The sequence below is a fragment of the Wolbachia endosymbiont (group B) of Camptogramma bilineatum genome, from assembly GCF_947251825.1.
In the GTDB taxonomy this organism is placed as follows: Bacteria; Pseudomonadota; Alphaproteobacteria; order Rickettsiales; family Anaplasmataceae; genus Wolbachia.
Map to the genome: position 1 here is coordinate 57,672 of NZ_OX366391.1, position 57,009 is coordinate 114,680.

Consider the following 57,009-nt stretch of genomic DNA (forward strand, 5'->3'; position numbering starts at 1 on the left):
ATCGCCATCCTTTTCCATCAACCACTTGCTCATTTGCAAGCACTGTTTGGTCCACTGGATCCCAATTAACCCACGACTCTTTTCGATAGGCAAGACCATGCTTTAAAAAATCCAGAAAAAATTTCTGTTCGTGTTTGTAATAATCAGGCTCACATGTGGAAAGCTCGTGATTCCAATTGTAGGAAAGACCTATAGATTTTAGCTGTGCACGCATATTGTCTATATTCTCTTTTGTCCACGCCGCAGGGTTAATATTATTGTCCCTTGCTGCATTTTCAGCTGGTAATCCAAACGCATCCCAGCCAATTGGGTGCAAAACCTCAAATCCATGAGCTCTCTTGTAACGTGCTATAACATCTCCTATTGCATAGTTACGCAGGTGCCCCATATGAATCTTACCAGATGGATATGGAAACATTTCCAACACGTAACATTTCTTCTTTTTACTATCTTTGCTTACAGAAAAATCCCACTTATTTTGGTAGAATTTTTCAACGTTTTTAAAATCATATTTCATAAATTCAATCACAGTTTATATGTACTAAAGGATCGACTGCTTGACCATTATGCCTTATTGTGAAACACATCTGCGGATCTTTATCTTGTGTGCTTGATTTACCTGCAGATCCAATTACTTGACCTTGTTTTACTTTATCACCAATTTCAACTTGTATGTTTTTTAAATAGGAGTACATAGTCATGTAATTATCTTTATGTTCCACTATAATTAAATTTCCGTACCACCTCAGGCCTTTGCCTACGTATATTACTTTGCCAGGTGCAGAAGCAATAACCTTTGTTCCACTTTGAGCAGTAATTTTTATGCCATCTTGACATATTTTATCAGAAGAGGTAACTGCACCTTTAACCGGTATTACAAATTTACACATGCTTTGTGCATTATTGTTATATACCTTATCTACAAAGGCTTTTCTACTTTCTTTTCGCAGCGAAGAATCAACATTTTCTTTAATCAAATGATACTCCCTTGTGTACTCTAGGTCTCTTTTCCCATAAAATTCTTCGCCTTTAAGTAGTACAGGTGCAGGTTTTTGCAGGCCACAGCTTATCAGTATTGCTGATAATATAAAGAACAAGGCTATACGACACATACACTTATCTCTAGATATATCAACTTTCACAAAACTTTATAGTGTTTTTCGTCTATTTATTACTTTCTTCATTTATTTTATCAGTCAAATAGTCTCTTAAATCGGTAAGTTCTTGCAACAAATTTCTTGAATAATGATCAATTCTTACATCGTTACCAAATTCCTTTTGTACTCCTTTTATTGTATATCCTTTGTCATATAGCATATATTTTATTTTCTTTATTGCCTCTATACACTTATGATCATATAGTCTTCTTCCCTTCCGTTTTATGGGTTTAATTTGATGGAATTGACTTTCCCAGAATCTTAAAACATGCTGCTCCAAATGTAGTTCTTCAGCTACTTCTCCAATTGTGTAAAATAATTTTTTCTTATTCATCGGTTGTTTATTAATTTTTTCATCATTTTTGAAGGTCTAAAAGAAATTGATTTTCTCGCTTTAATTACTACCCTTTCCGATGTCTTTGGTATATTTCCTGGTCTTTCTTTCTTGTTTTTAACCAAAAATGTTCCAAATGAAGATATTTTTACTATTCCATCCTTTGCTAAGCTCGTTTTTATCTCATCCAATATATCATCTATTATTGCAATAGAGTCTTCTTTCGATAATCCAATTTCCTGGTTTATACATTCAGCTATTGTTGCCTTAGTTACTGTTGTATCTTTTGTTGTCATAATTTATTACAGTATGTTAATATAATATAACAATCGACTCAAGATTCAGCTACTATATTTTTATAGTATGTTTCTTTTGTAGCATAATTAAAAATACTAGCAAATGTTAACATTGCAAATATTGTGAAAAGCGCCATTTGATGATCTGAAAAAAGTGCTAAAATTGACACTAAAATTCCACTCATAACAAACATAAATCCATTGATAATGGATGATGATGTGCTAATATACTTCTGCTCAACAATCTCACTACCAACAGTAAAATTAAGCATATGTCCTCCTGCAAAAAAACCAAACATTAACATACAAAAGTATATAATATGAACTGTTAAATTACCGCATAGTAAAATAATAGCTGAAATACTTTGCAATGTGGCAAAAGCAGAGATTACGTGCCTTCTATTTTTAAATAGATTTGAGATTAGATCTGCAATTGGAGCACCAACTGCAAGACCAAGCCACAATATTGCAGTTGCCACACCTAACTCCATTGTATTGAGTTCTAAGTTGCTTAGTAACCTTGGTGCCCACAGCATATTAAGCGCTAAAAATGTTCCAAAAGTAATAGCACCCACTATTGAGGTTATCCAGATATCTCTTAATTTTAGAACTGTTAGTACAGAACATATTACTGTTTTTATAGAGCTCTTTATTGTGTATTCCCCCAAATTTTTTTTTGAAAGTCCTTTCGGATAAAAAAACATAAGTACAAATATCGATACGCCAAATAATATTACGCATACAATAAGATTTTTCCAATCTGCACCTTCGGCAAGCAAGCTAGAGAAGCACATTTGAATCATCAAAGCAGAAAGACTTGAAATTGTCTGCACTAGTGAGAACATCAGTCCAAATTGAGTAAGGGGAAAATATGTGCTACTTACATGAGCAGCGCCAATAAAACCAAACGACGCTCCAATTGCGATCAAAAATTGAGATAAAATTAAACGGGCAAAATTGTCACTCTTGATAAGGACAAAAAAACCAAAGAGCATGATTGACAATGAGAAAAAATAAATTTTTTTGCTGGAAAAAACATTAAACATTGCCCCACTAAAAAATTGTGAGATAGCAAAAGTCCAAGTATATGCTGAATTAGCCAGTGCAACTTGCGCAATCGTGATCCCAAGTTCTTTTTCAAGATCCACACTTATAAAGGTGTAGATTATTTGCATATTGCTGAATATAACAATTAAGTTGCTAATCAGCCAAATGAACCAAGCTCTACTTTCCATAAGATTTTATAAGTAATCCATTAATAACAAGCCTCTTTTAGGTTCTGATTAATGTTAAAACAGTTGCAATTATAGATTATATAAAAGCTATGAAACAACAAATTTGTTGTGAGATTTTAATTGTTAGAATCTGTATATGATCTCAAAAAAAGAATAGATTTTTGCTTTTTATCCCCTGTTATAAAGGAGTATACAGCGTACGGTGAAAGGCCTGGGTAAAGATGATATAATTCCAACAAGAGAGATACCCTTCAGATCATCTTCCATTGAATGTAATGGTTGATGTCACAGTTGAACAGCACAAGCAAAGACAATTAGAGTTATAAAATCTTGTTTAATACACATTAAAGTGGACCTATGTTTTGCCACTCAGAACCTGTCTTGAAAGGGAAAAAAAGAATAAAGCAAGAAATAGGAGGGTAACAAGTGATATAAGTGACAAGGCCAAATGTTGCACAAGGAGCAATAGAATAGGGAGAGATGGTATGAATAAGTATTGCTTGGTTGGAAGCAAGAGAAGATAATGACTTCTCAGAGTGGATAGGTGGCAGGTTGGATGTTTTTCTGAAGCACTTTCTGCCCAGGGAGTAGAAAGAGAAGACTTCGTGGGGGAGATTAACTGCCCCTGCCACCGAAAATCATCGTGAGGCTCACAAAATGTGATGACCTCGTATAGGAGTTTGGAACAACCGGCAATATTCTACTCTGATATATTGAAATATGCAATTGGAGGAAAAAATATGCGTCACATTGGAGTCGATTTACATACCAATAGTTTTACTGTTTGTTACTTACAAGAAGGGAAACCTGAGCATATTCAAACGTTTCGCTTAAAAGACTTGGATAATTTCACCAAAGATCTTCAAGAAACAGATGAAGTAGCCATAGAGGCAACAGGTAACAGCTGTTTCTTTTATGATGCAGTTTCACCTTACGTTAAACGCATAGTAATAATTGCTCCTGGGCAGTTTGAAGTTGTTCGTCGCTCTGTGAACAAAACAGATAAGCATGATGCACGAGCTATTGCTTTCTTTCTCAGCAAAGATATGTTGCCTGAGGCAAGGTGCAAAAACAAACAATGCCAGCAGTTAGCTTCTCTTCTTCAAATGAGAGATCAGTTAGTAAAGTCACGGGTATCTTTAATCAATAAAGTTCATGGTCTTTTTAATTACCATGGAATAAAAATTAAAAAAGAAGTACTTACAACTAAAGTAGGATTTGAACGTGCTACTCAAAAGCATAATTGGGATCCTTTAGAAAAAGTTGAAATTGAAGTGATTAGCTATCATTTAGAAGCTATCCGAGAAAGCCTTAAAAAGCTTGAAAAGGAAATTATAGCTTTCGCTAAACAACTTCCTGGGTTCAGCAATCTTATCAGCATAAAGGGAATAGGTCCAATTTCTGCAGCTGTTTTTATTGTAACAATCGGAGACATTAATGATTTCCGTAGACCTGAGAAACTTACTGCATATTTTGGAGTTGTACCAAGAGTTTCTCAATCTAATCAGCAATGTACAATTGGAAGAATTACCAAACGAGGGTCAAAAATAGCGCGTACTTCTTTAGTTCAATGTACTTGGATTGCTGTACGTTACAGTCCTTACTTGAAAAGCTTTTATGAACATATAAAAAAGAAGCGTGGTTCTGCTAAGGCTATAACTGCTACTGCTAGAAAATTTCTTATAACTATTTTCTACACTCTTAAAAATAACTGGGTTTTTAAAGATTTTACAAAATTTGAAATTTCTACTGGACAATAATCATAGGAGCAAAAACATAACAATTATTAATGCGATAAAATATGTAATGAGGAGTAGTTGCTGGTGCTAACCTTTAATATAGTTATGCAAGAGGCCTAATTTAAAATATTAAATAGCTAACGTAAAAAATTGCTTCCATATATTTTAAATCTGATTATAATCACAGTTAGAGATATTTTAAGAGCTCAAAATCTATCTTTGTCTGCAGAATGTTCAGTCAAATTTTTAATCAAAAAGCGTAGCGTATCTTCTTTAGTGCGTATCTGTTGTATGTGCGCTGCACTTTTTTCTAATCTTTTTTACATAGGGGGATTTTATGTCCAGAATTCCAGATACTTGATCTTTACTTTAGCTAAAAAACAATAGGCGCCTATGGCTAATTAAAATAAAAATTTTTCTAATATATAGAAGAATTACAAAATCACTGTTTACTGAAAACGGGCCAAGAAAGCTGCTAATGTCACAGAATTTTAGGTAAACGTTGTTTGCTTGACGTATGAGTGTGCTCTCCTTACTTCAAGAACTCTTTAATATTTAACCACTTAAGTCCTTTCAAGATATGTTCTTAGATAATAGTTTTTCAAATCTTTGGTAAATCAAAGTCAGCTTAACTATTAATTATTTATCTTTTTTCTAGTTATGTAACGGGTCTGTTATTAAATTTTTCAATAATACCTTTTATTTTTGCCGCCTCTTCAAACTCTAAATTTTCAGCATGCTTCAACATTTGCTTTTTCAAACTATTTAGATCATTCTTACTAAAATTCTCAACTACCACTTTTTCCTGTAAAGTATTTGATATAGGCTTTATTATAGTTTTTGGTACAATATTATTCAGTGTATTATGCTCTGTCTGTTTCTTTCTTCTCCTTTCAGTTTCTTTCAGTGCACGATCCATAGAATTAGTAATTTTGTCTGCATATAAAATTACTCTGCCTTCAACATTGCGTGCAGCACGACCTATCGTTTGAATGAGCGAAGTCTCTGATCGTAAAAACCCTTCTTTGTCAGCATCTAAAATTGCAACCAGCCCACACTCGGGAATATCAAGACCTTCCCGCAACAAGTTAACGCCAACAAGAACATCTATTTCTTTAGATCTTAATTTGCATATAATTTCAATTCTTTCCAGTGCACCAATATCTGAATGTAGGTAAGTTACTTTCATACTGAGCTCACTCATATGCTCAGCTAGCTTTTCAGCCATTTTTTTTGTCAATGTGGTAATTAGAATACAAAATCCTTTTTTTATTGTTACTTGCGCCTCGTGAATCACATCATCAACCTGACTCTCTGTTGGTTTTATGGTGCAGATGGGATCTGTCAGTCCTGTTGGGCGGATAACTTGCTCTATGAATGCGTGGTTAGTCTTTTCTAACTCATATTTTCCTGGAGTAGCCGAAACGTAAATAGTCTGGGGCCGTATTGCCTCCCACTCTTCCAATTTTAATGGACGGTTATCAAAAGCAGAAGGTAGCCTAAAACCATAATCTATCAATTTCTTTTTACGTGCTTCATTACCGCTATACATTGCACCTATCTGGGGAACGGTTACATGGCTTTCATCAACAAATAAAATTACATCTTTAGGTAAATACTCAAACAATGTAGGCGGTGGATCTCCGGCTTTCATTCCATAAAGATAACGCGAATAATTTTCAATACCTTTACACACTCCCGTTGCCATCATCATTTCAATATCAAAATTAGTACGCTGCTCAAGGCGTTTTGCTTCAACAATTTTGTTCTGTGAATAGTAATAATCCAGGCGTTCATGTAGTTCTTTTTTAATCAGTTGAACTGCTTGCAAAAGAGTCTCACGTGATGTAGTGTAATAGCTATTTGGAAAAATGGTGACTGTATCTATGCGTCTGATAATATTGCCGTTCATGGCATCAATCTCAGAAATTTCCTCTATTTCATCACCAAACAATGATAAACGCCAAGCTTTATTTTCATAATAGGCAGGAAATATATCAATAATATCGCCGCGCACTCTGAAATATCCTCGCTCAAATCTGACATCAGAACGTTTATATTGGAGATTAACTAAATTATTCAGAAAGTCATTAACATGAATCTTATCTCCAGCACTTAAAGTCAAGGTCATGCTGAGATAGCTCTCAGGCGAACCAAGACCATATATACAAGAAACACTCGCAACTACAATCGTGTCCCTACGCTCCAAAAGAGAGCATATAGCAGAATAGCGTAGCATATCAATTCTTTCATTTATTAAAGAGTCTTTTTCAATATAAGTGTCTGTTTGTGGCGAATAAGCCTCAGGCTGATAATAATCATAATAAGAAATGAAGTATCCAACAGCATTGTGAGGGAAAAATCCTCTCATCTCCTCGTAAAGCTGCGCCGCTAAAGTTTTATTATGTGCCATAATTAATGCAGGCCTGTTTGTTCTTGCAATAACATTTGCCATAGTGAAGGTTTTTCCAGAGCCAGTAACTCCAAGCAAAACCTGATCTCTTTTATTACTATTTAACCCTGCAACTAAGTTGTCTATTGCCTGTGGTTGATCTCCAGCTGGCTGAAAATGTGTAATTATTTGAAATTCCATACCTTTATATTTTCATAATGTATTTATTACTATACAATACATTTGCTAGTGTAAATAAGGTATGAAAGAATGAACATAAAAAACTCTATTTTTTCTTTTTATAGAGCCTGCTCCAAATCCTGTTGTTGGTTAATACAAAAAACACCGTCAAAATTATAAAGTATGTCACTATTTTTAACCCAAGTTTATGTCGGCGTTCCATTTCTGGCTCTGCTGCCCATTGTAAGAAATTTACCACATCATATGACATACTTTCAACTGTAGCTTGCCTTGCACCATCATATTCTACCATTCCTTCAGATAATGGTGGTGCCATAGCTAACCTGCCTGTTGAAAAATATGGATTAAAATATAAACCGTTCTCATCATGTTCACCGTTTTGATAACCAATTAGTAGTGAATAGACATAATTTGCACCATCATGTCTTGCTTTGACAATTAATGATAAGTCCGGTGGAATTGCTCCATTGTTGCTTGCTGCAGCTGCTTCTTTTGTATCAAAAGGTGCAATAAAATAATCCGAAGACACTCCCGGCCTATCAAACATTTCACCCAAATCATTCGGACCATCTTTAACTTGGTAAGAGGCTGCAATTTGTTTTACATCCTCTTCAGAAAAACCAACATCTTGCAAATTACGAAACGCTATTCTATTCATTGAATGGCAAGCAGCACAGACTTCCTTGTATACTTTATAGCCACGCTGAATTGACTCTCTATCGAAAGATCCAGTAATTCCATCAAAACTCCAGTCGATTTTCTTATTTGGTAAAGGTTTAAACTCCTCTGCAGATAGAGAATTAGCGAAAAATAATACACAAAACACAGCAACTTTAACCAATAGCATCACTTCATCTCCGGCACGGAATCGCTTATTGTTTTTGGTAATTTTTTTGGTTTCTCATACTTACTAAGTAAAGGTAAAATTATCACAAAATATGAAAAATAATAAAGAGTTGAAAGCCTACTTAAAGTAATGTAAGGCTCCTTAACTTCTTGTCCCCCAAGCCAGGCAAGAAATGCAAAATTTATTGCAAAAACCCAAAAAAATTTCTTAAATAATGGACGGTAGGAACCACTTTTAACCTTTGATTTATCGAGCCAAGGCAAAAGAAACCACACTAAAATAGATCCAAACATGGTAAGTACACCAATAAGTTTATTTGGAATTGAACGCAGCATCGCATAAAAAGGTAAGAAATACCACTCTGGCACTATATGTACTGGAGTTACCATAGGATCAGCCTCTATATAATTATCAGGATGCCCAAGATAATTAGGGGCATAAAAAACAAATGCAAATAAAATTATAAAAAATAAACCAAAAGTTATGGAGTCCTTTGCTATATAGTAAGGATAAAAAGGAATGGTATCCTTATCTGACCTGACTTCTATTCCACTTGGATTATTAGAGCCAAACCTATGCAGAGCAACAACATGCAACATAGCTAAAGCGATAATAATGAAAGGCATAAGATAATGCAGCGCAAAAAAACGATTGAGCGTTGGATTATCAACAGAGAAACTTCCCCATAGCCATATAACTATTTTATCACCAATTAAAGGTATAGCCGAGAATAAATTAGTTATAACTGTTGCACCCCAAAAACTCATTTGTCCCCATGGAAGAACATATCCCATAAAGGCAGTTGCCATCATTGCAAAAAATATAAATATGCCAATAAACCATACCATTTCTCGCGGTCTCTTATAAGATCCGTAATATAATCCACGCATGATATGAACATAGACCACCATAAAGAAGAGCGACGCCCCAACAGCATGAGTATAACGTATCAGCCATCCATAACTTACGTCACGCATTATACGCTCCACACTATTAAATGCATGATCAACATGCGGAGTGTAGTGCATGGCAAGAAATATACCTGTTATTATTTGTAAAATCAGCGCCATACCAGCTAAAGAACCAAAATTCCAAGCATAATTTAAATTTTTTGGTACTTGATAAGAAGCAGTATGTTTTAGAAAAGAAAATATAGGCAGTCTATACTCTATCCAACCTAATATACCTTTTTCTTCTATTATTTCTTTTTTGCTATCATCTTCCATAACTTAAAGCTTTATCATCTTAACTCATTGTATTGTAACAATTTAACGCTAATAAACAATAAAAAGTTTAACTTTAAAGAGTAGATTTCACAAAAACAAGCACTCAAATTTGAGTGCTTGTTTTAAAGGCACTTTTGATGACATACACCTTTAGATATTGTTGAATTGCTTAATGAACTCCGAGGACATTGATAAAGTTTTTCACAATTACTAAGTGCCGTCTCGAATTTTTTTTCTATAATGTCAAGTTCTCTTTCCTTATTTTTTTTCTGCTGTCAAAGGTGAATCGTCTAGTGGCCTAAAATGTTGTTTTCTTGTGAACTTACTTATTGCTAAAGAAGTTAGCAGAACTGTTCCATTACAATCAATTTGTGAAGAACCAATAGGACTTCCAGTTAAATGTGCAACAGATTGCTGTACAGTAGGTAAAGCAGGAGCGCTGCTGAATAAGCCACTGATGGTGGTAGTTATCCAACTAAATATACTATTAGAAGAAGGTTTTACTGCATTGCTTGCAGTGCTGCTAACTTCTTCAAAATTTTCTCTGATAAGAGTGAAGGAAGAATTCACTGTTCTACTTGCCAAGTCTGTGGTATTAATAACTTCCAATTCTATCTTGATTGCTTTGGTAGGGAATAATGAAAGATTCGCTGCACTACTTACAGAATCTGTGGCGTCATTAGCGTCTAACCCTACCTTAACACCTGCTTTTATAGAAGTTAATTTTGCTTCACAATCATCTTCAGTAGCACTGCTCAATACAGATTCTATCTCTTGAATTTTACTATTGCTATTACATCTATCTTTTCTATAACCTCCAACAACATCTAATGCTGTTTTGCCGTACTGACTTTGAATACTAGCATCAGCACCTCTACAGAGTAGGAGTTTTACCATATCTAAATGACAATGGTTAAATGCTAAGTACAAAGGTGTAAAGCCTTTATAATTTGTAGCATTGATGTTAGCATCACGATCAAGTAAAAACTGTGCTATTTCTAGTTTGCCATTAATAGCAGCAATGTGTAAGGGAGTACTCAAATATCGACTGCTAATAGTAGTATTAACATCAGCACCACTGTCACACAAAAACTGCAATACCTTTAAGTTACCTATGTAAGTAGCAGAATGCATAGGCTTCATACTATATTTTTCATTATTCAAAATCTCATTTTTTATGTGTCTATGTTCTGCCTCTTCAATATATTCTTTAACTTTCTCAAAATCATCTCTGTTTATAGCAGAAAATAATTTTTTCTCAGGCTCTCAATTATTTCTTGTCTTTCCATCAAATACCTCCTAAAAGACAACATTCCCGGCTTTATATCACACAATTTAGTATGTGCAAGTGAAATTTACAGAGAAAAAATTTCAATAGTTAAAAATTAGGTCTTCAGCAATCTATCACTTTAACTTTCGTACAAGACATGCTGAGCTTCCTTATTCAAATTTTTTTGCTCTTAATAAGAAGCAATATGCTTTAGAAAAGGAAATAAGGGATAAGTTTTGTAAATAAGCACTCGAATTCGAGTGCTTATTTTAACTGATTTAGAGGGACTTTTGATGCATACCTTTAGGTATCGTTAAATTGCTTAATGAACTTTCAGGATGTTGATAAAGTTTTTCACACTTACTAAGTGCTGTCTCGAAGTTTTTTTCTATAGTGTTAAGCCTTCTTTCTCTAATTTCTTGTATTGTGAGAAGTGAATCTTCTAGTGGCCTTGAGTATTTTTTCTCTGTGAACTTTCTGATCATTACATCAGTTAGTAGAGCTGTTGAATTAAAATCAACTTGTGAAGAACCAATTGGGCTACCAGCGAAGTGATCAACAGATTGCTGTGCAGAAGGTAAAGCATGAGCACTGCTGAATAAGCTGCTGAGTGTGGCAGTGGTTACCCAACTAAATATACTATTAATAAAAGAAAAAGGTTTTACTGCACTACTTGGTTCAGGATCTGGAGTATCACCAGCTTCTAATTCTAACTTAGTATTTATTCTAGCAGAAAGTAATAGTTCTGTACAATTATTTTTATGAAATCTTAACACAGCTAAGAATATTTTTTTTATGTCACAGCCATCACTGCAAAGACTTTCATAACCTGGAATAACCTCAAATGCTATTTTGCCATTTGTACTTCTAATATTAATATCAATATTATTATCAAGCAGAACTTTTGCTATATCTAATCGACACTGATAAAGTGCTAAGTGTAAAGCTGTAAAATTTTGCATTCCTTGAAAGCTAGTGTTGCCGTGAATACAATCAAATACAACTTTCTCCATATCATATGTTACAACAATGGATACGGAAGGAACAATGCACGCATCACTCACAGCATTAACACGAGCACCATTGTTAATCAAAAACTGCAATATCTTTGAGTTAGCTCTGTAAGTAGCAAAATGTATAGGTGCCATGCCATATTGCTTACCATTAATAATATCGTTTTGTACACCTTTAATCTTTGCCTTTCTAACACATCTTTTAACTTTCTCAAAATCAAGTTTGTTTATAGCAATAAACAATTTATTCCTTAACTCTTCTATTCTGTATTTTCGCATCAAATACCTCCTATAAGACAACGCCCTTGGCTTTGTATCACATGATTTAGTATTTACAAGTAAAATTTACAGAGAAAACAATAGTTAAAAATTAGGTCTTTAGCAATCTATCACGTGCTGCGTTTAACTTTTGTGCAAAATATTCCGAGCCTCCCTTGTCTGGATGGACCAGTTTCATTAAATTTTGGTATGCCTTATTGATTTCATTTTGGCTTGCCTCGGAATTCAGCCCCAGTATTTTTAATGCTTCATCTTTGGACATATTATCACCAGTGTAATTTTTGGTGTAACTTTTACTGCTGTTAAATTCGTTCAAAAACTTACTTAATATAGAGTTCATCATAAAACTTATGTTATTTCTCTTTGCCAAAAAGAGAAAAAATACAACAACGCTAGGTAAAACAAACGTGATTATTGTGAATATCAAAAAAAGGAAGAAGATGAATGACATGTATATTTTTTTATCATTTTATGATTAAATAGTAACAATTATAATTGTCATGGTAAATAACATGTTTATCCAGATTGAAGAAACACCAAACCCAAACACGCTGAAATTTCTTCCTGGTTTTGAAATTCTGAGCGAAGGAGAAACAGCTGATTTTTCAAATGCAGATGAAATAAAGAACTCCAAACTAGCAGTAAATCTTTTTCAAATAGAACATGTTGTAAGAGTATTTTTTGGTCATGATTTTATTTCGGTAACAAAATCAGATAGAATGAATTGGGATATAGTAAAGGTGGAAATTTTAACTACAATTATGGATCACTTTACTTCTGGTGGAAAAGCATTTGATAAAGAAGGAGTAAGTGATAATAAAATGCTAGAGGAAGAATTCTTTAATGAAAATGATATAGAAATTGTAAATAGAATAAAAGAATTGATGGAAAGTTATATTAAACCTGCAGTTGCTCAAGATGGTGGTGATATCAAATTTCGTGGCTATAAAGACGGGATAGTTTATGTTGAGTTACAAGGAGCTTGCTCCGGATGCCCAAGTGCTGCAATTACTTTAAAGCAAGGAGTGCAGAATATGCTAAGCTATCACATACCAGAAGTTTCAGGTATAGAGACTATGCTATGACTAATCAAACAGTTAGAGGAACGAAAGATCTCCTGTTTGATGAATGGTATAAATCTAAATACATAGAGCAAACAGCAAATAGAATCTCAAGTTTATACGGCTTTTTGCCTGCTCAAACTCCGATATTTGAATATACGGAAGTTTTCACAAAGACTTTAGGTGATAGCTCAGACATCATCACTAAAGAGATGTACACCTTTAATGATAAAGGGGGAAAGAGCATAACTCTGCGTCCTGAGTTCACTGCAGCTATTGTTAGGTTACTCATTGAAAAAAAACTGCAAACGCCGATAAAATTATTTTCAATAGGGCCTGCATTTCGCTATGAAAGACCGCAAAAGGGAAGACAAAGGCAATTTCATCAGATAAATTTTGAGGTTTTTGGCATAGAAGATCCAAAAGCTGATATTGAATTGATATCACTCGCTCAGCACTTACTAACTGAATTTGGCATCAATAAAAATGTAAAGCTGGAAATCAACTCTCTGGGTGATAGTGAAACAACAAGTAAGTATAGAGAAGCTTTGATATCGTATTTAAAAAAGTTTCAAAATGACCTATCAGAAGATAGTCAAAATAGATTGATTAAAAACCCACTCAGAATATTAGACTCTAAGGATAAGACAGATAAAGAAATAATCTCTGACGCACCAAAAATCAGTGATTATTATACAAAAGAATCTTCATATTTCTTTGACCAGGTGTTAAATGGACTCCAAGCTCTTGGCATACCTTGCACTGTAAATAGCAAATTAGTTCGAGGTCTAGACTATTATTGTCACACAGTATTTGAATTTGTCACAGAAGATTTAGGTGCACAAGGAGCAGTTTTTGCCGGTGGAAGATACGATAATCTAGTATCTTCAGTAGGTGGAAAACACACTCCAGCAATAGGATTTGCAGGGGGGATTGAGCGTATAATGGAATTAATCAACTATGCTGAAAAAAAAGAGAGGCCTATTTATATAATTCCAATCGGTGGAGAAGCTGAAGAACATGCTATAACACTTGCAAGTGAATTACGCAGAAATGGTTTATATGTGATTTACGAATATAGTGGAACTCTAAAAACCCGAATGAAAAAAGCAAATCAAGCAAATGCAAAAGTTGTATTAATCTTTGGTGATGAAGAGCTAAGCAGTAAAACTTTAAAAATTAAAAATATGGACACGGGTGAAGAAAAAATGATTGCTCGCGATAAAACCGTAGAAAATATCTAATCAGAAGCAATAGGAGTGTTAGCTATAGAAGAAAATTCCTCTGCACAAGAATTTTTCATAGCATTTAATATATCATAATCTGTAAAATCTAATTTTATCGGTGTAATAGTAATAAAACCTCCTTTTATTTTATCTACACTACCACTGCCTGAGTGTTCCCGAGACCAATTTAAGCTCAAAGAACCATTTAAGTTTTCAGTAAAAGTTAAATCACCATCAATGTTATATTTACCTTGTTCAGCAAATTCGACCCCTTTCACTTTTTCTGTAGCAGGAAAATTTATACTCATCACTATATCTTTAGGCCAACCAACTTTCATTAGCTTGCTGATAACCTTTGGTGCAAAAACTTTTGTATTGTTCCAGTCTATTTTATCATGATAAACTTGGCTCAGCGCAATAGAAGGTATAGATCTTGCAGCACCTTCCATTGCAGCACCGATTGTGCCTGAATAACAAATATCATCTCCGACATTTGATCCAATATTTACTCCAGATAATATTAAGTCTGGTTTCTTATTCATAATTTTATTTAACGCGATAATAACACAATCTGCGGGAGTACCAGACACACTAAACTCCCTTTCACTATGTTGGTTTATTCTAATAGATTGTTTCACTGGGTAATCAAGAGATCTTGCAGATCCACTCCTATCAGCATCTGGCGCCACTATCCATACTTCCGATGCAAAATTGTGTGCAATTTCTTTAAGTAGTCTTATTCCTTCACTTTCAAAACCATCATCATTTGTTATCAATATTATCATATGTAATACTCACCTATCAAAGTATACTAATGAGGTTTCTTTTCATAACCATAGCAAAGAACCTGCTACGAATCAATAAGGAAAAATTAGAGGGTGACCAGGTTGCCATCGTTTAGTTTGCTGTGAGTTAACTGTAAATATCAATTTTAGCTTCACGCCTAACTCACAATCAAAGCTTAGGCAAGTCTCAGAGCTCTAAGCAGCAGAGAATCTTGTATGCCCTGCAAAAAATGCTTTCATCTTTTCAAGATAAGTAGATGGTTCTGCAGGAACTTCTATCTCGTCTATCTTATAAGATATTGCTACATCTATGACTTCATCTGTTATTAATTCTCTCAGCCTTTGTTTTATTTGCCCTCTTCGAATATGTTCTCCATAGTCATTATAAAACTTCACATATAATTCTTTAAACACAAATTCTTTTATAGCATCTCTCATATAAGAAATTCCTTCCTTTACTTCATCATTTGCATTGCTCAAATTCACTCCAGAATTTGGCGAATATAAATCGTCAAACTTTTCTTTTAAAATCTTTATTTTAAAGTAGTGCTTATCTACAGATCTCTCAAGAAATCTTTTAGTAGCATTACCGGCCAATTCTCCTATTATCTGAGGCTCTAGTTGAGCTGCAAAATTATTTTCTGCTTCAAGGCCACTTAATGCATAAACGATACGATTAAGCATTCCAGGGCCACACTGGCGATTACTTTCCTCAAAACGAACCAGCAATATGGATTTCAACAGCTCTACATCTGCATTTTGCTTTCTTGCTGCAATTAAAACTAAATTTGTAGCCTGTGTTAATGTCAGTCCGGTTTTGGAATCTACCCACCTCACCCATTCTCCTTCTCTATAATTATCTACCTTCAAATAAGGCGCTATCAGTTCTTTCTGCTGATTTGTCAAACCGCCTATATAGTTTTTAAACTCTTCATCCAGCTCATTTGACGGAGTCCCATGTTCTTCCTTTAATTTTTTGGCACACTCAATAACACTTTGCTCAAAACTTCTAGTATGAACATTCTGATTACCAGTGCCTACATCACTTACATTAAACAAGAAGCTAAGTTGCTGTACATTCAAACCCAAAGGTGAGAAAAGCTTTATCAATGGATACTTTATTAATTCGAGAAGCGCTACTGGAGCTAGTAATACATAATTTAACAATAATAAACCGAAATTGAATATAAAAAATCTACGTAGAGCTGATACCTTTGATGCAATGTACAAAAATGGAAGCTGTAGGTAATATATTAGATGTATATTAAAGAATAAGATTTTGTCCTTTAATTTTATTGTTGGATCTTTGTAAACCTCAAATAACATGCTATTACTATCAATGTTGTCGTTTTTAAATGAGTTATAGTTGTTTATGATTTTGTCTTGTAAAGGAAGGAGCATTTTATTCAAACAAATAAATGCAGCGATAACAATAAAACCTGTAGCAAAAAATGCTAGTACAGGGCTAGAGGTACTTGTAGATAAGTAGGTGTAAAGATTACTAATTAAATCATTACAAGGGCGAACTAGAATTGGATCAAGGATATAGTTAATAAGAAGACTTAAATAATAATAAATGGCAAGTGATAATAAAATAAAAGCACAAGTAATCAGGAGTTTTTTTAACCTTGGATTCATAAACCACTTCTTAATAACCTATTAATATACTTCTCATTATATGCTTAAATTAAAAAAATGCAAATTTTTATACAAAAAAGATCAATTGAAATTTTCGAGCTTCAGCTATATTGTTAATATATTTAGATAAAAATTAAACATTGTCGTGTCAAATAAAATAGGCTTTTTGGCTATTTTCGCCTTGGTGATCAGTAGCCAAATCGGCTCTGGAATTTTTATGCTCCCAATTAGCCTTGCACCATACGGCGCTTATAGCCTCATAAGCTGGGTTATATCAGGATTTGGTGCTATATCTCTAGCTTTGGTTTTTGCTTCACTCTGCGCAAAGTTTCCAGAAACGGGGGGACCACACATTTATGTGAAACATGCTTTTGGTTCTACAGCAGCTTTTTTTGTTGGTTGGACATATTGGGTAAGTTCGTGGGTTAGCTCAACTGCTGTAACGATTGCAAGTATCGGTTATTTAGCTCCACTTTTTCATAATGATATACAAGATATACGTTTGCTTTTAGAAATAATATTAATTTTAGCTGTTATGCTAATAAACTTAAGAGGAGTAACTACTGCCGGCCGTGTTGAGCTTCTGCTAACCATTGTTAAAATTATCGCACTTCTTGCAATACCCATAGCAGGGCTATTTTTCTTTGATAGAAATAATTTTATTGTAAGTGAGGAAGTATCAAACTTTACAATATCGCAAACTCTTGCTCGTTCTACACTCCTTACTTTATGGTGTTTTATTGGGCTTGAATCAGCAACAGCACCTGCAGGATCTGTCAATAATCCCTCTAAAACAATACCAAGGGCTATAGTGCTTGGAACAGTCTGTGTTGCTGTGATATATTTCATCAATAGTCTTTCAATTATGGGATTGATAAGTGGTAATGACCTAGCTAGTTCAAAAGCACCATATGTTGATGCGATAGAAATTATGTTTCCAGGTAATTGGCATTTAATTATTTCTGTTGTTGCCTTTATCGTTTCTGTAAGTAATTTAAATGCTTGGTTTTTAGCTGATGGACAGGTCACCTTAGGCCTTGCAAAAGACAAGTTAATGCCGCAATTTTTTGGCAAAAAAAATAAGCATGATGCTCCATTATGGGGAATAATACTCAGTACTTTTGGGGTGTTAGTTTTACTTATCCTAACGTCAAATAAAAGTTTTGCTGAGCAAGTAACTTCAATAATTGATATCTCTGTGGTGTCATTTTTGTTTATCTACTTAGCATGTAGCCTTGCTTTTCTCAAAGTTAATATACAAGACAAAAGCTACTGCAAATTTTTAATTGGAGGTGTGGCTGTATCTTTTTGCTGTTGGATAATATATGAGACTTCTATAAAAACATTATTAATATCAAGTCTATTCCCTTTAAGCGGAACACTTATTTATCTACTTTGGTATCATAAACTAAAAACTTAACTTAAATTTTTTATTTGCTAAAATTCTTAAGCTATACTACTGGCTTACATTAATAGAATTAAGAGGTATTGTGTCAAATAAAATAGGTTTTTGGGCTGTTTTTGCTTTAGTCATTAGTAGTCAGATCGGCTCTGGGGTTTTTATGCTTCCAATTAGCCTTGCTCCATATGGCGCTTATAGCCTTATAAGTTGGATGATATCAGGAGCTGGTGCTGTGTCTCTTGCGCTAGTTTTTGCTACGCTATGTGCAAAGTTTCCAGAAACAGGAGGTCCTCACGTTTATGTGAAACATACTTTTGGTCCTGCTGCAGCGTTCTTTGTTGGTTGGACATATTGGGTAATCTCATGGGTTAGTACAACAGCTTTAATAGTTGTGGGTGTTGGCTATCTTACACCATTTTTCCATGAAGATATCAAAAGTATGCGTTTATTTTTAGAGCTGTTGTTATTTACAATCATTACATTAATAAATTTAAGGGGAATAGCTACTGCAGGGCACGTTGAGTTTCTGCTCACGGTTGTGAAGGTTGCTGTATTGCTTGCAATACCTGTAGCAGCGTTGTTTTTTTTCGATAGAAATAATTTTATCATAAGTGAAGAAATATTAAGTCTTACAACATCGCAAATTCTTGCCCGCTCTACACTCCTTACTTTATGGTGTTTTATTGGACTTGAATTGGCAACAGCACCTGCAGGGTCAGTTGATAATCCAGCTAAAACTATACCAAAAGCTGTGGTGCTTGGCACAGTTTGTGTTGCTGTTATATATTTTATCAACAATTTTGCAATTATGGGATTGATCAATGGCAACAATTTAGCAAGTTCAAGAGCACCATATGTTGATGCGATAAAAATTATGTTTTCTGGTAATTGGCATTTAATTGTTTCTATAGTTGCATTCATTTTTTGTGTTGGCAGTCTAAACGCTTGGGTTTTATCTAGTGGACAAGTTGCTTTTGGTCTTGCAGAAGATAGACTAATGCCAAAATTCTTTGCTAAAAGGAACAAGCATGGCTCTCCTTTTTGGGGAATAACAGTTAGTTCAATTGGAACTGCAATTTTACTAATTCTCACTTCAAACAACAATTTTGCCCAGCAGATTACGTCGATTATTGACTTTTCTGTAATTTCATTTTTGTTCGTTTATCTTGCGTGCTGTTTTGCCTTTCTAAAGGTTATTATACAGGAGAGGAGTTGTTATAAGCTTTTAATTGGTAGCATAGCAACAACCTTTTGTTGTTGGGTGATATTAGAAACCCCTGTAGGTACTCTGCTGACTTCGAGCCTGTTCACTGCAAGTGGCATACCCATTTATTTATTTTGGTACTGCAAAACTTCTGTGCAACAAATTCAGTAGTGAGAGATACACTTTAAATGGTTAATATTTATGGGCCAAGATTTTTTTTCTCTTTATCTACTTGTTCAATATTACCATTCTCAAGTTTGCCACCTACTTCTTCTGTGCGTTTATTATCTATGTAGATCTCATTTTTTGCTTTATTAGAAAGACCTATTTGCGATTGCAGTTTTTTATACTCTTCTTTTTCAGGCGTGAAAATTTTCACTAAAAATCTTCCTATTATTGGTATTGAACTTAAAAAATCTCTTAATCCAAAAGATTCTTGCTTCTTGTTTGAAAGATGCTGGTCTATCTTAGAAATTTTCACACCATACTTTTTATCATCAAAATTTATCGCTGGCTTGCTTTTTTTCGAAAGAACATTTTGAATCTCTAATCTATTGACTTTTTCAGGCTTTTGAAATTCAGATACTGCAGGTTTGACCTTAGTGTCATCATGTTTTTTACTCATTTCATTCTACCATGCAATATTACTAGTGTCTTATAATTATAACTAAATTATGGTTAATTGCAAGGTAAAAATATTAAAGTAATTGTAAATTTTATCAGTAAAAATATAATATAGCTTTAAAGTCAGAGGTTTATCTATATGGGGTATAAAATTGCAGTTATTGGAGCAACAGGAAGAGTAGGGCGTGAGGTATTAAGCGCGCTTGCCGAGTTTCAAGACGAAGGAAAAATTTCAATAGATTCTGTTATTGTATTTGCATCAAAAAAATCAGAGGGAAAAAAGGTAAGTTTCGGCGATGAAGAATTAACTGTCTTAGACCTTGAGAACTACGATTTTGTTGGAATTAATATAGCAATTTTCTGTGCTGGCTCTCATGTTTCCGAGAGATACGTACCGATTGCAACTGAAGCTGGATGTATTGTCGTAGATAATACCTCTCGTTTTAGGATGAAAGAAGGCGTGCCACTAGTTATTCCAGAGATCAACAAAGATAAAATTACGGAATATAAAAACCATAATATAATATCTAATCCAAACTGTACTACAATACAAATGTTGCTGGCATTACATTTATTACACAAAAAAGCAAAAATAAAGAGAATCGTTGCTTCAACTTATCAATCAACTTCTGGTGCAGGTAAAGCAGCAATGGATGAGCTTTACAATCAGACAAAAAAAATCTTCATGAACGAAGCTAAAAAATCTGAAATATTTCCTAAGCAAATAGCATTTAATTGCATTCCCCATATAGGAGGGTTCATGGAAGATGGCTCTACAGAAGAGGAATGGAAAATGCAAGAGGAAACAAAAAAAATTTTAGGAGAGAATATAAAAGTGACTACAACTTGTGTAAGAGTGCCTGTCTTTATTGGACACGCTATAGCAGTAAATGTAGAATTTGATCAGCATATAACTGAAGAAGAAGCTCATGAAATGCTCAGTGAAGACGATGGAGTTTTAGTACAAGATAAGCGCGAAGATGGTGGATATATGACTCAGATTGATGTTGTGCAAGAGGATGCCGTATACATATCGCGTATTAGACAAGACGATACCGTTAAACACGGATTAAATATGTGGATAGTAGCTGATAATCTACGCAAAGGTGCAGCACTAAATATAGTGCAGATCTTGGAGATCTTGATCAAAGAGCATTTATAGCTCAATAACTTAAATCTATATTGACATGTCCCATTTTACGCTTGTCCCTAACCTCTTTTTTTCCATATATGGTTAAACTAGCTTTTTCGTTGCTCAAATATTTGTGAGAATTATATATATCATTACCTATTATATTTTTTGTCATGCAAGGAAAGCGTAATACTACTTCCTGCATAGGTAATCCGCATATTACCCTCACCAGCTGCTCGAATTGACTAACGTTGCATGCATCCAAGCTCCAGTGGCAAGAATTGTGGGGTCTTGGGGCCAGTTCATTAACTAGTAATTCATGATTTTGAGTGATGAAAAATTCAATAGCTAGAATTCCTACTACATCAAGCGCAGTTGCTATTTTCTTTGCAGTTTTTTGTACCTCTTGGGCTAATTTATTATCTATTTTAGCTGGTGCTATTGAAGTATTAAGTATTCCGTCAACGTGGTGATTCTCTGCTATAGGAAAAAAAGCTACTTTACCGTTTTTATTTCTTGCAACGACTATTGAAACCTCTTTCAGTAAATCAACACTTGCTTCAAGAATGTACTCTTTATTCCAATCGAAGGAAGCAAATTGCTTCAGTTCAGAATCATTTTCAATCACATATTGTCCTTTTCCATCATAACCCATTTCTGTTGTTTTTAGCCTCACTGGATAGCTAAAAGTTTCACTACTTTCTAGTAGCTGATTATAATTTTGTATACTTTTGTAATCAGCAGTTTTTATGCTTAAATCTCTAATAAAATCTTTCTCTCTCAGCCTATTTTGCGAAATGTGTAACGCCTTTTTGCCTGGATAAAAATCTGCGTGCAGCGACACAATATCAATTGCACTACATGGAATATTTTCAGACTCAATAGTGACTAAATCCACACTCTGTGCAAAAGATTCAAGTGCCCTCTTATCACAGAAGTCTGCTATTGTTAAATCATCAGCAACAGAACAAGCTGGATCGTTTTTAGCACTGGCAAAAATATGCGTTTTGTGCCCAAGTTTTATTGCAGCGATAGCAGTCATTTTACCTAATTGCCCACTTCCTATTATTCCTATCACTTTTTTATCCAGTGGATCTGTTTTGTTCATCATGTAGATTAATATTTCCTAGTTAGAGTACGATAATATGCTTGGAAAATCTATGAAAAAAGTGTGTAATTGAAGTGTGTTAAATTTTTATCATGAACACTTTACGATGACCATGAAATACACACTTATTACTAATTCTGTTGAAGTTACAGTTTTGCCAATTTACATTGAAGAGCAATCCATTCCTTATGAAAATTGTTACGTATGGATGTATAATGTTAAGATAAAAAACAAAAGCTCATCAACCATTCAATTATTAAGTCGCTATTGGCGAATAATAGATCATAAGGGCAAAATAAATGAAATTGCCGGAGTTGGTGTTATTGGAGAACAACCTGTAATAAAATCTGGAGAGGTATTCAAATATACAAGTGGAACATACTTAAATACACCATCAGGAATAATGCAGGGTAAATATGAATTTCTGAACGAAGAGAGCATAAAAACCTTTGATGTTATGGTACCACCCTTTTCCTTAGACAGTCCATACGTTAACACTAGACCTCATTGATCATCAAGATAGTGTATTTGTTCAAGTGCATCTGAAACCAATGCTTCTTGTTTTGTCATTTGAGCTTCCATAATGTCATCCGAGTGGCTGATACTGAGATCCAACTAAGTTGATAAACACGAAAGCACTGACCATTTGCTTCTATAGTTGTCTTTTTTCGTCTATCTTATTTTGTTACTCTGCTGAACAGATGCAAAATAGTTTATTTTTGATTCTTATCATCAAGTGTGAATAAGATTATTGTAGAGGTTAAACCTATAATAACTATCATTAACGAAAATGGGGCAGCTTCTCTGTAACGCTCATCGCTGACAAGTTCATATACTCTAGTTGATATAGTTTCAAAATTAAATGGTCTGATAATTAGTGTTGCCGTGAGTTCTTTTACCGTATCCATAAACACGAGCAGAAATCCCGATAGTATGCTTTTCTTGATAAGGGGAATATGAATATTCAGGCACGTGGAAATAGGCCCATGACCCATAGTATATGCAGTCCATTCAATTTCATTTGGTGTTTTTTTGAGTCCCGACTCTATCGCCTTGAAAGATATAGCAAAAAAACGAAATAAATATGAGTAAACTAATGCGCCAATAGTTCCTACCAAGCTAATTTCTACAATATATTGAGTAATGAAAGAAGATATTCTGCTTAAAAACATTATTATGCTAATTGCAATAATTGCATTTGGAATTGCATATCCAAGAGAAATGAGACGTGCTACGTTGCTTATTACCTTGTTTCTACGCGCTGTATATCCAATAATTATCGCAATGCTAATTGAGATTAATGCGGTAATAAATGATAAACCAACACTATTTGCTATTATATTGTAAAATCTTGCTTCGTATATGAAAAAGCCTTTCTCTATGCTCCAATATATAAGTGGAATCATTGGTAAAATAAAGCCTATTAATATCGGCAATAAACACATAAGATAAGAAAAGATCAACGATATAGAACCGTTTATAATACGTTTATTGTGATAATCTGCATTAGTATTGATTGAAGAGTAAGATATTTCTCTTTTTTGTAGTTTTTTCTCGATAACTATTAGTGTTGCAACGAAAATCAGTTCTGCAACTGCCAAAACAGTAGTTGAATATTTGTCATGAAGTAAAAAACAAGTACGGTATATTCCTGTCGTGAAAGTATCGATAGCAAGAAACTGTGGTGTGCCGAAATCTGTAATTACTTCCATTAGTACCAAGGATAACCCAGCTATAATTGATGGACGTATGGAGGGTATGATGACAGAAAACAGACTCTGTAATGAGGAGAACCCAAGTGTTGATGCAATAGTGACTGAGTTACTAACGCTCTTTAGACTTGAGCGGACCAACATATAAACGTATGGATATAGACTAAATCCCATTACTAATATTCCACCACCTAGGGATTTGATCTCGGGAAACCAATAGTCACCTTTGCCCAATTGAAAAGTATCTCTTAACAAGCTCTGAATCGGACCTGAAAACTCTAACGTGTTTACATAAACAAACGATACTATATATCCAGGAATTGATATCGGAAAGAATAAGGCAATCTCAAAAATTCTACTTCCGGGAAACGAAAAAAATGTAGTAAGCCAAGCTGGAATTACTCCAAATATAAAGGATATCAACCCTACTCCTACCATCAAAATCAACGTATTGAGTATATATTCAGGAAAAAGTCTACTAATTACCCATCCAGAGTTTGCTGATTCTGTAAATAGAATCGATATTAACGATAGTATAGGGCAGACAAATAATACACTTACTAAAAACAAGAATATATTTTTAAATACTCTCAGAAACATTAACTTGAATCTATATTTGATATTAAAATGTTATATGCAAAAACTAAAGATATCCAGTAATTAACAGCCGTCCTATTGAATATCTTCATAATTTTATATATTATGTTTTAAATCGATAAACTAATTAATTATGAGTTTTGTCATTGCAACTTTCTATCATTTTGTAAAACTCTCTAATTATTATGACATGAAAGACGAAATAAAAGTTGCATGCGACAACGTTGAATTAAAAGGCACTATACTCCTTGCAGAAGAGGGTATTAATGCAACTGTATCTGGAGAAAGAAACGCGATTGATAAAATACTTGATTTTCTACGTTCTGATTATAGACTAAGGGACCTTACATGGAAAGAGAGTGCAGCAGAATATCAACCATTTAGTAAGATGAAAGTGAGATTAAAAAGAGAAATTGTGAATCTTGGTGTAAGTAATCTCGATACTTCCGTTAGAGGTCAGTACATTGATCCAGATTATTGGGATGATTTTATCTCTCAACCTGATGTTTTAGTGATAGACACACGAAATGATTACGAAGTAAAACTAGGCAAGTTTAAAAATGCAATCAATCCACATACTCAGCGTTTTCGCGATTTTTCTCAGTGGGCAGAGTCTTTCTCTGAGAGTAAAGATCTGAAAGTGGCTATGTACTGCACTGGTGGAATCAGATGTGAGAAATCTACAGCATATATGAAAAGCCTTGGATTTAAAGATGTTTACCATCTTAAAGGCGGTATTCTTTCCTATCTTGAAAAAACTGGTAATAAAAGTGGTAATTGGGAAGGCGAGTGTTTTGTTTTTGATGATAGAATTGCTGTTGATCACTCACTCGCCCCAAGTGATAAAATAAAATGCATATTCTGCTCAAGTAAAGTTTTAACTGATGAGCTGAAATCAGTTCCACGTGGCCAGGTAGTTTGCTCTGATTGTAAATCTTTAAGTATTGAAAGAAATTCAGAATACAACACGAACCTTTAATAACTCCTTTCTCTTTGCATATTTGTAACCTTAATTTTATCAAGGCATTTACCTACAACATAGCCCGCTCCAGCTCCAAGTAACGCACCAACTATAGCAAATGCAATCAACACTACACCAGAACCGCCAATAAGAGCTAAAGTTTCTTGCCCTAAATAACATGCTGCAACTAGACCAGCAACTAAACCAATTCCTACACCTATACACCTAAGTTTCATATTATTACTAATATTGTAACCTCTTCTATGCTTTAGGTTATGACTAGTATTGTTACTTATCCAATCAAAGATTTCGACATTTGGGTTTTTGTCCACAAAATCGATAAGCTTACCTATTGTTTTGTCACGCAAATTATCTAAAGATATAACGCCATTGTTTACATATTTTTCAAATGTCATTTTATTTTTCCATACTATTAGAATATGTTCTTATTACACTGAGCATCTTAATGATTGGTAAATTCCCATACAAGAATAAGTAGATAATCTTACCACTATAGGTGGGACTAAAGCTCTGTAAGATTAAATTCCTGAAAAATTTTGGTAAGAAGAGCTTTTCCAAAAACAATAAAGTTAAGAGTTGAAGAGATAGTGAAAGAGCGACTTACAGTTAATCCAATTGATTTTGGTGAATCGTTTTGTTACAAACTCAAAGGATACAGAAGACTGAGAACTGGCGATTATCGTATCATGTAAATGCTGCAAAGTATGAAGTGTTTCAATAAAACACAGAAAAGACATTTACGAGTCTGAGGCTCCATACTAATATCCTTCCAGTATTAACTTACTTACCCCTACAACAACATTGCAAGCATTGATTTTTTTCCATATGAAAAGAGTCTGGAAGCTCTTTTACTCTAAACACGATGTTTACATCCTCAAAATCAATCTCAATTCGCTTAACTAACGTTCTAATAATATCACGTTTAGTTAGCCAGTCTGCATTATTAAGACTTGAGTTAATACTAGAGGAAAACCCCTCTAAATTTGTTACTACTAGAGTTAACTCTTGTGTGAGTTTTTTCTGATCAAATATCTTTTTCTTTTGTTCTTCAACCATTTTTAAGTTTTGTTTCATTGCTTTAACTCTTGGCTCAAATTCTTCTTGATCAATATATTCTTGAGCATAACTATCAATTAACCTTGCAATACCTCGTTTTAACTTATCTTCTTGTGTTTCAAGCAAAGCGCTTTTTTGATCTAGTGGTGATTTTTTAAGTTCTGAAAGTCTACGTTTATACTCCTCTAATATTCTATTTGGATTTTTTAATAGGTGTTTTACCTCTTCCCACACAGCCATGTCCAATGTATCTGTACGAATTAATTTGTTGTTACACATTTTATTACCGCCAAAACGGTATGAATCCGTACCAATACAACGATAATATACCTGATTATTAGTTTTTTTCCCCTCCTTATTCCTTGCAGTGCTAGTACCATAATATGCATAATTGCAAAGCTTACATACTACTAAACCTTGCAATAAATGTTTTGCTCCTCTTTGTCTTGTTCTTGCTATTTTTCTATTCTCAGCTAATTGTTCTTGAACGATTTCAAATAAATCTTCGCTTACTATACTAGGTACTTTAATATAAATCCAATCCTCTTTTGGAACAGGATAAGTAGAATAATTATCTTTTGGATGCTCGCAGGAGTTTTTTTTCGGTCTTATATGTTTTAGTTTTACGCCAAACCTTGTTTTACCAAAAGCTGCTTGTCCTTTATAAGCAGTGTTTTTTAACATACTCAAAACTACAGCCCTATCCCAATACTCTTTTCCAGTTCTCGTCATAATGGAAATAGCACTTAGCCTACGACATACTTCTCCTATACTGGCTCTTTCTCTTCCTACCCAAGAAAATACTTTACGAACAACTTCAGCTTCTTCTTCATAAATCTCAAATAAGGCCTGTCCTGTTTCTGTATTTTTGTTTATATAACGATAGCCATAAGGAGCAGCACTCATTACACTTATACAACCCTTATTTGCTGCATAAATCTTTCCTCGACGACTTCGTTCCATGATTTTTGCACGTTCGTATTCTGCTATCATACCTTGCATTTGTAATAGTAATTGAGATTCTGGATTATCGCTAATTTGATAATTTAAAAAAATGACTTCCACTCCTAACTTCTTAAACTCTTCAAGTAATATCATCTGATATGCATACTTACGAGATAAACGATCAGGAGAATGAATATAAACCTTATCAATGTTACCTTCTGCTATTTTATCACGTAATTTTTCCAAACCAGGACGGATTATGTTAGAACCACTATAACCATTATCAATAAATTTATATTCATTTAATAATTTATGTCCATCCATACTAATTTGATTCTCTATAGCAGCAATTTGGCTTGCTATTGTATCTTCTTGTGCTTGCCTCCCTGAAGAAACTCTTGCATATAAACTAACTGTTACCATTTTACCGTCCTCAAATCTACTTTCTTATATTCAGAGTTTTCTTCCTTTTTGCTCGCTTTTATTGGTTTACTTAACACTAATTTTTCATATGCATCTAATAGATACAACTCTGCTAATCGATTTACTTCATAACTACAACTAATCCGCACTATTAATTTCTTGTTGCCCATGAGCTCTACCATATATTATCCATCGAGACATATGGTTATTTGATCATTAGCTCTATAAATAAATTCAACTCTCCGTTCTTTTTGTAGAAGCTTTCGAGAAATAGTCTTCTCAAGTTTCAGGTTTATTGCAATATTGTTGGCGGAGTCCTGTAACCTTTCCGGTTGAGCCACTGCGATTCTTTGCAACGTTTATCTCTAATTCGTTATTAGCATCGATTTTATAGTCTGTAGAATAGTAAAATTATAGGGGTATAGTCAAAAAATGAGTTATTTTTGAGCTGAGCAAAGCCACCTAAGGTGAAGAGGAAGGAGAGGTGTATAATATAATATTTATAATTTACTTACGTAACTTAACGATTATTGAAAAACATAGTTCTTAAGTACCTTCAAAGCTTTCTCGTAAATGGTATCCCTATGTCCTATTGTAATAATAGTTACTTCATGTTTTTTGGTGTCTGCACAATACATAATACGGTAATCGCTGACTCTTAGTCTTCTAAACCCTTTAAAGCTATGGTATAAAGGCTCACCAATGGATCGACTGTAAGGCGTTCCTGTATTGCTTTATTTACTCTTGATTCTATTTTTATCGGTAAAGCTGGAAGATCTTTTTCAGTGACATTCTTCAAAAATTTAATCTTGTAGTCCACTTAATCTCCACTTTACATCTTTGTAATCAACTGTTTCTGCACCTTCAACATCATATTGATCAGCAACCACAGATAGCAAAAAATCTTCCATTTCACTATCTATTGCTTCTTTAAGTAGTTTTTCTGCTAATGCTTGAGCAGGTTGCTTAGTAAGTTCAGATAACTCAGTAAGATGCTGTAAAGTTTCTTTACTGAAAGCTAAATTAGCGTTTGCCATAAGTTTTACCGAAATCTACTAATAATTATACAACATTTTCCTAAAATTTTCAATAAAGAAAGCGAAGTAATTATATCAGTATTAATATTATATTAATACTGATATGTTAATATTATATTAATTTTTTAATCAAGGAGAATATTATGAGTTTTTGTTATGATTATGTTAAGCAATTAAGAGAATGTACTAATTCGGGAAGATCAGATTGTGTTAAAGTTAATAAGCATCATGATTGTCACAGATGGTGTGAAAGGGCTACTGATAGTCCTGCGTGGAAAGCACTGTGCAAAAGAGATTGTAATTACGAGTATGCATCATTTAGTGATACAAAGGATACACCAGAAGATATTTCCTATTATTCTGCAGATTCATTTTCTGTTCTGTAGAAGGTACAGTTTTAATATCGAAAAAGTGTGAGGCTTCTCTTTTCTCCCGGAATTTTCAATAAAAGCAACCATACTATTGTTAGTATAGTATTAATGCTTATATGTTATAATTATGTTAATTTTTTAATTAAGGAGAATATTATGTTAGGAAATTTACAGAGTGAAAAAATAGGAGTAGATTTACAACAAAAGTTGGATGTACAGTATGTGAGCGCATGGCATCGCAATTGCCTCAACAACTGTGAAAAAAATTCATGGACTGTGCCCGATGAGGCAGTATGCAAACTCAAGTGTGATTTACAGGCTTCCCCATCTGATTCACAAAAGTCAGCATCTATTGATGTAAGTGATACATTAAGAGGTATTGGAGACAATTTCCATGCTCTCGCAGATTCAGTTTCTGTTCTGTAGTAGATACAGGTTGAAAAAATGTGAGGCTATATTATGACTCTGAAAAATTGCGGAGCTGAAGTGCTAATGCTATATGGTTATTACGTTCAAGAACAAAACGGAAAATCCTATGTTATACTAGAAATAATGTGCGGAAAAGGGGGGATTCGAACCCCCGACATATTTTCATATGTGCACGCTTTCCAAGCGTGTGCTTTAGACCGCTCAGCCACCTTTCCATACTTATTCATAATATTAAAAATTATGCTGCTAAACAACTGGTATACATGGTTCGCCACGGAAATTCACAGTATTGTTAAACTTGTTTTTGCACGTTAAAAACGCTTTATCACAACCTGCAAGTATCGAATATTTATCTCCGGTAGAAATTTGATATGGAGGAGAAGCAAATAATGTAACTACTTTATTTTTGTATTCTTTAACTACAACTTCAAATGTTGCTGAACTAAACACTCCGTGCTTATAATATCCATCGCTTTCGATTAAATTAGTGTCTTCAAATCTTCTTTCATCTATCACTTTAGTAATTGTGCTCATTCTACTAAACTTTTTAGCATCAGCTTTACATCTATCATCGCAAAATTGTGCCCTGCATACAGGAGAATATAGCTCTGTTATGCTTCTCTCAAGCTTTGTCGCAAGACCTCTAATTTCAGCGATAAACCTCCCACTATTTAATGTTACTTTACCAAAAGTTCCTGCATGCAAATTCATAATTCCCTGACTCAAATCTTTATAATTCACAAGAAATATTTCAATATTTGCAAAGTCATGCCTTCCTGATAAAACATCTTTTTCTTTAATATCAGCACTATTTAATATTCCTTCAATTTCTAGATTATCAGTTCTCAAATCGCTATTTAATATTATACTGCTGGCTATAAAACCGCTTGAAGATTTATAGAGTATATTATTGAGATTTAAATCTTCGTCATAGTCGGTAAATCCCATTACTTTCCCACCTACAAGTGTTAATTTCCAGCAAGTAGCGATGGTAAGTAATTCTCCAGTTAAATGGTTTTTTAGTTTGGTTTGCATAGTTGCCTCTTATAAATAATGGCATACCTGCATTTAGCTACACTTGTTTTTTCAAATCTCTATAAAAATTTTCGTGTGGAGCAAATGCAAGAAGTGTTAATATGTTATTTTGTTCGTTGTGAATATAGGCTAATAATGTCAGTTGATTAAAAATAGAGAATTTATACACGCGAACACCTGCAAGATCGCCTGACTTTAGCTCTCCAATATATGGGTTACCTTGAATTTGTTTGATGGCTTCTTCAAGTTTGGGTAGTTGATTATTGTGCAGCTTCTTCATTGACCGCTTAAAAGTGTTGGTGAGAAGAATCTTCAAAATTTTGTGGACTTATACTCCTCAACATTACCTGACTTGATATCCTCAATGCCTAAAAGGATTTCTTTGATAATATTATAGCTTAGCTCAGGGTTATCTTCAACAATCTGACCAATCTTAGCCCAATGCTCGATTTGTTGCGGTACAGAACGATTTTGCAATACGGAATGAGACTGCACTATCTTCTCAAATTCCCCATCAAGATTTACTGTTATACTCATTAGATTATTACTTCCTAGTTTTAGCTATTATATCATATATTGGAAATTTTTTCAACATTTTGAAAGTGCATAGTGAAAACACACACCACATTCAAGTTGTGGTGTGTATTACTAGAACAAATTAGAAAGAAAACTTCACACCAGTTAGTAGAAGAATTCCTTGGTTAGAAGGTACATCAGTACCCTTTTGATCTTTCAGCACACCTTTTTCATCAGTCATAAAATAATGTAAGGCTGCATAAGGAACAAACTTGCTCTTATTGCAAGAAGATAGATCATACTGAACACCAAGTGCAACATCATGAAGCATATCTTTATCGCTCATTCTGCTACCAAAGTATGTCAAACTTGTGTAGATATTATCATATTGATAACCAGCACCTGCAGTCCAATACATGCTGTCCTTGTCATTAAATTGCTTTAAGCCATTTTTTCTAGCAATATCAGTAGTCTCTTTATATTCTTTTGAAGTAGGGTTGAGTTCCTTGATACTCTTCGGTTGACCAGATTTGCCTAAATATGCAAAAGAAGCAGCGAATTTTATATTTTGACCTTCATCAATCTTATAATCAGCGCTTACACCCAAATTAACACCCATCAGGTCATTGTACTCTACAAATTCCTTATAAAGATGCTTATCTTTACTCGGTTGCTTTGAAAACCCATATTCACCAACTACGGAAGTTTTAACTTTTACATTATGTTTACTAAAGTCATATTCATATGACGCACCAGCACTTATTATATGCTGGTAATCTGGTCCAACATGTCTTAACGTTTCCTCATTCTTTACCCCTGTTACCTTATTACTTGAATCTTTGAGGAAATCTGGAGCTATTTCTTTTACAACGGATAAACCACTATCGTAGCGAGGTGAGTAGCTAAGACCAAATCTTGCACCCATATAATTCGGCGAGTAGTAAGCAGCTCTAAATGGCAATGTGGTCATAACCTCTTTGTTGTATTTTCCTGCCATACGGAAGGAGAGTTTTTCGCTCTCGCTCGAGAAGCTTTCAGTGTAAAGACGTGGTGTTACGTAAAATGGAAAGTTTGCAGCACTTCCTTCTAAGTTTACTTTTCTGAACCAGTCACTATCTGCAGCTCCATCAACAGTTGCAATTCTTGTTGCATCAAGTCTCATCAGAGACTCAGGACCAAACTGATAGCCAAGTTTCAGATCACCATATTGTGAATTTAAGAATACATGCGCACTTCTACCTCTTGCAGCATTCACGCCTTGTGAAGCTCCTTTACCTTCAGTAACTGGAACATGGAATTGTACATCGGCACCATAACGAAGACCAATATCCTCATTTTTATTTTCAGCTCTTAAGTGCAATATTGCATCTGAAATCATGCCCATGTTTTCACTGTAATCACCAATATTCCCTATCCCTTTAGGAAATATTGGATTTGCTCCTTTTATACTATCTGTAGTATTGTTAAAATAATCTGTAGATTTACCTGGCATAACATTATAATGGTTATAGCCACTTAGCCCATGGTTACCATAACCTTGAGAATCAACAACGCCACCGAAAGTTATTCTTAAACCATCCCCTTGATTGGTATTGATAATATCAACCCCACCAACTGAAACAACAGGACTTGCCTTACCTTTTTCCTCTGTATTGCTGTTAACAACTTTTACATCCTTTTTTATATCTTTAGCTTCAATTTTAGCATTCTTAGTTTTAGAACCCTTAATTTTTGACTTTTCTACATTAGAATTTTTAACTTTCAGGGCTTTCGCTTTTGAATCTCCTATAAGTTTTGCTTTTTTCTCATTTGCTAGCCTAATTTTATCTTTTTTCTTTTGTTTTGCTACTAATTTTAACTCTTCTTTTTTCTTCTTTTGTTCAGCTGCTAATTTTAACTCCTCTTTTTTCTTCTGCTCAGCTGCTAATCTTAATTCTTCTTTTTTCTTAAGCTCCTCAGCTTTTTTTCTTGGATCAGCATTACATATCCTGTCCATTTTTTCTTTTAGTTTCTTATTTGACGTCTTCATCACTTCCATCTTTCCAGAAGTTTTGATTGACTCGTTACTCTCTTGCTTTTTTACTTCCTTCATACTCTCGTCAGAAAAGTCAGCAGCAAAGCCACTGAAAGAACATAAAGTCAATAGAGAAGCTAGAGCAGTTCTAGTATAAATAGATTTTTTCATGAAGTGCCCCCAAAAAATTTTAAAATCATAACATAAATAGTATAAAGGTGTTGAAAATCCAACTTAAAGCAACCTTATAGCGAAAATAAAAGTAAAATGCAATACTTTAAAAGCAACTTTCTTAATACGCTCAACGTGTATATTAACCAAAATTTAGTACAGAGGTTTGCTTGTTAGTGTATTATAACTCTATACTTATTCTATGGAAGTAAAATTTACTCAAGTGAAAGTACATAAAGATTAAAATATTAATATAACTATTGACAATAATATTAGTTTATATTATAATTAGTGAATTATTGTTTTATTTTTAATAATCAAGGTATTTATGGATTTTAGTTTTTTACGAAATTGGTTTAGCACTACAGGTGCTGCTACAGGCTCAGAGCCAGGTAATACTGAACAGCCAGACTCTATTTCAGTAGATGATGGCAAATACGAGATGAAAGAATATGACGATGAATTTGAGATCATTGAAGATTATGAATTTATAAATCGTGCTGATCCAAATGAGCCATGTTCTTTACCTTCTGACTATAAAATAGATGAAAGTATTGTAAAAATTGCAGGATTTGATAGAGAGAAATTATTAGAAATGGGTAATTTCTGCAAGATAAGCTATGGCGATGATGATGGTAAATTAAGTAAAAAAAGATGTAACAACCTAGCTCAAAGAGTATACAAAACTGAATTTGAAATTGTAGAAGATTTTGAAATTGTTCCATCTACTGAAAAAATGTATAAAACTAGAGCTGAACTCATCAGCGAAGGTTATGAAATTATTCCATTTGGTAATAGCTTTGAAAAAGATGCTGGTCACGTTTTTATAAAAGGTAAAGAAATAACAATAGCTTACCATGGTACTCGTCTGAGCCAGAGTTTTAATGATGGAATTACTGATATAAATGTACTTTTTGCTACTTCGGAATTTTTACCTGAAGGTGGAAGAATTCATTGTGGTTTCTATAATTCATTTATGGATTCATGGCCTAATCTGTATGGCATTTTGAAATCTCATGCTGAAAAACAGGGATCAGAAATCAAGGATTTTAAAATTAATCTCACAGGTCACAGTATGGGAGGAGCTATTGCTAAGATAGCTGCTTTATGCCTCAATAAAACAGAAGGAGCTGAAGATGTTCATGTTGCAACTTTTGGTGATCCACGAGTTTTTGATCTTACTGCTAGTGAATTTTATAATGATGTTCTTCAAGAAAAAACCATTAGAGTAACTCAACATAGACAAGACCCAGTACCAGCGGTATCACCTGGTATTTGTGGTTATGCTCATGTAGGTGCACAATTGAGAATATCAGTACCTGAAGGATATTTTGTTCATCAAATAGATGGTTATCATGAAGCCATTAAAATAATGGATGAAGAGGATTTCCGATCGAACAATAACGTTTCTCTCTTTTATTACCCTTCGAGAATATTAAGTCGAATTAACTGTGCAGTTTTAGGTAATGCTCAATATTATGCTGCTAATTTAGGTGATTATATTCTTGGTGGACAAAATTTTTTCGAGAAAGTAAAAAAGGAATACCAAGATAAAAACTTAGAAAATTTTTCTAAGCTTGAACAAGCAGAAGTTAAGCAAAGGGCACATCAAAATGTCTTTTCTACTACAAGGAGTTTATAACTACTATACAGAGCAATCATTAGATTGCTCCATAGCATCTGTTCATTTACATTCAATATAAAAATTTTCACCAGAAGTTATTTTCCATTCTTCTTTAAATTTCTTTAGGTGTTCTTTTTTTTCGCATTCTAAAAGCAGTTCTTCTATGCTCTTATTATAGCTTTCTGTAGTAATTCTTCCTTGATGATGCATGAATCTCAAGTAAATCAAATAAGTATTAATTACATCTGTTTCGCAATAATCGCGAATTTCTTGTATTTTGCCACTATCGTATAAGCCCATAACTTGTGACCCATCGACTCCAATCTTACCAGGAAGATTAAATGCTGCGCAAACTTCGTTCATCTTCATTCTTGCAGAAGCTCCAAAATCAGAGAGAGATTCAAGCAAATCACAATGCCAATCACTACTGTACCTCTGATTGTAACTATTCCACTTATCGCCAGCTTTGTGAAAATATTCTGCTTGAATGCCATGAACCATAGAACGGTACTTCAGTACCGGTATATCAAAAGTGCGTCCATTGAACGAAACTAGTCTTGGCTTTTTCTCTGATATGTAGTTAAAAAATCCCTTTACTAGCTCTTTTTCATTGGAGTTTACTGTGCCTCCAGATCTTATTTCTTGTAGTGTGAACATTTCATAACCGCTCTGGCGTGTTATATTACAAAGTAAAAAACTAATGACTACAACAAGGTGAAAGGGCTGACGCAGAAAAGAGTTTTGCCCGTTTGTTATTTCAAGATGATATTTTGTTAATGCGTTCCTCTTTTCTTCTACACTGCTATCATCACTAATATTTAGTAAATTCTTGCAGGAATTTACATCTGGTATAGTTTCAATATCAAATACTAACAAAGAATTAAGCATTACTTATATATTCCTCAGGGCGATCAGTCCAAGGTCGCACTTTTACGAACAAAAAGAGATGAACTTTACACTCAAATAACTTTTCCAATTCTGTACGCGCCTCGATATTAATTTTTTTTATGCTACTGCCGTCTTTTCCTAGCACTATTTTCTTATGATTATCTTTCAATACAAATATGATCTGTTTTATGACTAAACTCTTATCTTTTTTTTCCTCAAATTGTTCAGTTATAACAGCTGTAGAGTATGGCAATTCTTCACGTAGGTTCAAGAATAACTTTTCTCTCGTAATTTCCGCTGATAAAAAATCAGCTGAGGAATCAGTTATTTGATCTTTTTCATAAAACCAAGGGCCTATCGGTGCAATTTTAGACAAGTAACTAGTCAGATCAGAAAGTCCATCATTCTTCAGTGCCGAGATCGTAAAAATTTTTTCAAACTTATAAAGCAAATTTAGGTGCTCATGTGCCATCTTGAGCCCTGATTTCTTTACTAAATCAGTTTTATTGATAACCAAAATGCATCTGCCTTTTGTGCGCTCCAGTCGTGCAAATATCGTTTTTATTCTTTCTATATTTTTTAGGTAATTGTTTACATCAACAAGCAATAAAGTAATGTCACTATCCTTAACTGCTCCCCATGCAGATTTGACTAAAGCTTTTTCAAGATTTGTTTCTGCTGAAAACACTCCCGGAGAGTCAGTAAAAACAATTTGCGCATTGTTGCATATAGCAACACCCCTTACCTGCGTCCTTGTTGTCTGCACTTTAGGGGTGACAATTGCAATTTTCTTGCCTACGATGCTGTTAATTAGCGTTGACTTTCCAGCATTTGGCAAACCAGCTATCGTTACAAATAAGCATTTTTGTTCTTTCACAAAGGAAATTATAAAGAAAACTAAATGCTAACGTCAATTGATTATTATATAGCTTTCTCTTCCCCTTTTGAAGAAAAACGCTCAACTATAGGTGATACAATATACTCATTCACTTTCTGAGCTATTGGTTCAATAATACCAAATGCTACAAGGAACCCTGCAATTACTGCTATGGGTGCTATTATTGCACCTGCTAAAGCTGCAGATCCCATTCCAAGCGTTGCACTAGGAAAAATAGCCATTGTAGCTGCAGCAAGACCAACTCCAATTGCAGCACTTGCAAGTGCGGAAATACCAGAATAGATAGGCTCATATTTTTCATCCTTTTGAATATGATCTTTTTTGCAAAATTTGTATAGTAGCTTCCCCGCAAACAGAGCTGTAATCAATGCTGGAACTATAGAACCAACAATCCCACCCATTACCAATGGTGATAGAGTTGTAAAACTGAGTTCCAAACCTGTAAGTGCTCCTATTGATGTAGCTATACCTAAGGCAAATAACATTTCTTTAGTATCGTTGTCCATATAACCCTCCTAAATAATAATTTTCTAAAAAACTTTTAGCTACTTTTAGTATAGCTGAACTAGTTGAACAGGGGAAGGAAATTTTTTATGTTAAAATTAAAGAGCGGGAGAAGGGGTTCGACCTCAACCTTGGCAAGGTTGCGCTCTACCAACTGAGCTACTCCCGCAGTTAAATTCTGCTTAGATTCTACTTCTAATTATAGGTACATATTACAATTTGTAAACCCTACATGCATGAAAATCATGAGAGCCAATTTTCTATGATCTTTTCGTATACTTAAAACTCATTTTTGATTATTATATGTGTCATAAAATATATTAAATTTATGAGAATATTTGTACATAAAGATGACTTGCCAGCTAGTGCAATACCGAGAGATGTAAAATCTATAGCTGTTGATACAGAGGCAATGGGGCTACTGCATAGCAGAGATAGATTATGCCTTGTTCAGCTCTCTTTCAATGATGGCAACGCTCACTTAGTTCAATTCAAAAACGATTATACAGCTCCAAATTTGAGAAAAATATTAGAGGATAAAAATATAACCAAAATATTTCACTTTGCGCGATTTGATGTGAGTATAATACATTACTACCTTCAAACTTGGGCACTGCCTTGCTATTGCACGAAAATAGCCTCACGTTTAGTTCGCACCTACACAGATAATCATAGCTTAAAAGAGTTGTGCTTAGAACTACTTGATATAAAATTAAATAAGCAACAACAATCTTCTGATTGGGGAAATGAAAATTTAACAGACAAGCAAAAAAGTTATGCTGCATCTGATGTTTTATATCTCCATAAAATAAAGGAAAAGCTAGATTTAATGCTAGAACGTGAAAATAGAAAAGAATTAGCCGAAAAGTGCTTTGAATTTCTTCCTACTCGTATTGAGCTAGATTCAATGGGTTGGGGGAGTGTAGATATCTTTAATCATCATATGTAATCACTTCACTTGAATCCAGAAAAATTTAGTTGATCAGCTGTTAATTGATACGCTATATTTATAAAAATTTAGGTATTTTATGAGTGATGATATTAAAGCGGTAAATGATCAAAATTTCGAATCTGAAGTTGCTAACCACAAAGGATTTGTGCTGGTAGATTTTTGGGCAGAATGGTGTGGACCATGCAAAAGTCTGATGCCACGTATCGAGCAATTGGCTGAGGATAGAAAAGGCAAGATCAAGATCTGCAAGTTCGACATAGATGGAGAAACTGAGGTGCCAAGTAAGTATGGAGTTCAATCTATACCTACTTTAATCATATTTCAAGATGGTAAGGAAATTGCACGCAAAATTGGCGCAATAAATGATTTACACAGTTGGGTTGATAGTGAAATAAGCGAGTAGACAAATTTCCTTTTGCGTGTATTATAGGTGTTGATAAAAGGGATTGTAGCTCAGTCGGTTAGAGCAGTTCGCTCATAACGAATTGGTCGTAGGTTCGAGTCCTACCAATCCCACCACTATTGATACAATTGCAAGGCCTACTCTCTTAGATAAGCTTTTTGCCTTATTAAAGTACTTGGTTGTTAGTGTTTGAAAACTCCATGATATTAGATTCCTTGCATAACTGGAATTCAAAAGTTCCAGCGCGTTTTTCTTATTGGATCCCAGCTGGGATGACGCCTGGTTATGAAAGAAATCTATTGTCAAAAAAAATTACTTCCGCGTATTTTGAATCTGATTATAATGACAATTAGAGATATTTTAAGAGCTCAAATTTGTCTGCAGACTTTCAATTAACTTTTCAATAAAAAACGTAGCGTATCTTTTTCAGCGTATACACACTTCTGTCATATGTGCGCTGCATTTTTTTCTAATTTATACAGGAGGATTTTATGTCCAGAATTCCAGATATTTGACCTTTACCTTAGCTAATAAAAACCAACTGGCGCCTTTGGTTTTTATAAAGAAAGTGTAGGAAATAACCAAAAACTGTTTCCAGGCATAAATTTGCCATGTATACCTAAAAAGTAATGATATTAACATAATGTTCATATTTGTATGCTAATATTAATATTATTTAAATTGAAGAATATTATGGAACAACAAGCATCAAACAAAGAGAAAGGGATTAATTTTAGACAGAATCAATGTAGGCAGAAATGCTATATCCACACAAAAAAAATGGACAGATCCTGACTGCCTAAACAAATGCCTTGATAAGTACAGTTCTGAAGTTTTTAAACCTTATTCACAAGTTAGTGAGAAATTATTAGCTAGTGAAAACAATCTCTATGATGAAAGCACAAAATTATCACTTATGGCAGATACTCTAGATGCAATGTTATTTTTAATCACAAAAGAAACACTTATTTCAATATTTGCGGGGATGTTAGCTTTTGAGGTATACTCTGACTTATTGAATAATTCTTTAAATTGGTAAAATACTGTTTCTTTTCCTCTATTTCTTTTTCACTATTCTTTTCAAATATCACTTCTGTTTTTATCTCTTGATTGAGCGAGCCCTTCTTTTCAAAATAATTATCTGTGGATTCTAAAAAGAGTGAAATTAACTCAGGAAGAGTGTATTTATGTTCACTTGATGAGCACAATTCTGTAATCGGAGAAAAGTGAATATCATCTGCCTTAATAGGTAGTAACGATAGAAACTTATTCCAGCATTTTCTCATTACTCCAACTTCAGGTTCAAGATTTTTTATTTTAGCTAAATTAGTATTCTCCATGAAAAACTCTTTGTATTGCTCAAAACCTTCAAAAGTTTCTTTTTTCTGATAATTTTTTTTCCTATGACTTTTTTCTATGTCGGCAATTTTAGTACCTATGTTTGCCTGCTTACTAATAAAGCCATCGTTCTCTAAGTTAAAACAAATTGTGTATGGAGTAATGTCGTTTACTATTGTGTGTGGCTTGAAGTGCCAACCAAAGCATTTGAGTATGAATTTTATTATAGGAGGAAATAGCCATTTAGGTTTTGATATGTGTAGTAATTTCACTACAAGTTTTTTGAATGAGCTAAAGGATTTATTGATAATGCATCTTAAATGAATATTGTCATCTTTTTTAAATTTTTTATAAACCTCCGCAGCTATTGGTCCTCCAGCACAGCTTCCATACAGTACTATATTGTCTGGGTGAATGCCTTGCTTTAGAAGATCTGAAATGACTCCAATTCCTGCATTTACTCGATTTCGACCGTTTAAAGAATGGCCTTTGCTTTTTTCAGAACCAGGAAAATTAATAAGGTGAACATCCATACCTGCTTCAGCTGCCCAATTCCATTCACTTTTGTCTTCATTTGGCTCTTTTTCAAAAGTATATGTAAGCCCTGGAAAGTAAACTATATGCTTTTTCTTTCTGCTATCTGCACTGCTCTTCGAGTTTGACATCACTATCTTTTGAATTCGCATTCCATTTTGAACTTCTACGAACTCTTCCCTAATTTTTATTGTATTTTCTTCTGTTACTTTCATTTTGCGTTTTTCACTATATTGATTTAATAATACATGAAATTTTAGAAAAAATCAATTTTACTAAAAAATTAACTTATAGCGTATCTATCTTTATATTTATCGGAATTAAAGTAGTAGTGAGAAATGCCTCTTGACATTTGATAAACCTAAACGTAGCTTAAAACAATTTACTGTTTATTTATGACATTTGTTCAATCACTTAATAATCAATTAGATAGTTTACACTTATTAAAACACCCGTTTTACGAGTCATGGAATGAAGGTAGCTTAAGCCTGCAGGCTCTGCAAACCTACGCTAAGGAATATTATCACCATGTTGCTGCTTTTCCTCGTTATATCAGCGGTATACATTCCTTGTGTCCGAATTTGAAAATGCGGCAAGTTTTACTTGGTAATTTAATAGAGGAAGAACAAGGCGACGAGAATCACCCAGAATTATGGCAGCGTTTTGCTGAAGGACTGGGAGTAGCACGTTCAGAACTTTGTGAAAATGCACAAATTAAGGAGACACGAGAATTAGTTGATGGTTATTTTGACATTGTAAAATCAGATTTTGCAGCAGGTCTTGGAGCTCTGTACGCTTATGAACGTCAAACTCCAGAGGTTTCTAAGTCTAAAATTGAAGGTCTGAAAAAACACTATTCAATAAATGATGAGCGTTCTCTCAAATTTTTTACCGTTCATATGGAAGCTGATGAGTGGCATTCTGAAGAATGTGCAAACCTTATTGCAGATTTAAACGAAGAAGAACAAGAGAAAGTTATGCAAGGCGCTGAAAAAGGAGCAAAACTCTTATGGGGTTTTCTTGATGGCATGATGAATGTTGATGTTTGTCATTAATTATAAGTAGATACTAAATTCAGTGGTAGCATGTAATCTTCTTATATCTGATTTACGGCTTTGGGTTCATTTGGGATGTAGTGCAGAAGAGAAGTTTTCTCCCCAATTGGTGAGTATTGACGTTGATTTCACTTTTAAATCTCCTCCTTCAGGGCTTACAACTGATCAACTTAAAGATACTATCTGCTATTTGGAAGTAGTGCAAAATATTCAATCTCTTGTTCAGGGCAAGCAATTTAATTTAATCGAGCATTTAACTCATGAGATATACAGAGCCATTAATAACCTTTTGCTGCGAAAGAAGCATATTATTTCTTCTGTCAGGGTGACTACTCACAAAATCGCACCACCAGTTCCTGGTGTGCATGGGGGTGTTTTTTTTACTTACTGTAATGAATTGCAAGAATGATCTATATTTCTATTGGATCAAATATAGGGAATCGCCTTTCCCATTTACAAAGAGCTACTGAGTTACTAAAGAAGCGCTATTTAAAAGACTTAAAGTCTTCGATCATTCTAGAAACTAAGGCTATTTTACCAAATGGTGCTCCACCTGATTGGAACAAGCCATTTCTCAACATGATTGTCTATGGAAGTTGTTCTTCTTCTCCTGAGGAGCTACTAAAAGGCTTAAAACAAATCGAATGTGATATTGGTCGTCCACAAGTCTACGAAAAATGGGCACCTCGTGTTATTGATTTAGATATTTTGTTATGGGATGATCTAACGCTTGATATACCTGACCTTAAAATTCCTCACCCAGAATTAGTAAATAGACCATTTTTGCTCCACTTGATGGCAATGGTTAACAAAACCTTTGCTTTCAATGTTCAAGACTGTTTTTCAAAGAGTTTTACGCTTTCACCAAAGCTTATGGGTATCGTCAATATTACCCCTGATTCATTTTCAGATGGTGGTCTTTATTATGATGCGAATCGAGCAACCAAGCAGGCATTGCAGCTGGTATCAGATGGTGCAAGCATAGTTGATCTTGGAGCTCAATCAACAAGGCCTGGAGCTTCAATAAAGACGCCAGAGGAAGAGTATGAACGTCTAAAACCAGTACTTGATAATCTTAGCGACTATATGAAAAATGGTGATATTGAAGTCAGCATTGATAGTTTTTGGCCAGACGTTATTTTAAACGTTTTGAAGCACTACAATATTGCCTGGGTAAATGATCAGAAGGGAGATCTGAGTAGTAATACCTTAAAAGAAGTTGCTAGCAGTGGGTGTAGTGTCGTTATTATGCATTCACTTTCGATACCACCACATAAGGACAATATTATTCCACATGACACTGACCCAATTGATATCATAAATAATTGGGCAGAGAAGAGCATTAACAAACTACTAGGCCTGGGTTTTGATGAAAATTCAATAATTATTGACCCTGGTATTGGTTTTGGCAAATCTATGTATCAGAATATTCAGATTTTACGCAGTATAGAAACTTTACAAAATTTTGGCTGCAAGGTTTTAGTTGGCCATTCCCGAAAGTCATTTATTTCCTCTTTTTCCATAGAATCTCCCTCTAATAGAGATTTAGAAACAATTGCTACATCTGCTATACTGCAAAATAAGGTTGATTTCCTTAGAGTGCATAATGTACGCGACCACATGAGATTTTTTGTAGCCCAAGCTGTCTTAAAAGGATGAAGATTATTGGAATTATGGCTGTTGACCCTAATGGGGTAATTGGAATAAATAATGATTTGCCCTGGCGTTATCCAAGTGAGTTTAAACATTTTTGTCAAGTGACCGACAAACAAATTATTGTGATGGGAAGAAAGACATTTGAAACCGTGCCTCAAAGCATACTAAAGAATCGTACACCTATTGTTTTCTCCCGTAACAAGTGTTTTAATAGAGGTCCAAAATGTACTGTTGTCTCTTCCATGCAAGAATTTCTGTCAATTCAAAGTAGTTCTCAAGTCTTTGTGATTGGTGGGGCACAAATAGCACACCTTTTTTTAGAGCATAACCTAATCTCAGAATTTATTATAACTGAAATTCACAAGCCCTATAAGGGTGATACATACCTCAATTTAGCATTTTTTGATGGATGGAATAAAACTATTCTCGTCAGAACAGAAGACTATACTATATTCAATTGTATCCGTTCAGCAGAGTAGTAAAATTATTAGCATAAAAGTAATCAACGTTTCTAATGAAAGCTGGATCCCAGCATCAAGTGCTAGCCTGAAGCTTTAGCTATAAATATTAAGAAATTTACCAAACGAAGAAAAAAGGCAGAAGAATCCCCGTGTGACGAGTTTTATAATGTAAATTGGCGCTATAATAATGTGCTAACAAGCGCGTTTTGGCTGAATGTAGAAAAAATAAAAAAAGCCGCTATAATTTTTGTGTAATTTGCCAATAAATATTTGAGTTTTTTACTGATTTTGTGATTGAGCCTGCAGGTCAAAAATAAGGATAAATACTCTTAGTATCATAGTAAAGGGAATGACGAAATTTGTAAAGTAGTTTTCACTCAAATGACGCCCAGGCAAAAACTATATGGTTATGCAAAAAATCTATTTTTAAAACTGTTAATATAACATAGAAAAAACCTCACCTTCATTAATAATAGATTACTTACCAATTGGGTAGTCACCAGTGAAACAAGCATCACAATATTGCGGTGTAGCATTGTTACGTTTTTCTGCTTTAACAGCTCTGTATAGCCCATCAATACTCAAAAAGGCTAAGCTATCTACTCCTATACTTTCCTTTATCTCTTCTATAGATTGAGTCGCAGCAATTAAATCTTTGCAATCTGGTGTATCTATTCCATAAAAACAAGAGTGCTTAATTGGTGGACTTGAAATTTTGAGGTGAATCTCTTTTACTTCTGCATCCTTTAGCATAACTATTATATTTCTGAGCGTACTACCACGCACTATACTATCATCTATTAAAATTATGTTTTTGCCTTTCAAAGTGTGCTTATTAGCATTGAATTTTAATTTTATTCTAACTTTACGTACTTCAGCGGTGGGTTGTATAAAAGTTCTTCCTATGTAATGATTACGAATTATCCCCAGTTCCATAGGTAATCCTGAATGCTTTGCATATCCAATAGCTGCAGGTATTCCAGAATCAGGTATTGCTACAACCATATCTACATTGTTTTTTGGTGGGCTCTCTTCTGCAAGTATTCTTCCTATTTCTTTTCTTATATCATATATGGACCTCTTCTCCATTATGCTGTCTGGTCTCGAGAAGTAAACGTATTCAAAAATACAAAAACTTGATTTTTGCTGTGGGAAAGGAAACATTGAGGCTAGCTTACTATCCGAACTGATGGTAACTAATTCGCCTGGTTCTATTTCTCTAATAAACTCTGCATTTATTATATCAAGAGCACAAGTTTCAGATGCAAGAACGTAAGAACCGTTTAACTTTCCTAAAACAAGAGGCCTGATTCCAGATGGATCACGTACTCCAATAACTACTTCTTGACTGATTGCCACAAAAGAATAAGCACCTTGTATTTGCTTTAATGCATATATAAAACTCTCTAAAAAGCTATCTTTTTCACCGCTTGCTGTCAGATGCACTACTACTTCTGTATCAATATCTGACTGAAAAACGCACTCTTGTTTAATTAATTGTTCGCGTATCGGAGAAATATTAATTAAATTACCATTATGTGCTATGGCAAAATCCCCAAATTTGCCACTTTTGCCAAACATGGGCTGCACTCCAAATTTACTACCACTTGTTGAGTATCGAACATGACCTATTGCACAATCTCCAGGTAAGGATTTCTTTATTTCATCTATATCATCAAATACACTGCTCACTTGGCCTTGAAAGTGATAAGAGTGCAGCTTATCGTTGTTACTGGTTACTACGCCAAAAGACTCTTGACCTCTATGCTGCAAAGCGTGGAGAGCAAGTATAGAGTTAAAAGCAGCACTTTGGTTGTAACTTATGCCAAATACCCCGCACTCCTCATGTACTTCATCAAGCATGAAAAATATTAAATAAAGCCTGATTGTACTTTAGTAGAGGCAAAGTACAAGAATTTTATTTGTTAATCCCTTTCAAAGTTGAAGCTTTCTACGGTAGTTTTGATGTATACCAGAAAGTAGGTTATATGCAATTAACCAATTTTGAGATTTTTGACAATTTTTTAGCACTGAAGAGAAAAAGATATTTTTATTGACTTATCTATGTATTGAAGTAATCACTAAAAAGTTTTAGTGGTTATGGTATATAATATGTCTAAGCAAGTAGGTAAACAAGGTGAAAGTAATCTTATTTTAGAGCCTGAACAGTTCTCTAACAGCTTCTTCAATAGTCAACAGAGTAGTTCATCAAATCCAAAATTACCGACTATAAGTCGTAAAGATAGGCATATGGATTTAATCAAGAAAAGGTACGCAAAAAACAAAGATGTTGCAGAATATCTAAGAAGTTATGACTTTATTAAAAGAGCAGAAGAATTGTCAATAATTTATCTTTTTGAGCGAGACTCATCTTCTACGAAATTGCAAATACCATTGACTACAGATGAACAAATTCTAGTTAAAAAATTTTGTGATGAGATGATAAAAGGTATAACAGAACACGATGAGCAAGAAAGCGTTTTAAAGTACATGGAACGCATAATAGAGGGTTATTTAAATCAAGGAATAAGATTAAACTCATATTACGGTAAGGATAATAAGACTGTAACAAATTTTATATTTGAAAAAATGGAAGAATTAATTAATCGCTTTCATGCAAATCCACACAATTCAACTACAAAAAATATCATACAAAAGATCACTCGTAATTTAGTGTTAAAAGGTGGGGTAGAAAAAGGATTATCTTTTTATAGCGATATTGAAGGCGGATATTACGGCTCTAATTATTTAAATGATCTTAACGAACAATGTAAGAGTAAGAAAAAAATGCTAGAGGGTCTAGCATATGAAGGTATTGTGAAAGAAAATAACAAGCAAATTGATAAATATGATCTTGAAGTAGAAGTAGATAATAAATATTTTTATATTAAGTATCCACAAGGTAGTATTGTTGAAACTGCGAGAACTTTAAATAATGAAAAAGCTAAGGATTTAGAAGTTGGCATATTTCAGATTGAGGAAAGTATAGTAAAAGTTGAAATTACAGAAGATGAAAAAAGAAATTACACAGATATCTTAAAAGGTGGTATTGAAATATTTTTTACTACTAAAATAGGAGAGATTAGTATTTATCTACGGAAAGATGGTAACAAAATGGTAGTAGAAATTGATGAGAAAAGCAAAATAAGGTTTAGCAAGTTAGAAAACAAATCAAGCTTTGGAGGGAATTGTCTTATACAGGGGAAAAGTGTTTTAGAAGTTATGGGCAAGAGTTTTGAAAATATTCCTGAGGAGTTAACTCAGACTATTAAAAACGTTCCATCTACTAGTCTTATGCAAACATGTTTACAACAACAAGAAAACTCTAATAGGGAATTAAATTAATGTATTTTTAGGATAATAATTAAGAAATTAATTATAAACATTCATACGCATTCGATTGTAGTAGAGGATATGGGGCAGCAATTAGCACAAGAACTAAAGGCAAATGTGGTTGGTTGTCAAATAGTGATTGATTAAATCAATTTAGAGAGGTAAATAGCAGCTTTGCAGCTTGTTTTTATGAACAAAGATAAAACGTTGTAGCCAAGTGCGCTTTCGGCATTGTGCTGAATTGCAATATCTCTGTGCTCTAATTCCTCATCGCGAAATTTACTTATAGTTTCTCTTAATTCCCCATCTTCTAAATGTAAGACTTGCTCCTTGTAGTGCTCTCCGATCACTTCTTCAACTGCAGCAGTGCAAGCCATAGCGGCTTTTTTACCCATCATGGCAGTTACAACACCAAGTGATACCCCTAAAGCACCCCAAACTGGCAACAAAACAGTAGGACGAACTCTTTGCTCCTTGATTTTCTCATTAAAATAGTGGAAATGTTTTTTTTCCTGCTCCTCCATTTCAATTATTTTGTCAATTATGGAAGATTTTTTAAGAATAAATTTTTGACCGGAATAAATGCAAATGGCTCCATATTCGCCAGCATGATTTACTCTAATTGCTTGTTCTAAAAATTTTCCTTTCAATTTTTTTATATTGCTTTCCAATGTCTCCTCCCTTTATTTCTGCATTAGTACTACTATAAACCAACATATTATAGAGTAAATAAAATTCCATGCGTGCATTGCACCAACATTGTGATTACAGGAACTCAAGCAGCTATAGCAACGGCAAGAGTTACTTGACGGACTCCGCCATTCTCCTTAAAATAAGGGTGAAGATATATTATTTATCTTCAGTCTGTGCAGATAAAACGACAAAAAGCTCAATATACTTGATGTTTAATTTTTTGCACTATGTGCACTCTATGTCTTTATAAAACTTTTACCCACATAAGCTAAAATGCGCTTATCAAAGCATTTAATACAATGAAAAACGCCAATTAAAAAAATAGGTAGTAGCTGATAGATTTTCTTTTGCCTTTTTCTCTGTTTAGTAAATTTTTCAATATTTAATGCAATTAGCCGGTACTAAGATGATAACGAGTAGTAAGCTAAACATCCGTGTGGTTATTAGTATTATCAAGATATTCTCTAATCTTCTTTAAATCTTCCCAAGCTAAGCGTTTTTGTGCTGGTTGACGAAGTAGATAGGCTGGATGAAATATAGCGGCTGTGGTAATTGCATGAGATAAATATTGGTTAGTATAAGTATGAAATTTGCCACGCAAGTTCGATATAGTCTTTGTGTTATCAAGAAGGCTATAACATGCGATTCCTCCAACAAAAATCAGAATCTGCGGTAAAACAAGAGCAATATGCTTCTCAACAAATGGTCTGCACATATCAAGCTCTAGATCAGTTGGTTTTCTATTACCTGGTGGACGCCAAAACACGGTGTTGCTTATATATACCTTAGTGCGGTCCAGATTAATTGCACCGAGCATCTTATCGAGCAGCATTCCGCTTGCACCACAAAATGGTATGCCTTTCAGGTCTTCATTTGCTCCTGGTGCTTCACCAACAAGCATGATTTTTGCATTTGGATTACCATCGGAAAAAACAGTATTAGTTGCAGTTTTTTTTATTTCACAACCCTCAAATGACTTAACTGCACTTCTTAGTTCATCTACACTACCACATTCACTTGCAAGCTTCCTTGCTTCAATGATCCAGTCACTTGGGAACATGGCTTTTTTCTGCTCGATGACAGAAGACTGTGCAGCTCTCTCATTTTCCACTTTTTTTTCCTCTTCACCTTCAGTTAGCGTGCAGTCAACACCCACTTCATGATAGAACTTCAACAATTCTAGATCTTCATTGTTCATAGTGCCTCTTAACCTTTTGAGCTTTTTTCATAGCCATATCGTACTTCAATTTAGACAAATGTCTAACGTATAATATACCATTTAAATGATCTAACTCATGCTGAATACACCTTGCAAGCCAACCACTAGCTTTTAGCGTCTGTTCTTCGTTATTTAAATTTTTATATTTCACAGTTAAATATTTTGGACGCTTAATTTCATGGCTTTGCTCTGGAATTGAAAGGCACCCTTCTTTGAGAATTACTTGTTCACCCGATAATTCTGTAATTTCAGGGTTAATCATACAAAACTTGCCAACTGAGTCATACCCTGCTAGCTCATCTCCAACCTTTTCTGGCTGAACGTCCATGATAAAAATTCTCTTCAGCACTCCAACTTGTACTGCAGCAAGACCAAGACCTTCTGCATAGTACATAGTTTCGAACATGTCGTTTACTAATTCTTTAATTTTATCGGTTATATCTATTACTTCACTGGCACGTGTAGTTAACCTTTCATCAGGGGCAATTACAATTGGCAATTTAGACATAAAATTAAAATTTTATGTTTTATTTTTTCCTTTGTACAGTATTTTGGGTATATTAAAATGTTGCTGTATTTTTAATAGAAATATAAATTATTAAAGGAAGCTACAATTTGAATGGAATTGTGTCATAAGGTCAACCAATGTACTCTGCAGTAATAATAAAACCAAAGCGAAATGTTTTTGCCGTTTTAGACGTAGGTACAACAAAAATTATCTGTCTCATTGTTAAGATCAATAGCAACTTCAGCTATAAAATAATAGGAACGGGTTATAAAAGTGCAGAAGGTATAAGCGGTGGATCAATAACTGATGCAAAGCATGCAAGTTACTCTATTTCATCAACTATAGGTTTAGCTGAGCAAGTATCAGAAGAGACTATAGACCAGATATATGTGAATGTAGCCGGATGTGGAGTCTCATCTTTTAACGTATATAACGAAATTATTGCAGCTAATCACGAAATTTCAGACCGAGATATAAAACGTGTAGTCTTTCAGACGTTTGAGAAATATATCGAAGAAAATGTTATCATTCACAATATACCACTGAAATATCACTTGGATGACATGACTGATATAAAAGAGGTTGGTGGATTGTACGGAAAAAGACTATCTGCTGATGTTAATGTCGTCACTGCTTCGCGTCCAGCGCTTACCAACATTGAAAATTGTATAACTAATAATAGCGGGATAAGTATGGCTGGTTGTATTGCTTCCGCATATTCTGCAGGCCTTGCCTGTCTAAGTGAAGATGAAAAAGAGCTAGGAACTGCCATTGTTGACATAGGGGGTGGGTGTACTGCAATTGGAATTTTTAAGAGAGGGAAGCTTATATACACAAGCAGCATTCCAATTGGCGGCATTCACATCACTCGAGATATAGCTTATGGACTATGCACAAGTATAGAGCATGCTGAACGCATAAAAATACTATACGGTAGCACTGTCGTAACTTCAATAGATGAGAACGAATATATTACACTGCAAAACAGTGAAAATGATGAACCGACTCGAGTACCCAAGTCCGAACTTATTGACATCATAAGACCTAGAGTTGAGGAGATATTTGAACTGGTAAGAGAACAATTTCAAGAACAAAAAGATCCAATCAATAAAGTAGTGCTCACAGGTGGAACCAGTCAACTCACAAGCATGAAAGAGATTGCAAGCTATATATTCAACAAACAAGTCCGCATTGGATGCCCTGAGTCTCTCAGTGGCCTTGATGGCGAGTATGATAAAAATCCCGTATTTTCTGCTGCCATAGGCTCTATCAAGCTAATAGTTGACACTTTTTATAAAAATAACTCTGGAATGCTCGGTCAAGATGGTAAAATGAGTAAATTGTATAATTGGGTTAAATCGAAAGTCACGGTTTGATTTTACCAAATAAAGTTTTGATATCCGTCAAAGGAAGTATAAAGAAAATTATTTCAAGATTGATAAATTGATTCGTGATCATACACCTGAAATTATGCGCTCCCATGGAATGATTGTTTATGATATGGTGATGGAAAAAGATGAATATGCTGAACGTCTCATTCTATGATAAAAGATAAAACAGGCTGGATCCCAGTGGGCTTTGTTGAATCGCTCAAGTGAAAAGAACTGGCAGTTACTGACAAAATTCATTATAAATAGCCATTTAACTGTTGAAGAAAAAATATGCCACAAAAAATGAGAGTCAGTAACTGCCATGAATATAACAAATTTCTCCAAGAAAGAGGAAGCATTTTTTGTTATATCAATGACGCCATAGAAAATTGGTACGAGAATTGTCCAAAAATGCAGGGCGGCAACTATATTTATAGTGATAAAGTTGTGATTTTGGTGCATATAATCGTTAATCTTTTTAGAATTGGCTTAAGACAAACGGTAGGGTTTGTAAAAGGATATCTGCAACAAATAGGAAAAAATTTGCAGCTATTCACAAGCATCAAAAAAAACTTAATATTAAGATAAATGATTGCAGAAAATAATATAGAAGATATCGAAGTTGCTATAGACAGTACAGGAATTAGTATATACAACAACACACAGCAAGGAAAATAGCACTGACAGAGTGGCTATGAGCAAACGAGAAAATTGCACGTAATGTTGAATATAAACAACAAAAAAGCCATAGCTGTAAAATACAGTAACGGTGTCTACTCTGATCACTTGTGATTTGCTAAAAGAAGTTGATTTTCAGCATGCCATAAAAGCACTATATGCAGATAGAGCATGTGATAGGCACAAGTTTTATAAGTTGTGTAACGAATATGATATAAAGACAAAAATTCCACCAATAAACAATGCAGCAGAACATCCAGAAATAGATTATATGTCTGACAGGAATGCTGCTATTAGGTTAATAAAATTATACGGTGAAGATGGCATGAAAGAATGGAAAAAGAAGTAAATTATGGGAAAAGATCTTATATTGAAGGTTTTTTCTCAAGATTAAAGCAAATATTCGGATTTAGTTTTAGGAATAAATCTGAGATAAATCGAGAAAAAGAACTAAATGCTATTTGCTTAATAAATTCACTGATATTGGTATGGCTAAATTTGAGATAGTTACATGAATTTAACATAAATCACCATCTCATAAAGTGTGATGCAATAAAGCCATCCCAGTGTCAGCTACTCGGATGACAAGAAAGGGAGTACAGGTTTCAATATTTGCATGCATCTGAACAGATAAGCAATTACTATCAGAAAGAGGGAGACTATGCTACTCCTTTCTATCCACTTTTTTGAGCAATCCACTTCTACATCTAACACACATCTCAGTGATTATAATATCCAATTTTTGATCATGTTTTTCTACAGGTAAATTTTTACAATATTGCTTCTCATAGGCTACACCTATAAATATTTTTCCAAGTGGCCGTAATTTTTTTATCATTTCATCATACCAACCACCGCCAAAACCTAACCTATTAAAATGATCATCAAAAGCAACAATAGGGGTAATGATTGTGTCGGGAATTATATCTTCATCTGCTTTATTCCATTCCTCAAATTTTAATAACTTATTTTTATTAGGAATTGCTACTTTATATCCTAAATCGAGTAAATGATGCATCAAAGGCACAACATTAATTTCTCCGTCTGTTGGAATGTACGCTGCTATTGTTTTACCTTTAACGCAACTTAAGTTTTTGTTAAAGAGATTAATAAGAGAATTTGCTGCATAACTAGAATAACTTTCATCAACATCTTTTCTTATGGTTCTATATTGCTTCCTTAGTTCCTCTTTGTGCTGTTTAGTGTCTTTGAACATGTTCTATCCATTTTGCAGTGAGCTTTTCTTGTAAACTATTTTGCTTCAAGCGCTCACTTAAAAAATCAAAGTCAACAAGCTCCATATCCTGGTCTTGATTATTGCAACTATAAACAAAACTTATTTCTCCTGTTTCCTTATTTATGTGTTGCTGAATACATTGAGCGCAGATTTCTTTCATCATGCACTGCATAGGAGAGTTAACTGATGATATTGCTATGTGTTTTGGTTTTAGATATGGCTTTAAAATTGTTTTTCTAGCTTCATTTATAGCTTTCATCATTTTATCAGAACCAATAGTGATGATTTTATCTATAGTGTTTAAACTAATAGTAATTTTACCTAACTTTCCTTGCTGATATGAGATTATTGCATCAACTATATTACCATGAAAGGATTTATCCTGTTCTCTGCTTGTTTCTATCAATCCTTCTTCACATGCCCAAATTACTGCACTTGATGCACGTTCTATCAGTGCTCGTTTAAATACATCACTTAATTTTTTATAGCCAGCGAAATATAAAACCTTATGATTGTTTTCAAGACATGCTTTCCCTATCGAAAATAACACTGCATTTCCAACTCCACCGCCAATGAGCATTATATTCTTCATAAACTTTTTATGGAGTAGAAAACCTCTCTAACTTCAATTAAACTGATAACTAACAGCTGCATTTTTACGCATATTATCCAATAACAGGTTGCTTTGTATCATAATCTTTTGTTGATACATTTCCTGTTTTATTGCTTCTATATCCATTGCATTATTTTTGATATCACATAACATCATCAACTTTGCAGTGCTATTTTCTCTTAATTCTACTATTTCATTCATATTTGTTTTACTAAATAAAATCTGTAAATCAGGATTTAAATTTCGCATTTTTATTTCAAACTCTTTTACGCTTGGCAACTTGAAATCATCTGCTAACTTGTCAAAATTTAAACAACTGACCTTTTGCTCCTTAAAACTAGAGAGTAAACTTTCTGAACCTTCAACTACAACCCGTTTCAGTTTTAAAGTACTTTTCAGCATTGTATGATTAAGCTGTACTTTATCTATGACTTTTATAACAGAGTAACCTTCGCTTAAACTAACCGGACCTGCTACATCACTGATTTCTAATCCTTCCAAAACGTCCTTGAGTTTACCTTTTGGCTGACTTAAATTAACGGTTGCTTTGCTCATCTTTATTGAAGATTCTGGATTATTACTGCTACGTAATTGTTTTATTAAATCTTCAGCCATCTTCTGATCAGGAATTACAAACTCCTGAAATGTAATAAGGTAGTCAGGTTTCTCTTTTTGTTTTCTTACATCGTCCACTTCTTTATCGCTGATATTGACAAGTGGCACAATTCCTACTTCAATAATCTTGTTCCACAGTAGCTGACACTTTACTTGTTTTTTTAGGGTATTGAGATCTATATTATGCTTTTTTACGTATTGATCAACTTCATCAGCCTCAAGTTTTAAACTTTGAGTTAAGAATAACGTGACAGCATTATTTAACTCCTCGTTACTCAATTCTATATTCATCTTCTGTGCTTCGCTGACAATGATAATTTCGTCTATTAACTGTCTTAGAATTTGAGATTTTACCTCTTTTTGATTAATCTTCTGAGTGCCAAGCAATGAATTTATGAAGTTTATACGTCTTTCGATATCTAAATTTGAAATTGGCTCACCATTTACATCTGCAACAATTTCAATCTCAGTTGCAAGTAACCTAAGCGGCAGCATTATTAATATCAAAATTAGTATTTTATGCATATAAAATTATTTAGCTAATAACTAATTCTATAATAAATACTGAATAAACGCTAGCTAACTTTTTAATAATTAAAAAAGAGGATGAAATTACTGTAATGAATACCTAAACAATAATATACGGAAGGAGAGGGATTCGAACCCTCGATACGACTTTTCAATCGTATAACGGTTTAGCAAACCGCCGCCTTCAGCCGCTCGGCCACCCTTCCAAATTATTACTATAATATCAAGACCTTTACTGCCTGTCTAATGCTTTTAACCGCAACATAAAAAACAACAATATTTTTCTGAGCAGCTCTGATGCAAACTAATTTCTACTTTTTTTAATGATTTTTTTTGCTTCTTCTACATCAGCCCATTCTCCAACTGTCACTGTTTTTCCCTTTTCTAGATCTTTATAATGAGAAAAGAAATGAACAATTTTATCTAATAGATTTTTAGGTAAGTCAGAATAGTTCTTTATATTGTCATAATAGCTGTCAACACTGGAAATGGGCACCGCTAATATCTTTTCATCCTCTCCTTTTTCATCTTTAGTGAGTAATGCACCTACTGGACGCACCGATATCAAAACTCCAGGCGCTAAAGGAAATTGAGTTAGTACCAAAATATCCACAGGATCACCATCACCTGAACAGGTGTTTGGTACAAATCCATAATTGCAAGGATAAGTCATTGAAGTAGACAAAAATCTGTCAACTTGTAATAATCCGAGCTCTTTATTAAATTCATACTTTACAGGCTCAGCATTTGCGCCTATTTCAATTACCACATTCACCGCATTTGGTCCCGCTGTTATTTTACTTAAATCCATGGATTACCTCTTAACTTAAGAATAAGCATTATACAATATGTGCTTTTAAGTTGCCACATTTATGTAGTTCTGAGCTTATTTGCATGGAGCGGTTCTAATTTTTTCTTCCGCACATCATCGACTGTTGAAAGTGGTGGTTCCTGTGGTGGTTTCAATAATTGAGATAAGGCATATATTACCACAATAGTCAGCACTGCAGCAATTATTAGATTAGTTTGTGGATTCATTGAGTTAAACAATTTTTGTTCCATAAGGAAATAGTCAGCAGCATATAATCCAACAGATAATATAAACATGCCTAAAGCTAATTTACAAAATGTGTTTTTATGATTTTTGTTTTTTTTGTTATTGATAGTAGAGTTTAGTCTGCATTCACTTTGTGGCACTGAGTAATACGTATTCTCAGGGTTTGTTACTAATTGTTCAAATGCATCACTATTTTGGTTTTTTAGTAGTTGCTCTAGAGTACGTTTGATATTTTTAGGATATAGAGAATCTTGACTGTCTTGCTCTCTTGCAGCTGTAAATGTCCCGTTCAATTCACTTATACCTCTATAATTAAGTGTATACTTGGTGAATCCATTTCTATACGTAACTCAATTTTTCTTAATACGTTTATTAACTGTAAGATGTAACTGTAATACAGTGGTGTGTTGATTACTCTAGCTTTCTCATTAATATATTGATTGAGTGATAAAATATCTCCATTTCCAGTACATGTAGAAAATATACCATAACTAGAAAATAGTAATGCTATGTCTTTATCTATTTTTATACTGTGAATCGAGTAATAATGATTTATTACCTCTTTACATAAGCTAAACTCTTTATCAAATTCATTTGCATAGCTTATTTTGAGTAACTTTTTAACATTATTGAGTACTTGTTTCTCAAAGTCATCATTATTGTTAAATAGAGCTTCACCTTTCGGATTTGCTAGAATATTAAAAAGCTTTAGTTTTTTTTGATCTTCTGTCAATTCTACTTGATCTACAATTTCCCTTAGCAGTTTCTTCGAAGTGTCACAAAGAGTAGGTATTTTTTTACTTTCAACTGCAGCATATATTTTATCAATTACTTCTTGAGTATTGAACTGAGCATTTTCTGCAAGAACTCTATAAGCTTGAACATAAATTAAAAACAATCCTTGTAGACTAAATTTTAAGTTAAAATATTTATCTAATGGCTCTTGTTCTTTTTTATTAATGAATTCGAATAGACCTATATGATTTCTGCAATCCATGCAATGATGTAAGTCAGCATGTTGAAAACTGCCCAAACGAATAAATGCGGCTTCTAGTAAATTGCCCTTACCAACAATTTTTATTAACTCTTCAACTTCTTTAACCATCCCTCTAGTCCACAATATAATAATTATCTTTATAGTATAAAGAATATAGGATAAAACAGCAATAAATTTTATTGTATGTTTACATTCTGCATTAAAAAATTAAACCACCAAGTTAGGAGCATATCCAACCTCCACCTATAACTTGTTCGCCCTTATATGCTACACAGGCTTGACCTGGACTGATGCCAAAGTAATCGTCGTTTAAAATTACACAGGCTTTGTTCTTTTCGTCAGTTGAATATATTGTCGCTAAGCTTCCTGCATGTGATGACCTAAGCTTCAC

Annotated in this window: 60 protein-coding genes, 4 tRNA genes and 2 pseudogenes (2 of these 66 running past the window's edge); 22 read left to right on the forward strand and 44 right to left on the reverse strand. The window is 33.9% G+C overall.

Annotated elements, in window-relative coordinates:
- The 5 genes in view from leuS to OPR44_RS00340 are tightly spaced (at most 52 nt apart) and all read right to left on the reverse strand, a layout consistent with a single transcriptional unit that may run on beyond the window.
- Window positions 1-517: the start of a leucine--tRNA ligase gene (gene leuS, locus OPR44_RS00320; RefSeq protein WP_265014991.1), read on the reverse strand. 1,943 nt of this gene lie to the left of the window's left edge; only the first 517 of its 2,460 coding nucleotides appear in the window; the start codon lies at window positions 515-517; the stop codon falls past the left edge of the window.
- 4 nt (window positions 518-521) lie between these two features.
- Entirely contained in the window at window positions 522-1,112 is a 591-nt protein-coding gene (locus OPR44_RS00325; RefSeq protein ID WP_007302156.1) for a murein hydrolase activator EnvC family protein, read from the reverse strand.
- A 52-nt stretch (window positions 1,113-1,164) separates the two neighbouring features.
- Window positions 1,165-1,491, reverse strand: coding sequence for a MerR family transcriptional regulator (locus OPR44_RS00330; protein ID WP_264375125.1), 327 nt, complete (start codon window positions 1,489-1,491; stop codon window positions 1,165-1,167).
- Window positions 1,488-1,787 carry an integration host factor subunit alpha gene (locus tag OPR44_RS00335; RefSeq protein WP_007302154.1) on the reverse strand — a complete coding sequence of 100 codons (300 nt, stop codon included), beginning with the start codon at window positions 1,785-1,787 and terminating at the stop codon, window positions 1,488-1,490. The genes OPR44_RS00330 and OPR44_RS00335 overlap by 4 nt, the downstream gene beginning before the upstream one ends.
- A gap of 38 nt (window positions 1,788-1,825) precedes the next feature.
- Complete coding sequence (locus OPR44_RS00340; RefSeq protein WP_264377493.1) at window positions 1,826-3,022, reverse strand: MFS transporter; 1,197 nt, start codon at window positions 3,020-3,022, stop codon at window positions 1,826-1,828.
- Between the two features lie 740 nt (window positions 3,023-3,762).
- Between OPR44_RS00340 and OPR44_RS00345 the strand changes: the two genes are divergently transcribed.
- On the forward strand, window positions 3,763-4,782 hold the full coding sequence (locus OPR44_RS00345; RefSeq protein WP_265015467.1) for an IS110 family RNA-guided transposase: 1,020 nt from the start codon (window positions 3,763-3,765) through the stop codon (window positions 4,780-4,782).
- Window positions 4,783-5,419: 637 nt separating this feature from the next.
- Here the strand turns inward: OPR44_RS00345 and uvrB are convergent.
- From uvrB to OPR44_RS00375, 6 genes and pseudogenes are all read right to left on the reverse strand, one after another.
- Window positions 5,420-7,354 (reverse strand): excinuclease ABC subunit UvrB, encoded by a 1,935-nt coding sequence (gene uvrB, locus OPR44_RS00350; RefSeq protein ID WP_264375123.1) that lies wholly within the window; start codon window positions 7,352-7,354, stop codon window positions 5,420-5,422.
- Window positions 7,355-7,439: 85 nt separating this feature from the next.
- A complete protein-coding gene (locus tag OPR44_RS00355) occupies window positions 7,440-8,201 on the reverse strand; it encodes a cytochrome c1 (RefSeq protein ID WP_264375122.1) in 762 nt (253 codons plus the stop codon).
- A complete protein-coding gene (locus tag OPR44_RS00360) occupies window positions 8,201-9,427 on the reverse strand; it encodes a cytochrome b (RefSeq protein WP_265014993.1) in 1,227 nt (408 codons plus the stop codon). The genes OPR44_RS00355 and OPR44_RS00360 overlap by 1 nt, the downstream gene beginning before the upstream one ends.
- Window positions 9,428-9,549: 122 nt before the next feature.
- Window positions 9,550-10,716 (reverse strand): annotated as a pseudogene (locus OPR44_RS00365) (ankyrin repeat domain-containing protein).
- Window positions 10,717-10,975: 259 nt separating this feature from the next.
- A complete protein-coding gene (locus OPR44_RS00370) occupies window positions 10,976-11,989 on the reverse strand; it encodes an ankyrin repeat domain-containing protein (RefSeq protein WP_264375119.1) in 1,014 nt (337 codons plus the stop codon).
- Window positions 11,990-12,080: 91 nt separating this feature from the next.
- A complete protein-coding gene (locus OPR44_RS00375) occupies window positions 12,081-12,332 on the reverse strand; it encodes a DnaJ domain-containing protein (protein WP_236607909.1) in 252 nt (83 codons plus the stop codon).
- A 169-nt stretch (window positions 12,333-12,501) separates the two neighbouring features.
- Here OPR44_RS00375 and OPR44_RS00380 point away from each other — a divergent pair, with 169 nt between their 5' ends.
- Together OPR44_RS00380 and hisS are read left to right on the forward strand one after the other, a co-directional pair.
- Window positions 12,502-13,074 carry a NifU family protein gene (locus tag OPR44_RS00380; protein ID WP_006015115.1) on the forward strand — a complete coding sequence of 191 codons (573 nt, stop codon included), beginning with the start codon at window positions 12,502-12,504 and terminating at the stop codon, window positions 13,072-13,074.
- Window positions 13,071-14,294, forward strand: coding sequence for a histidine--tRNA ligase (gene hisS, locus OPR44_RS00385; protein WP_265014995.1), 1,224 nt, complete (start codon window positions 13,071-13,073; stop codon window positions 14,292-14,294). Before OPR44_RS00380 ends, hisS begins: the two co-directional genes overlap by 4 nt.
- Here hisS and surE read toward each other — a convergent pair.
- Entirely contained in the window at window positions 14,291-15,061 is a 771-nt protein-coding gene (surE, locus tag OPR44_RS00390; protein WP_265014996.1) for a 5'/3'-nucleotidase SurE, read from the reverse strand. The genes hisS and surE overlap by 4 nt on opposite strands.
- Window positions 15,062-15,256: 195 nt before the next feature.
- Window positions 15,257-16,699 (reverse strand): hypothetical protein, encoded by a 1,443-nt coding sequence (locus OPR44_RS00395; protein WP_264375116.1) that lies wholly within the window; start codon window positions 16,697-16,699, stop codon window positions 15,257-15,259.
- Between the two features lie 145 nt (window positions 16,700-16,844).
- Here OPR44_RS00395 and OPR44_RS00400 point away from each other — a divergent pair, with 145 nt between their 5' ends.
- Both OPR44_RS00400 and OPR44_RS00405 read left to right on the forward strand, forming a co-directional pair.
- Window positions 16,845-18,119, forward strand: a complete 1,275-nt coding sequence (locus OPR44_RS00400) for an APC family permease (RefSeq protein ID WP_265014997.1) — start codon at window positions 16,845-16,847, stop codon at window positions 18,117-18,119.
- A 70-nt stretch (window positions 18,120-18,189) separates the two neighbouring features.
- Window positions 18,190-19,476 carry an APC family permease gene (locus OPR44_RS00405; protein ID WP_264377489.1) on the forward strand — a complete coding sequence of 429 codons (1,287 nt, stop codon included), beginning with the start codon at window positions 18,190-18,192 and terminating at the stop codon, window positions 19,474-19,476.
- A gap of 28 nt (window positions 19,477-19,504) precedes the next feature.
- Here the strand turns inward: OPR44_RS00405 and OPR44_RS00410 are convergent, their stop codons facing one another.
- Window positions 19,505-19,930, reverse strand: a complete 426-nt coding sequence (locus OPR44_RS00410; protein ID WP_265014998.1) for a hypothetical protein — start codon at window positions 19,928-19,930, stop codon at window positions 19,505-19,507.
- A 138-nt stretch (window positions 19,931-20,068) separates the two neighbouring features.
- On the opposite strand from OPR44_RS00410, the gene OPR44_RS00415 reads away from it, so the two are divergent.
- Window positions 20,069-21,091: an aspartate-semialdehyde dehydrogenase gene (locus tag OPR44_RS00415; RefSeq protein WP_265014999.1), complete on the forward strand. Its 1,023-nt coding sequence runs from the start codon at window positions 20,069-20,071 to the stop codon at window positions 21,089-21,091.
- 1 nt (window position 21,092) lies between these two features.
- On the opposite strand, the gene OPR44_RS00420 is transcribed toward OPR44_RS00415, so the two are convergent.
- Window positions 21,093-22,169 carry a 5-(carboxyamino)imidazole ribonucleotide synthase gene (locus OPR44_RS00420; protein ID WP_010402894.1) on the reverse strand — a complete coding sequence of 359 codons (1,077 nt, stop codon included), beginning with the start codon at window positions 22,167-22,169 and terminating at the stop codon, window positions 21,093-21,095.
- Window positions 22,170-22,275: 106 nt separating this feature from the next.
- On the opposite strand from OPR44_RS00420, the gene apaG reads away from it, so the two are divergent.
- Window positions 22,276-22,680, forward strand: coding sequence for a Co2+/Mg2+ efflux protein ApaG (apaG, locus tag OPR44_RS00425; protein WP_010402892.1), 405 nt, complete (start codon window positions 22,276-22,278; stop codon window positions 22,678-22,680).
- A 202-nt stretch (window positions 22,681-22,882) separates the two neighbouring features.
- Here the strand turns inward: apaG and OPR44_RS00430 are convergent, their stop codons facing one another.
- On the reverse strand, window positions 22,883-24,481 hold the full coding sequence (locus tag OPR44_RS00430) for an ABC transporter permease (protein WP_265015000.1): 1,599 nt from the start codon (window positions 24,479-24,481) through the stop codon (window positions 22,883-22,885).
- Window positions 24,482-24,611: 130 nt separating this feature from the next.
- On the opposite strand from OPR44_RS00430, the gene trhO reads away from it, so the two are divergent.
- Complete coding sequence (gene trhO, locus OPR44_RS00435) at window positions 24,612-25,457, forward strand: oxygen-dependent tRNA uridine(34) hydroxylase TrhO (protein WP_265015001.1); 846 nt, start codon at window positions 24,612-24,614, stop codon at window positions 25,455-25,457.
- Here trhO and OPR44_RS00440 read toward each other — a convergent pair.
- Entirely contained in the window at window positions 25,454-25,855 is a 402-nt protein-coding gene (locus OPR44_RS00440; RefSeq protein WP_264376554.1) for a hypothetical protein, read from the reverse strand. The genes trhO and OPR44_RS00440 overlap by 4 nt on opposite strands.
- Before the next feature lie 141 nt (window positions 25,856-25,996).
- Between OPR44_RS00440 and OPR44_RS00445 the strand changes: the two genes are divergently transcribed.
- Complete coding sequence (locus OPR44_RS00445) at window positions 25,997-26,152, forward strand: type II toxin-antitoxin system RelE family toxin (protein ID WP_265015002.1); 156 nt, start codon at window positions 25,997-25,999, stop codon at window positions 26,150-26,152.
- 88 nt (window positions 26,153-26,240) lie between these two features.
- On the opposite strand, the gene OPR44_RS00450 is transcribed toward OPR44_RS00445, so the two are convergent.
- From OPR44_RS00450 to OPR44_RS00470, 5 genes are all read right to left on the reverse strand, one after another.
- On the reverse strand, window positions 26,241-27,884 hold the full coding sequence (locus tag OPR44_RS00450) for a recombinase family protein (protein WP_265015003.1): 1,644 nt from the start codon (window positions 27,882-27,884) through the stop codon (window positions 26,241-26,243).
- Entirely contained in the window at window positions 27,878-28,066 is a 189-nt protein-coding gene (locus OPR44_RS00455) for a hypothetical protein (RefSeq protein ID WP_038249248.1), read from the reverse strand. Before OPR44_RS00455 ends, OPR44_RS00450 begins: the two co-directional genes overlap by 7 nt.
- 345 nt (window positions 28,067-28,411) lie before the next feature.
- Window positions 28,412-28,522 (reverse strand): hypothetical protein, encoded by a 111-nt coding sequence (locus OPR44_RS00460; protein ID WP_264375108.1) that lies wholly within the window; start codon window positions 28,520-28,522, stop codon window positions 28,412-28,414.
- A gap of 20 nt (window positions 28,523-28,542) precedes the next feature.
- Window positions 28,543-28,704: a hypothetical protein gene (locus OPR44_RS00465; protein WP_265015004.1), complete on the reverse strand. Its 162-nt coding sequence runs from the start codon at window positions 28,702-28,704 to the stop codon at window positions 28,543-28,545.
- A complete protein-coding gene (locus OPR44_RS00470; RefSeq protein WP_265015005.1) occupies window positions 28,688-28,921 on the reverse strand; it encodes a hypothetical protein in 234 nt (77 codons plus the stop codon). The genes OPR44_RS00465 and OPR44_RS00470 overlap by 17 nt, the downstream gene beginning before the upstream one ends.
- 143 nt (window positions 28,922-29,064) lie before the next feature.
- Between OPR44_RS00470 and OPR44_RS00475 the strand changes: the two genes are divergently transcribed.
- Window positions 29,065-29,307, forward strand: coding sequence for a hypothetical protein (locus tag OPR44_RS00475; RefSeq protein WP_265015006.1), 243 nt, complete (start codon window positions 29,065-29,067; stop codon window positions 29,305-29,307).
- Window positions 29,308-29,448: 141 nt separating this feature from the next.
- The gene (locus OPR44_RS00480) at window positions 29,449-29,718 is read left to right on the forward strand and encodes a hypothetical protein (RefSeq protein WP_265015007.1); all 270 of its coding nucleotides are present in this window, start codon (window positions 29,449-29,451) and stop codon (window positions 29,716-29,718) included.
- Between the two features lie 131 nt (window positions 29,719-29,849).
- Here the strand turns inward: OPR44_RS00480 and OPR44_RS00485 are convergent.
- From OPR44_RS00485 to OPR44_RS00505, 5 genes are all read right to left on the reverse strand, one after another.
- Window positions 29,850-29,936, reverse strand: a tRNA-Ser gene (locus OPR44_RS00485).
- A 31-nt stretch (window positions 29,937-29,967) separates the two neighbouring features.
- Window positions 29,968-30,756, reverse strand: coding sequence for a DUF2163 domain-containing protein (locus OPR44_RS00490; RefSeq protein WP_265015008.1), 789 nt, complete (start codon window positions 30,754-30,756; stop codon window positions 29,968-29,970).
- Window positions 30,757-30,793: 37 nt separating this feature from the next.
- Complete coding sequence (locus tag OPR44_RS00495; protein ID WP_230608979.1) at window positions 30,794-31,036, reverse strand: type II toxin-antitoxin system RelE/ParE family toxin; 243 nt, start codon at window positions 31,034-31,036, stop codon at window positions 30,794-30,796.
- A 32-nt stretch (window positions 31,037-31,068) separates the two neighbouring features.
- Window positions 31,069-31,293 (reverse strand): ParD-like family protein, encoded by a 225-nt coding sequence (locus OPR44_RS00500; protein ID WP_265015009.1) that lies wholly within the window; start codon window positions 31,291-31,293, stop codon window positions 31,069-31,071.
- Window positions 31,294-31,414: 121 nt separating this feature from the next.
- Window positions 31,415-33,457 carry a WD0745 family porin gene (locus tag OPR44_RS00505; protein WP_265015010.1) on the reverse strand — a complete coding sequence of 681 codons (2,043 nt, stop codon included), beginning with the start codon at window positions 33,455-33,457 and terminating at the stop codon, window positions 31,415-31,417.
- A gap of 328 nt (window positions 33,458-33,785) precedes the next feature.
- Between OPR44_RS00505 and OPR44_RS00510 the strand changes: the two genes are divergently transcribed.
- On the forward strand, window positions 33,786-35,099 hold the full coding sequence (locus tag OPR44_RS00510; RefSeq protein ID WP_265015011.1) for a lipase family protein: 1,314 nt from the start codon (window positions 33,786-33,788) through the stop codon (window positions 35,097-35,099).
- 42 nt (window positions 35,100-35,141) lie between these two features.
- Here the strand turns inward: OPR44_RS00510 and OPR44_RS00515 are convergent, their stop codons facing one another.
- The 4 genes from OPR44_RS00515 to OPR44_RS00530 form a co-directional block, all read right to left on the reverse strand.
- Window positions 35,142-35,969, reverse strand: a complete 828-nt coding sequence (locus tag OPR44_RS00515; protein ID WP_264375102.1) for a 3'-5' exonuclease — start codon at window positions 35,967-35,969, stop codon at window positions 35,142-35,144.
- The gene (gene era / locus OPR44_RS00520; RefSeq protein ID WP_265015012.1) at window positions 35,962-36,846 is read right to left on the reverse strand and encodes a GTPase Era; all 885 of its coding nucleotides are present in this window, start codon (window positions 36,844-36,846) and stop codon (window positions 35,962-35,964) included. The genes OPR44_RS00515 and era overlap by 8 nt, the downstream gene beginning before the upstream one ends.
- A gap of 44 nt (window positions 36,847-36,890) precedes the next feature.
- Window positions 36,891-37,373, reverse strand: a complete 483-nt coding sequence (locus tag OPR44_RS00525; protein WP_265015013.1) for a hypothetical protein — start codon at window positions 37,371-37,373, stop codon at window positions 36,891-36,893.
- A gap of 102 nt (window positions 37,374-37,475) precedes the next feature.
- Window positions 37,476-37,540 (reverse strand) — tRNA-Gly (locus tag OPR44_RS00530).
- A 159-nt stretch (window positions 37,541-37,699) separates the two neighbouring features.
- Between OPR44_RS00530 and OPR44_RS00535 the strand changes: the two genes are divergently transcribed.
- The 3 genes from OPR44_RS00535 (at window position 37,700) to OPR44_RS00545 (ending at window position 38,842) form a co-directional block, all read left to right on the forward strand.
- Window positions 37,700-38,320: a ribonuclease D gene (locus tag OPR44_RS00535; RefSeq protein ID WP_265015014.1), complete on the forward strand. Its 621-nt coding sequence runs from the start codon at window positions 37,700-37,702 to the stop codon at window positions 38,318-38,320.
- Between the two features lie 79 nt (window positions 38,321-38,399).
- A complete protein-coding gene (gene trxA / locus OPR44_RS00540) occupies window positions 38,400-38,726 on the forward strand; it encodes a thioredoxin (protein ID WP_007302120.1) in 327 nt (108 codons plus the stop codon).
- Between the two features lie 39 nt (window positions 38,727-38,765).
- Window positions 38,766-38,842, forward strand: a tRNA-Ile gene (locus OPR44_RS00545).
- A gap of 849 nt (window positions 38,843-39,691) precedes the next feature.
- Here OPR44_RS00545 and OPR44_RS00550 read toward each other — a convergent pair.
- Entirely contained in the window at window positions 39,692-40,813 is a 1,122-nt protein-coding gene (locus OPR44_RS00550) for an alpha/beta hydrolase (protein WP_265015015.1), read from the reverse strand.
- Between the two features lie 180 nt (window positions 40,814-40,993).
- Between OPR44_RS00550 and OPR44_RS00555 the strand changes: the two genes are divergently transcribed.
- The 4 genes from OPR44_RS00555 to OPR44_RS00570 are packed head-to-tail and all read left to right on the forward strand — an operon-like array spanning window position 40,994 to window position 43,788.
- Entirely contained in the window at window positions 40,994-41,653 is a 660-nt protein-coding gene (locus OPR44_RS00555; RefSeq protein WP_108784268.1) for a CADD family putative folate metabolism protein, read from the forward strand.
- A gap of 22 nt (window positions 41,654-41,675) precedes the next feature.
- A complete protein-coding gene (locus tag OPR44_RS00560) occupies window positions 41,676-42,062 on the forward strand; it encodes a dihydroneopterin aldolase (protein WP_143689820.1) in 387 nt (128 codons plus the stop codon).
- Window positions 42,059-43,312 (forward strand): dihydropteroate synthase, encoded by a 1,254-nt coding sequence (gene folP / locus OPR44_RS00565; RefSeq protein WP_264376556.1) that lies wholly within the window; start codon window positions 42,059-42,061, stop codon window positions 43,310-43,312. The genes OPR44_RS00560 and folP overlap by 4 nt, the downstream gene beginning before the upstream one ends.
- The gene (locus tag OPR44_RS00570; RefSeq protein WP_064085991.1) at window positions 43,309-43,788 is read left to right on the forward strand and encodes a dihydrofolate reductase; all 480 of its coding nucleotides are present in this window, start codon (window positions 43,309-43,311) and stop codon (window positions 43,786-43,788) included. Before folP ends, OPR44_RS00570 begins: the two co-directional genes overlap by 4 nt.
- 459 nt (window positions 43,789-44,247) lie before the next feature.
- Here OPR44_RS00570 and purF read toward each other — a convergent pair whose 3' ends face one another.
- Window positions 44,248-45,633, reverse strand: coding sequence for an amidophosphoribosyltransferase (gene purF, locus OPR44_RS00575; protein ID WP_265015016.1), 1,386 nt, complete (start codon window positions 45,631-45,633; stop codon window positions 44,248-44,250).
- A 249-nt stretch (window positions 45,634-45,882) separates the two neighbouring features.
- On the opposite strand from purF, the gene OPR44_RS00580 reads away from it, so the two are divergent.
- Complete coding sequence (locus OPR44_RS00580) at window positions 45,883-47,115, forward strand: hypothetical protein (protein ID WP_265015017.1); 1,233 nt, start codon at window positions 45,883-45,885, stop codon at window positions 47,113-47,115.
- Window positions 47,116-47,246: 131 nt separating this feature from the next.
- Here the strand turns inward: OPR44_RS00580 and OPR44_RS00585 are convergent, their stop codons facing one another.
- The 3 genes from OPR44_RS00585 to def all read right to left on the reverse strand — a co-directional run bounded on the left by OPR44_RS00585 (window position 47,247) and on the right by def (window position 49,523).
- A complete protein-coding gene (locus tag OPR44_RS00585; RefSeq protein WP_265015018.1) occupies window positions 47,247-47,774 on the reverse strand; it encodes a demethoxyubiquinone hydroxylase family protein in 528 nt (175 codons plus the stop codon).
- A gap of 446 nt (window positions 47,775-48,220) precedes the next feature.
- A complete protein-coding gene (locus OPR44_RS00590) occupies window positions 48,221-48,994 on the reverse strand; it encodes a uracil-DNA glycosylase (RefSeq protein ID WP_010403847.1) in 774 nt (257 codons plus the stop codon).
- Window positions 48,984-49,523: a peptide deformylase gene (gene def / locus OPR44_RS00595; protein ID WP_264375094.1), complete on the reverse strand. Its 540-nt coding sequence runs from the start codon at window positions 49,521-49,523 to the stop codon at window positions 48,984-48,986. The genes OPR44_RS00590 and def overlap by 11 nt, the downstream gene beginning before the upstream one ends.
- Before the next feature lie 137 nt (window positions 49,524-49,660).
- Between def and ftsA the strand changes: the two genes are divergently transcribed.
- Complete coding sequence (ftsA, locus tag OPR44_RS00600) at window positions 49,661-50,899, forward strand: cell division protein FtsA (protein WP_010403853.1); 1,239 nt, start codon at window positions 49,661-49,663, stop codon at window positions 50,897-50,899.
- Between the two features lie 285 nt (window positions 50,900-51,184).
- A pseudogene (locus OPR44_RS08820) lies at window positions 51,185-52,086 on the forward strand (IS5 family transposase).
- 149 nt (window positions 52,087-52,235) lie between these two features.
- On the opposite strand, the gene OPR44_RS00615 reads toward OPR44_RS08820, so the two are convergent.
- The 8 genes from OPR44_RS00615 to mnmA all read right to left on the reverse strand — a co-directional run.
- Window positions 52,236-52,787, reverse strand: coding sequence for a 5-formyltetrahydrofolate cyclo-ligase (locus OPR44_RS00615; RefSeq protein WP_010403418.1), 552 nt, complete (start codon window positions 52,785-52,787; stop codon window positions 52,236-52,238).
- Window positions 52,771-53,400 carry a ferredoxin reductase domain-containing protein gene (locus tag OPR44_RS00620; protein ID WP_264377469.1) on the reverse strand — a complete coding sequence of 210 codons (630 nt, stop codon included), beginning with the start codon at window positions 53,398-53,400 and terminating at the stop codon, window positions 52,771-52,773. Before OPR44_RS00620 ends, OPR44_RS00615 begins: the two co-directional genes overlap by 17 nt.
- Window positions 53,401-53,433: 33 nt before the next feature.
- Entirely contained in the window at window positions 53,434-54,561 is a 1,128-nt protein-coding gene (locus OPR44_RS00625) for a SurA N-terminal domain-containing protein (RefSeq protein ID WP_265015019.1), read from the reverse strand.
- Window positions 54,562-54,679: 118 nt separating this feature from the next.
- A tRNA-Ser gene (locus OPR44_RS00630) sits at window positions 54,680-54,770 on the reverse strand.
- A gap of 98 nt (window positions 54,771-54,868) precedes the next feature.
- Window positions 54,869-55,375, reverse strand: coding sequence for an inorganic diphosphatase (gene ppa, locus OPR44_RS00635; RefSeq protein WP_265015020.1), 507 nt, complete (start codon window positions 55,373-55,375; stop codon window positions 54,869-54,871).
- Between the two features lie 59 nt (window positions 55,376-55,434).
- Window positions 55,435-55,914, reverse strand: a complete 480-nt coding sequence (locus OPR44_RS08700) for a hypothetical protein (protein WP_265015021.1) — start codon at window positions 55,912-55,914, stop codon at window positions 55,435-55,437.
- Window positions 55,915-55,919: 5 nt separating this feature from the next.
- Window positions 55,920-56,726, reverse strand: a complete 807-nt coding sequence (locus tag OPR44_RS08705) for a WD1261 family protein (protein WP_265015022.1) — start codon at window positions 56,724-56,726, stop codon at window positions 55,920-55,922.
- Window positions 56,727-56,838: 112 nt separating this feature from the next.
- A protein-coding gene (mnmA, locus tag OPR44_RS00650; RefSeq protein ID WP_264377465.1) for a tRNA 2-thiouridine(34) synthase MnmA crosses the window boundary here: on the reverse strand, window positions 56,839-57,009 show its end. 936 nt of this gene lie beyond the right edge of the window; only the last 171 of its 1,107 coding nucleotides appear in the window; the start codon falls outside the window, past its right edge — the gene reads right to left on this strand; its stop codon occupies window positions 56,839-56,841.

What these genes read in the sequence shown, in the direction of transcription:
- OPR44_RS00590 (WP_010403847.1), bottom strand. Translation starts at nt 48,994, where the DNA reads ATGAACAATGAAGATCTAGAATTGTTGAAGTTCTATCATGAAGTGGGT.
- OPR44_RS00515 (WP_264375102.1), bottom strand. Translation starts at nt 35,969, where the DNA reads ATGCTTAATTCTTTGTTAGTATTTGATATTGAAACTATACCAGATGTA.
- OPR44_RS00525 (WP_265015013.1), bottom strand. Translation starts at nt 37,373, where the DNA reads ATGGACAACGATACTAAAGAAATGTTATTTGCCTTAGGTATAGCTACA.
- OPR44_RS00470 (WP_265015005.1), bottom strand. Translation starts at nt 28,921, where the DNA reads ATGGCAAACGCTAATTTAGCTTTCAGTAAAGAAACTTTACAGCATCTT.
- OPR44_RS00325 (WP_007302156.1), bottom strand. Translation starts at nt 1,112, where the DNA reads ATGTGTCGTATAGCCTTGTTCTTTATATTATCAGCAATACTGATAAGC.
- OPR44_RS00455 (WP_038249248.1), bottom strand. Translation starts at nt 28,066, where the DNA reads ATGGTAGAGCTCATGGGCAACAAGAAATTAATAGTGCGGATTAGTTGT.
- OPR44_RS00330 (WP_264375125.1), bottom strand. Translation starts at nt 1,491, where the DNA reads ATGAATAAGAAAAAATTATTTTACACAATTGGAGAAGTAGCTGAAGAA.
- OPR44_RS00345 (WP_265015467.1), top strand. Translation starts at nt 3,763, where the DNA reads ATGCGTCACATTGGAGTCGATTTACATACCAATAGTTTTACTGTTTGT.
- apaG (WP_010402892.1), top strand. Translation starts at nt 22,276, where the DNA reads ATGACCATGAAATACACACTTATTACTAATTCTGTTGAAGTTACAGTT.
- OPR44_RS00475 (WP_265015006.1), top strand. Translation starts at nt 29,065, where the DNA reads ATGAGTTTTTGTTATGATTATGTTAAGCAATTAAGAGAATGTACTAAT.
- OPR44_RS00370 (WP_264375119.1), bottom strand. Translation starts at nt 11,989, where the DNA reads ATGCGAAAATACAGAATAGAAGAGTTAAGGAATAAATTGTTTATTGCT.
- hisS (WP_265014995.1), top strand. Translation starts at nt 13,071, where the DNA reads ATGACTAATCAAACAGTTAGAGGAACGAAAGATCTCCTGTTTGATGAA.
- OPR44_RS00570 (WP_064085991.1), top strand. Translation starts at nt 43,309, where the DNA reads ATGAAGATTATTGGAATTATGGCTGTTGACCCTAATGGGGTAATTGGA.
- uvrB (WP_264375123.1), bottom strand. Translation starts at nt 7,354, where the DNA reads ATGGAATTTCAAATAATTACACATTTTCAGCCAGCTGGAGATCAACCA.
- OPR44_RS00380 (WP_006015115.1), top strand. Translation starts at nt 12,502, where the DNA reads ATGTTTATCCAGATTGAAGAAACACCAAACCCAAACACGCTGAAATTT.
- OPR44_RS00505 (WP_265015010.1), bottom strand. Translation starts at nt 33,457, where the DNA reads ATGAAAAAATCTATTTATACTAGAACTGCTCTAGCTTCTCTATTGACT.
- OPR44_RS00420 (WP_010402894.1), bottom strand. Translation starts at nt 22,169, where the DNA reads ATGAACAAAACAGATCCACTGGATAAAAAAGTGATAGGAATAATAGGA.
- ppa (WP_265015020.1), bottom strand. Translation starts at nt 55,375, where the DNA reads ATGGATTTAAGTAAAATAACAGCGGGACCAAATGCGGTGAATGTGGTA.
- OPR44_RS00620 (WP_264377469.1), bottom strand. Translation starts at nt 53,400, where the DNA reads ATGAAGAATATAATGCTCATTGGCGGTGGAGTTGGAAATGCAGTGTTA.
- OPR44_RS00395 (WP_264375116.1), bottom strand. Translation starts at nt 16,699, where the DNA reads ATGAATCCAAGGTTAAAAAAACTCCTGATTACTTGTGCTTTTATTTTA.
- trhO (WP_265015001.1), top strand. Translation starts at nt 24,612, where the DNA reads ATGAGTTTTGTCATTGCAACTTTCTATCATTTTGTAAAACTCTCTAAT.
- OPR44_RS00480 (WP_265015007.1), top strand. Translation starts at nt 29,449, where the DNA reads ATGTTAGGAAATTTACAGAGTGAAAAAATAGGAGTAGATTTACAACAA.
- folP (WP_264376556.1), top strand. Translation starts at nt 42,059, where the DNA reads ATGATCTATATTTCTATTGGATCAAATATAGGGAATCGCCTTTCCCAT.
- OPR44_RS00500 (WP_265015009.1), bottom strand. Translation starts at nt 31,293, where the DNA reads ATGAGTATAACAGTAAATCTTGATGGGGAATTTGAGAAGATAGTGCAG.
- OPR44_RS00550 (WP_265015015.1), bottom strand. Translation starts at nt 40,813, where the DNA reads ATGAAAGTAACAGAAGAAAATACAATAAAAATTAGGGAAGAGTTCGTA.
- OPR44_RS00580 (WP_265015017.1), top strand. Translation starts at nt 45,883, where the DNA reads ATGTCTAAGCAAGTAGGTAAACAAGGTGAAAGTAATCTTATTTTAGAG.
- OPR44_RS00625 (WP_265015019.1), bottom strand. Translation starts at nt 54,561, where the DNA reads ATGCATAAAATACTAATTTTGATATTAATAATGCTGCCGCTTAGGTTA.
- ftsA (WP_010403853.1), top strand. Translation starts at nt 49,661, where the DNA reads ATGTACTCTGCAGTAATAATAAAACCAAAGCGAAATGTTTTTGCCGTT.
- surE (WP_265014996.1), bottom strand. Translation starts at nt 15,061, where the DNA reads ATGATAATATTGATAACAAATGATGATGGTTTTGAAAGTGAAGGAATA.
- OPR44_RS00340 (WP_264377493.1), bottom strand. Translation starts at nt 3,022, where the DNA reads ATGGAAAGTAGAGCTTGGTTCATTTGGCTGATTAGCAACTTAATTGTT.
- OPR44_RS00510 (WP_265015011.1), top strand. Translation starts at nt 33,786, where the DNA reads ATGGATTTTAGTTTTTTACGAAATTGGTTTAGCACTACAGGTGCTGCT.
- OPR44_RS00495 (WP_230608979.1), bottom strand. Translation starts at nt 31,036, where the DNA reads ATGAAGAAGCTGCACAATAATCAACTACCCAAACTTGAAGAAGCCATC.
- purF (WP_265015016.1), bottom strand. Translation starts at nt 45,633, where the DNA reads ATGCTTGATGAAGTACATGAGGAGTGCGGGGTATTTGGCATAAGTTAC.
- trxA (WP_007302120.1), top strand. Translation starts at nt 38,400, where the DNA reads ATGAGTGATGATATTAAAGCGGTAAATGATCAAAATTTCGAATCTGAA.
- OPR44_RS00440 (WP_264376554.1), bottom strand. Translation starts at nt 25,855, where the DNA reads ATGACATTTGAAAAATATGTAAACAATGGCGTTATATCTTTAGATAAT.
- OPR44_RS00460 (WP_264375108.1), bottom strand. Translation starts at nt 28,522, where the DNA reads ATGTATTGTGCAGACACCAAAAAACATGAAGTAACTATTATTACAATA.
- OPR44_RS00415 (WP_265014999.1), top strand. Translation starts at nt 20,069, where the DNA reads ATGGGGTATAAAATTGCAGTTATTGGAGCAACAGGAAGAGTAGGGCGT.
- def (WP_264375094.1), bottom strand. Translation starts at nt 49,523, where the DNA reads ATGTCTAAATTGCCAATTGTAATTGCCCCTGATGAAAGGTTAACTACA.
- OPR44_RS00490 (WP_265015008.1), bottom strand. Translation starts at nt 30,756, where the DNA reads ATGCAAACCAAACTAAAAAACCATTTAACTGGAGAATTACTTACCATC.
- OPR44_RS00360 (WP_265014993.1), bottom strand. Translation starts at nt 9,427, where the DNA reads ATGGAAGATGATAGCAAAAAAGAAATAATAGAAGAAAAAGGTATATTA.
- OPR44_RS00355 (WP_264375122.1), bottom strand. Translation starts at nt 8,201, where the DNA reads ATGCTATTGGTTAAAGTTGCTGTGTTTTGTGTATTATTTTTCGCTAAT.
- OPR44_RS00615 (WP_010403418.1), bottom strand. Translation starts at nt 52,787, where the DNA reads ATGTTCAAAGACACTAAACAGCACAAAGAGGAACTAAGGAAGCAATAT.
- OPR44_RS00430 (WP_265015000.1), bottom strand. Translation starts at nt 24,481, where the DNA reads ATGTTTCTGAGAGTATTTAAAAATATATTCTTGTTTTTAGTAAGTGTA.
- OPR44_RS00335 (WP_007302154.1), bottom strand. Translation starts at nt 1,787, where the DNA reads ATGACAACAAAAGATACAACAGTAACTAAGGCAACAATAGCTGAATGT.
- OPR44_RS00450 (WP_265015003.1), bottom strand. Translation starts at nt 27,884, where the DNA reads ATGGTAACAGTTAGTTTATATGCAAGAGTTTCTTCAGGGAGGCAAGCA.
- OPR44_RS00535 (WP_265015014.1), top strand. Translation starts at nt 37,700, where the DNA reads ATGAGAATATTTGTACATAAAGATGACTTGCCAGCTAGTGCAATACCG.
- OPR44_RS00555 (WP_108784268.1), top strand. Translation starts at nt 40,994, where the DNA reads ATGACATTTGTTCAATCACTTAATAATCAATTAGATAGTTTACACTTA.
- OPR44_RS00375 (WP_236607909.1), bottom strand. Translation starts at nt 12,332, where the DNA reads ATGATGAACTCTATATTAAGTAAGTTTTTGAACGAATTTAACAGCAGT.
- OPR44_RS00410 (WP_265014998.1), bottom strand. Translation starts at nt 19,930, where the DNA reads ATGAGTAAAAAACATGATGACACTAAGGTCAAACCTGCAGTATCTGAA.
- OPR44_RS08705 (WP_265015022.1), bottom strand. Translation starts at nt 56,726, where the DNA reads ATGGTTAAAGAAGTTGAAGAGTTAATAAAAATTGTTGGTAAGGGCAAT.